Source organism: Limnohabitans sp. Rim8 (assembly GCF_945901735.1).
Classification (GTDB): domain Bacteria; phylum Pseudomonadota; class Gammaproteobacteria; order Burkholderiales; family Burkholderiaceae_C; genus Limnohabitans_A.
Genome location: NZ_CAMDLM010000008.1, coordinates 1 through 55,457, shown reverse-complemented (window position 1 = coordinate 55,457; position 55,457 = coordinate 1). Strand labels below are relative to the sequence as shown.

Sequence of the window (55,457 nt, the reverse complement as noted above, 5' to 3'; positions counted from 1 at the left end):
TTAACAATGCGTAATTTAATGCGTGATTCAGCCCTGGTGAACATGGCTTTGAATGACGGAACAAACAGGTAAAAATCATGAAATTGGCGACCTACAAAGACGGCTCACGCGATGGACAACTGGTGGTGGTCTCGCGCGACCTGAGCACCGCTCATTATGCGACCGGCATCGCCAGCAAGTTGCAGCAGGTGCTGGACGACTGGAACTTTTTGGCCCCCCAGCTCGAAGACCTGTACACCACCCTCAACCAGGGCAAAGCCCGCCACGCTTTTCCGTTTGACCCGGCGCAATGCATGGCCCCGCTGCCCCGCGCCTACCAGTGGGCCGATGGCTCCGCCTACATCAACCATGTGGAGCTGGTACGTGCGGCGCGCAACTCCGAAGTGCCCGCCAGCTTTTACACCGACCCCTTGATGTACCAAGGCGGCAGCGATGATCTTCTGGGCCCTTGCGACCCGGTGGTCTGCGCCAGCGAAGCATTTGGCATCGACTTTGAAGCCGAAATTGCCGTCATCACCGGCGATGTGCCCATGCAAACCAGCGCCGACGATGCGATCGAGAGTGTGCGCCTGCTCATGCTGGCCAACGACGTGAGCCTGCGCAACCTGATCCCGAACGAACTGGGCAAAGGTTTTGGCTTCTTGCAAAGCAAACCTGCCACCGCCTTCAGCCCCGTGGCCGTGACGCCCGACGAGCTGGGCGACGCCTGGCAAGGCGGCCGCGTGCACCTGACGCTGCAGTCCACCTGGAACGGTCGCAAAGTCGGCATGTGCGAAGCCGGCCCCGAGATGACCTTCCACTTTGGACAGCTGATTGCCCACATCTGCAAAACCCGCAACGTGCGCGCAGGCTCCATCGTGGGCAGCGGCACTGTGAGCAACAAGAGCGTGGAAGTGAACGGCAAACCCGAGTGGCCCAAAGGCTACAGCTGCATCGCCGAAAAACGCGCCATCGAAACCATTCTGGACGGCCAGCCCAGCACCGAATTCATGAAGTTCGGCGACACCATCCGCATCGAGATGAAGGGCCCAAACGGCGAGAGCTTGTTTGGCGCGATTGAGCAGGACATCGTGCCGCTGAAACAGGCCTAATTCTTGGTGATTTGTTGGCTTGGCCGATGACCCCAGATGACGGCTTGTCACCCCGGACTTGATCCGGGGTCCATGGTCACTGATCGATGAGCGCAGGACAACGCCTTGAAAACCAGCTTCCCAATAGGCTGCTTTCAGTAGCCTTGGAACAAAAAATCCATCGCTGCTGTGATCTGGTCTTGGGCTTGGGCGAGCGAGGTCACGGGCGACTTTAGAACCCGCAGTGGGACCGCGCCCATTTTGGGTGTTTCCAACAGGTACTCTTCACCTTCGATGGTGAAAATGGGTGTCAGTTGAGTCGACAACTTCACCTTGGGGAAGTGCTCGAGGCTGCGCAAGGGAATCACCATCCTGCTGTCCAAGCCATTGAGCAGGTCGCTTTGCACATCCAACAGGTAGGGGGCTGTGCGTGCTTGGCTACCAGGGTTGGCGTAGACGTCAAAGCGTGCCATCAGAAACTTTTCCACTCATCCAGTGGCAGGCCGTCAGCCTCGATGGTGGCGTTGTACGCCGAAATGAAATCGGCATGATCCTCGCGCCATTTGCGCTCCTGTACGCGGCTCACCACTTCACGCAGGTGGCTGTCGCAGACCTGAGAAATGTTGATGGCCAGTTGCTTTGCGGCATCCAGCACATCGCTGCTCAGGGTCAGATTGATCGCTCGCTTACCGGATGCGCTGGTGCGCACGCGAGGAGCGATGGTGGGGCTGGGTTGCATAGCGATCTCCATGCGCATTGAAATGTGCGCATATCTTAACCCGCATGCTTTCCAGCCGCACGGGTGAAGACCTGTGGATAACTGACGTGTGAGAAAAGCCGAGAAGGGCGCGGTGTCTCAGGAAGTGCTGCAGGAAGTTCGCGTCAAGATCAAGGCACTGTTGAAGATTCGGTGATTTGGTGGAAACGGTTTGACTGGCTATACTTGTATAGCAACAGTTAAAAGGGAAAAACCATGCTAGCCATCCGCTTGCCCGAAAACATCGAAGTACGCTTGGCCCAATTGGCTCAAGAGACCGGGCTGACCAAGACCGCGCTGGTGCGCGAAGCGATCCTTGAACACATCGACGACCTGGAAGACTTCTTCCTGGCCGAGGCTCGCGCCCGCAAGAACCGCAAAACCATTTCGCTGGAAGATGTGGAGCGCGAGCTTGGCCTGGCAAATTGAATTCGATCCGGACGCTCTCAAGGACCTGCGCAAGCTCGACAAACCCATCCAAATCCGGTTAGTGGGTTTTCTGCGCACACGCGTTAGCTGCTTGTCCAACCCACGCGACATCGGCGAGGCCCTATCGGGTCAGCGCTTGGGCAGTTACTGGAAATACCGCGTGGGCGACTGGCGCATCATCTGTGACATCCAGGACCAGAAGATTCTGGTGCGTGTGCTGCGCATCGGTAACCGGCGTGAGGTCTACCGATAGGGTTTGATGGCGTAAAAAAGCATTTTACGCTTCACAAGTGAAGCGTAAATCCATAAAATACGCTTCATGTTGCTCTGGCAATCCCCGCAATGGCCTGAATTTCAGGTCGATCTGGCCGCGCTGCAACCAGCGCTGACGGCTGCGCGCTACGCGCAAGGGCGGGCCATGGGCTTGGCCAGCCATCTGCAATTGATGGAATTGGGCGACTTGCAACTGCAAGGCTGGGCCGATGAGGCCATCGCCACCGCGCAGATCGAGGGCGAAATTCTGCAAATCAACTCGGTGCGGGCCTCAGCCGCTCGGCGCTTGGGCCTGCAGGACGCCAAGTTGATGGAGCGCGATGCGCGCACTGAAGCCACGCTGGATCTGCTGCAAGCGGCCATTGAACAAAGCCATCAGCCTTTGACGCACGACATCCTGCATGGCTGGCAAGCCGCCTTGTTTCCCAATGGGCGCAGCAGTATTCAAAAAATCCGCACGGGAGCCTACCGCGACCATGCCGAACCCATGCAGATCGTCACGCCCCGTTTGGGCAAGTCCGACATCGTGCATTACCAAGCACCCGACTCGGCGGATATGCAGGCGCAGATGTCACGGCTCATTGACTGGTTCAACAGCAGCCATAACCAGACCGACGGCTTGGTGCGTGCGGCTTTGGCGCATGTGTGGCTGGAGGCCATTCACCCGTTTGAAGACGGCAATGGCCGAGTGGGACGGGCTCTGGTCGAGATGGCGCTGGCGCAAGACCTCAAAACCGACAAACGCCTGTGGAGCTTGTCGCAACAAATGTGGCTCGACAGGGCTGGCTATTACGCGCAACTGCAAGCGGCCACTGGGCAAGCCAATATGGACGTGACGCCTTGGGTGCAATGGTTTGTGGGCTGCGTGCACAAAGCCTTTGACGCGACCTGGGAACACATGCAAACGGCCCTGCGCAAAACGCGCCTCTGTAACGAGCTGCGCGAGCAACACCCACAACTCACGCCCACACAAACCAAGGCGATCAACAAGTTGTATGACTCAGGGCCTGATGGTTTTGTCAACGGCATCAGCACCGAGAAATACGTCAACCTGTGCCGCGTGTCACGCGCCACGGCCTACCGCGAACTCACCGTACTGTGTGAGATGGGGTTGTTGGTACAGACTGGGGCGGGGCGAGGGACGCGGTACAAGCTTGAGGATTTGTTGGCTGGCATCACCCGTGAGAATGCACATGGTGTGGTGGACTTTGGATGTCCCGTGGGGCGTGAAGAACTTTGATCTTTTCCATTTGCGGACGAAGATTTCTTCAAAGATTCATGGTTGCGAGTGCATTCGTGAGCAGACTCCCTCAATCACCCCAACTTCTTCATCAACAAAGCATTCACCTGCCCAGGATTGGCCTTGCCCTTGCTAGCCTTCATGATCGGGCCGACCAAGCCGTTCAGAGCTTTGGTGTTGCCTGCCTTGAACTCTTCGACGTTCTTGGGGTTGGCGGCCAAGACGTCGTCGATGATCTTTTCCAGCTCGCCGGTGTCGTTCATCTGCTTGAGGCCTTTGGCTTCGATGATGGCATCGATTTGTTTTAACGCGTTGAGCGCAAGAACACCTGCTGTCACCTCTTCCAACGTGTCGCCAATTACAAGTTCTGCGAGCTTGGGTTGCCATAAGTGGTCAAACACCTGGCGCGCCGCGTTGTTGCTGATGGTGTTGTCGCTGATGCGGCCGATCAGGGCGGCCAGTTGGGCCGGGCTCACGGGCGCTTGCTCGATGGCCATTTCGCTGGCGTTCAGGCGGCGTGAGACTTCGCCCATGATCCAGTTGCTGGCCAGTTTGGGCTGGCCGCAGGCTTTGGCTGCAGCTTCAAAGTAGGCGGCGACCGCTTTGCTTTGCGTCAGTTGGGTGGCGTCGTATTCGGGCAGCGCGTAGTCTTTGACGAAGCGCTCGGCCATCACGCGGGGCAGCTCGGCCATTTCGCTGCGAACGCGCTCGACCCAGTCGCGGCCAATCACCAGCGGGGGCAGGTCCGGGTCAGGAAAGTAGCGGTAGTCGGCGGCGTCTTCTTTGGTGCGCATGGCGCGGGTCTCGCCCGTGTCGGGGTCGAACAGCACGGTGGCTTGTTGGATCGCGTGGCCGTCTTCGATCTGGTCAATCTGCCAGCGCACTTCGTAGTCAATCGCCTGCTGCATGAACTTGAAGCTGTTCAGGTTCTTGATTTCGCGGCGGGTGCCCAGCTCGCCACCGGGTTTGCGCACCGACACGTTGGCGTCGCACCGGAAGCTGCCTTCTTGCATGTTGCCGTCACAAATGCCGATCCAGGTCACGATCTTGTGCAGCTCTTTGGCATAAGCCACGGCTTCGTCGCTGCTGCGCATGTCGGGTTGGGTCACGATTTCCAAGAGCGGTGTGCCAGCTCTGTTGAGGTCGATGCCGCTTTGACCAATGAAGTCTTCATGCAGCGATTTGCCCGCATCTTCTTCCAGGTGGGCGCGTTCCAGGCGCACGGTTTTGCGCACGGTCTCTTGGCCTTCTTCCAAAAAGAACGACACCTCACCGCCTTGCACCACCGGGATCTCGAACTGGCTGATTTGGTAGCCCTTGGGCAGGTCGGGGTAGAAGTAGTTTTTGCGCGCAAAAATGCTGCGCTCGGCGATGTGTGCGTTGATGGCCAGGCCGAACTCAATGGCGCGTTCGACAGCGCCGATGTTCATCACCGGCAGCGTGCCGGGCAGGGCCATGTCCACCGCGCAGGCTTGTGTGTTGGGCTCGGCACCAAAAGCCACCGAGGCGCGACTGAAAATCTTGCTCTTCGTAGAGAGTTGGGCGTGTGTCTCGAAGCCGATGACGACTTCGTAGCCTTGGACTAATTTGCTCATGTCAGATGCCCTCCGGCTTGCGCAGGTGCCAATCGGTCGCTTGTTGTAAGCGGTGTGCAGCGTTCAGCAACTGGGCTTCTTGAAAGTAGTTGCCGATCAACTGCATGCCCACGGGCATGCCATGGGCGCCAAAGCCTGCGGGCAGGCTCATGCCGGGCAAACCGGCCAGCGAGGCGGGCAGCGTGAAGATGTCGGCCAGATAGTCGGCCACCGGGTCGCCCGCGTTCTCGCCCAACTTCCAGGCCACCGATGGGGCCACCGGGCCAGCGATCACGTCGCATGATTTGAATGCGTTCTGGAAGTCGTCGGCGATCATGCGGCGGATTTTTTGCGCTTGCAGGTAGTAGGCGTCGTAATACCCATGCGAGAGCACATAGGCGCCGGTCATGATGCGGCGCTTGACCTCGTTGCCAAAGCCTTCGGCGCGGGTCTTTTTGTACATGTCCACCAGGTCGGTGTAGTCCTTGGCGCGGTGGCCGAACTTCACGCCGTCAAAGCGGCTCAGGTTGGAGCTGGCCTCGGCCGGGGCAATGATGTAGTACACCGGAATCGACAACTCGGTGCGCGGCAAGCTGATGGGCACCAGCTTGGCGCCGAGCTTTTCGTATTCGCTAAGGGCAGCGTCCAGCGCGGCGCGCACATCGGCGTGCAGGCCTTCGCCAAAAAACTCTTTCGGCACGCCAATGCGCAAGCCTTCGATTGAACCGTTCAGCGATGCGGTGAAGTCTTCGGCGGGCACGTCCAACGAGGTGGAGTCGCGGTCCAGATCTGGGCCGCACATGGCGCTGAGCAACAGCGCGCAGTCTTTGGCCGTGCGCGCCATGGGGCCGCCTTGGTCGAGGCTGGAGGCGTAGGCGATCATGCCGTAGCGGCTGGCGCGGCCATAGGTGGGCTTGATGCCGGTGATACCGCAAAAGCTGGCAGGCTGGCGGATCGAGCCGCCTGTGTCGGTGCCAGTTGCTGCGGGTGTCAGACGTGCCGCCACAGCGGCGGCGCTGCCGCCCGACGAGCCGCCGGGCACGCGGGCCGTGTCCCAGGGGTTGGTCACTTTGCCAAAAGCCGAGTTTTCGTTGGCCGAGCCCATGGCGAATTCGTCGCAGTTGAGCTTGCCCAGTGTGACCATGCCCGCGCCGCCCAGTGCGGATGCACCCAGCTTTTGCACCAATGTGGCGTCAAACGGCGAGCGGTAGCCGGTCAGGATTTTGGAGCCCGCGGTGGTGGCGAAGTCGCGGGTTACAAACACGTCTTTGTGGCCTACAGGCACGCCTTCGAGTGGGCCTGCGGTGCCAGCGGCCAGGCGAGCGTCGCTGGCTTGCGCTTGGGCCAGCGTCACTTCGCTGTCGATGTCCAGAAACGCGTTGTGCGGGTTGCCACCCAGTCGGGCCAAAAAGCCGGTGGCCACTTCCACGGCGCTCACCTGTTTGGTTTTGAGGGCCTGGGCCAGTTCGGCCACGGTCATGTCATGCAGAGAATTCATCGCGCGGCTCACTCGATCACCTTGGGCACCAAAAACAGCCCGCGCTCGACGGCGGGGGCGCTCTTCTGGTTCAGGTCGCGTTGGTTGGGTTCGCTGGCCACGTCAGGGCGCAGGCGCAGCGTGATGTCCTGGATGGCGGCTACGGGGTGGGCCATCGGCTCGATGCCGGTGGTGTCCACGGCCTGCATGGCCTGGACGATGCCGAAAAAGCCGTTGATTTGAGTGAGCATGCGATCACTTTCTTCGGGCTGAAGTTCCAGCCGAGCCAAGTTGGCGATGCGGGCGATATCCTGTGGGGTCAGCGACATGGTTTGAAAAGGGGATGTAAAGGTCGATTTTTCCAGACCTGACTGCGCTCGCGCACGCGCGATGCGGCAGGGGATCGGGTATTATCCCGTGTTTGCTGAAGGGCTAGGAACGCCCTGAAAACCAGCCCTTTTTGACCCACACGATTTGACCGTTGTGCTGTTCGCCACTGGTTTTTCCGGTGTTTGCGGGCTCATGAGCACCCAAGGATTTCCGATGTTTTCTTCTTTTCGCCGTTATTTTTCCAGTGACCTGGCCATTGACTTGGGCACTGCCAACACCCTGATTTTTGTGCGCGACAAAGGCATCGTGCTGGACGAACCCTCGGTGGTGGCCATTCGTCACGAAGGTGGCCCCCAAGGTAAAAAAACATTGCAAGCTGTTGGCCACGAAGCCAAGGCCATGCTGGGCAAGGTGCCCGGCAACATCGAAGCCATCCGCCCCATGAAGGACGGCGTGATCGCTGACTTCACGGTGACCGAGCAGATGCTCAAGCAGTTCATCCGCATGGTGCACCCCCGCAGCACTTTCCGCCCCAGCCCCCGCATCATCATTTGCGTTCCTTGCGGCTCGACCCAGGTCGAGCGCCGGGCGATTCGTGAATCGGCTTTGGGCGCAGGCGCCTCCGAGGTGTATTTGATCGAAGAACCCATGGCCGCGGCCATCGGCGCGGGCCTGCCCGTGTCCGAAGCTTCGGGCTCCATGGTGGTGGACATCGGCGGCGGCACGACCGAAGTCGGTGTGATCTCGCTGGGCGGCATGGTCTACAAAGGCAGCGTGCGTGTGGGCGGCGACAAGTTCGACGAGGCCATCATCAGCTACATCCGCCGCAACTACGGCATGCTGATTGGCGAGCCCACAGCCGAATCCATCAAGAAAAAAATTGGTTCAGCCTTCCCCGGCAGTGAAGTCAAGGAGATGGAAGTCAAGGGCCGCAACCTGTCCGAAGGCGTGCCACGCAGCTTCACCATCAGCTCCAACGAAATCCTAGAAGCGCTGACCGACCCGCTCAACCAGATCGTCTCCGCTGTCAAAACCGCGCTTGAGCACACGCCGCCCGAGTTGGGTGCCGACATCGCCGAGCGCGGCATGATGCTCACGGGCGGTGGCGCTTTGCTGCGTGACCTGGACCGTTTGCTGGCCGAAGAAACCGGTTTGCCGGTGCTGGTGGCCGAAGACCCGCTGACCTGTGTAGCCCGTGGCTGCGGCATGGCGCTGGAACGCATGGACCAGCTGGGCAGCATTTTCACCAGCGAATAAGAACAGGACGGTTGCAGTCTGGCTGCAACCCAACTTTTCCAACCCACCACCATCCGGTGCAATTGAACCATGGCCCTGGATACGCTAGAACGCAGTGCCCCCCCGATCTTCCGGCAGGGCTTGTCCACCACGTCCAAGACCTTGCTGTTGGGGTTGCTGGCGGTGTTGTTGATGGCGGCCGACCATCGTTTGCAAATTTCCCTACCTATCCGTTCGGCTGTGGCCTTGGTGCTGTCCCCTTTGCAGTGGGTGTCATTGCAGCCAGTGCATGCGGTCAACGCCCTGACGCTTTACTTTGGCAATCTGGAAGAGGCGCAAGATGCGGCCTTGAGCTTTCAGACCCGTACCATCGCACAGGCCCAACGTCTGCAGCAAGTGGAGCAACTCAGTCAGGAAAATGCCCATTTGCGGCAATTGCTCGATTTGCGTTTGCAAGTGGCAGGCCCGGCCAAGGCGGTGCAGGTGCTCTACGACATCTCTGACCCCTACACACAACGTATGGTGGTGGACCGTGGCCTGATGGCGGGCATTGTCCCAGGCTCGGCGGTCATCGATACGGCCGGGGTGGTGGGTCAGGTCACCCGCGTTTACCCCTTGGTCAGCGAAGTCACGCTGCTGACCGATCGGGCTCAGAGCATCCCGGTCATGAACGCCCGAACGGGCAGTCGCCATGTGGCCAATGGCGATCCTCAAGCCCTGGGGGGCTCGCTTGACTTGAAGTTTGTGCCAGCAGGTGCAGACATGCAAAAAGGCGATCTGCTGACCACCAGTGGCATCGATGGTGTGTACCCTGCAGGCTTGCATGTCGGGCGCATTGCCCGGATTGATCGCCGAGTGGACTCGTCGTTTGCCCGTGTCCACGCCGAACCGATGGCCACTGAGCGTGGTCGTCATTTGCTGGTTTTGCAGCCGGTCAAGGACTGGCCAGAAGCGCCAAAGCCAGAGTCAACCAAAGCACCCAAGGCCAAGGCCGCAGCCCCCGCCCCCGTCATGCCCGCCGTCGGAGCCAAGCCATGATCATGCCCGCAGGGCGTCCCCTGCTGTTGCCCGCCAACCCCAGGTTCATTGTCATGAGCTTTGTCCTGGCCTTGTTGTTGCACATGTGGTTGGGCCTTTTGGGCTGGTACTGGCTGCCCGATGTGCTGGCCATTGTGTTGGTCTTCTGGACCGTGCACCAACCGCGCCGAGTGGGTTTGGTGCTGGCCTTTTTGCTGGGCTTGGCGCTGGATGTTCACGAGTCCGCCTTGTTGGGCCAAAACGCGCTGTCTTATGTGGTGCTTTGTGGAATGGCCACAGTGGCGCAGCGGCGGATGCACTGGTTTCCTTTGCGCGAGCAGGCGTTACAAATTTTGCCGCTCTTTGTGGTGGCTGCCCTTGTGGAGTGGCTCACGCGGCTGATCGTGCAGGACGCTTGGCCCAGCTGGAGTCAGTTGCCGGGACCGTTGCTTCAAGCGGCCTTGTGGCCCTTGGTGGGCGCCTTGTTGCTGGCACCCCAACGTCGCGCTTTTGAGCGCGACGACATCCGTCCGCTGTGAGCATGTCCCTGAACCTGCCCTCATTGGCTGAGCTGCGCGACACACGCGCCGAAATTCACCGCTTTCAAGACCGTGTGCTTGTCGTGCAGTGGGTGGTGTTGTGCTGCTTTTTGCTGCTGGCCAGCCGGTTGGCCTATTTGCAAGTGGTTCGCCACGAGGATCTGTTGGCGCAAGCCGAGAACAACCGCACAGCGATCTTGCCGACGGTGCCGCCGCGCGGAACGATTTTGGACCGCAACGGCGTGGTGCTGGCGAGCAATTATTCAGCGTACACACTGGAGATCACACCTTCGAAGGTTAAGGACCTGGAGGCCACGATCAACGAATTGGCCGAGTTGGTGGACATCCAGAGCAAGGACCGTCGCCGTTTCAAGCGCCTGAGGGAGGAATCCAAGAGCTTTGACTCGCTGCCCATTCGCAATCGTTTGACCGATGAAGAGGTGGCCCGCTTCAGTGCGCAAAGTTACCGATTCCCCGGTGTGGAGATCAAGGCCCGATTGTTCCGTCAGTACCCCTATGGCGAGTTGGCCAGTCACGTGATTGGTTACATCGGGCGCATCAACCAGCGTGACAAGGAACGGCTGGAAGAGGATGAGGATTTGGCGGCCAATTACCGGGGCACCGAATACATTGGCAAGCTGGGTGTGGAGCAGCGCTACGAGCGTGAGCTCCATGGCATCACGGGCGTCAACCAAGTGGAAACCTCCGCCGGGGGGCGAGCCACGCGCAGCCTCTCCAGTCGCCCAGCCATACCGGGCCAAAACGTGGTCTTGTCCATCGACATTCAACTGCAAAAAATGGTGGAAGATTTGTTCGGCAATCGGCGCGGCGCCCTGGTCGCGTTGGACCCCAACAACGGCGAGGTGCTCGCTTTTGTGAGCAAGCCCACCTTTGACCCCAACTTGTTTGTGGACGGCATCGATGTCGAAAATTGGCAAATGCTCAACGAGTCGATCGACAAGCCACTGCTCAACCGGGCACTGCGCGGCACCTACCCGCCAGGCTCGACCTACAAGCCTTTCATGGCCATAGCCGCTTTGTCCACGGGTAGGCGCAGTGCCAGCACCGTCATCAACGACGCAGGCTCTTGGACGTATGGCGGCCACACTTTCCGCAGCCACGGCGATGCCGGGCTTGGGCCAGTGGACATGGTGCGGTCCATTGTGTTGTCGAGCAACGTGTATTACTACTCGCTGGCCAATGACATGGGGGTGGATTTGATCCACGACTTCATGAAGCCATTGGGTTTTGGCCAGAGCACCGGCATCGACTTGCCTGGCGAAGTGCGCGGCATCTTGCCCAGCACGGAATGGAAGCGCAATTATTACAAGCGGCCCGAGCAAAAAAAGTGGTACGGCGGCGAGACCATCTCGTTGGGCATCGGTCAGGGTTACAACACCTTCACCATGCTGCAACTGGCCTCGGCCACAGCCACGCTGGCCCACGGCGGCCTGCAGTTCAAGCCACGGGTGGTCACGGCCACGCAGGATGCCTTGACCCACGCACAGGTGGAGGTGACTGCGCAGCAAGCCCTGAGTTTGGGCTACAAGCCCGAGCATGTGGATGTGGTGCACAAAGGCTTGGTGGGGGTGGTCACCTCGGGCACCTCGGCGCGGGTGTTTGCCGGGGCGGCTTACACCAGCGCCGGAAAAACCGGCACAGCGCAGGCGGTGACCATCGGCCAAAAGGAAAAGTACAACGCCGCCAATTTGTCCGAATACCAGCGTGACCATGCTTTGTACATGGCCTATGCCCCGGCCGACAAGCCGCAAATTGCGTTGGCGGTGGTGGTGGAGAACGCGGGTTTTGGCGCGGCTTCGGCGGCCCCTATCGCCAGGCGTGTGTTTGACTATTGGCTGCTCGGCCAATACCCCAGCGAAGAAGACATGGCGGCCACCCAAAAAGGCCAGTCTGCCAGCCCGATAGGCAAGCCTCGGGCCAAATCCCAAGTGCCTTTGATGGCCCCCAAAACCTTGTCTGCTGGCAAGGCCGAAAAACCCTGATGCGGGGTGATCAGCAGGCGTCAACATTGGCCAGATCGGCCAAGCCTGGTGAAGGCATATCCGTCAGTCAGCCGCTGGGGCAGCGGGAACAACCCGACACCCGCTAATGCATCAGCCTGAATACCGGTGTTGTTCAGGCCTGTGTAGGGTCTGTGGCCATCGCGTCAAATTTTTTGAAGTAATGTTTGGCCAGTGCCACCAGCTGGCCGTCTGAAGGGTGGTCACTGGCGATGCTGTCGACGATGGCTGCGGCAGTGCTTTTTTGGTGGGCTGCGCACCAGTCACGGAATTCGTTGCGCGCCAGGCCGGGTCCTGTCACCAGCACTTCGTGGGTGCCTGTGAGGGCTTTGGCCACATCGGCATAAAAGGCCGCCGTGTCACCGGCCTTGCCTTGGTGTTTGTGGTGGCTGCGCGAATGGATGCGCTTGGCTTCAATGTGCTCACGGTCAAACATGACCACATGGGCTTCTTGGTGGTCCATCCAGACCACGGCGTGAAAAGTAAGCATCAAAATCCTTGGTTAAAAAATCAACGGCGCTGCTCGGCCACAGTTTGGCAATCGATGCAGCGTTTGGCGGTCGGGTAAGCGTTCAGGCGTGCAGGTGGAATGGTCACGCCGCAGTCGGTGCACTGGCCATAGGTGCCCGCATCCATGCGTTCCAATGCGGCTTCGATGTCGCCCAGTTCAGCGGTTTCGTGTTCGTTCATGGCGAACTCGTCATTGCGTTCGGAAATGGCCTGCGCCCGGTCATCCAAACTGCGGACATCGTGTTCTGCGGCCATGTCAGCGCGCGAGACCAAGCCGCCGCGCTGCTCGGCGATGCGCTGCAACAGTTGCGCGCGCTCTTGCAAAAGGCGCTCGCGGTAGAGGGAGGGGGTGTGGGATGAAGTCATGGCTTCATCCTAGGCGCCTGTGGCGACGCGGTATTGATGTGGGTCAACCCCTGTTGCCGCAGGGCAGCAGCCATGGGCAGGGGTTGATGCGCCTCAAGCGCACAGACTCAGCTTTTGGCTTTCATGCGTGACATCATCAATTCCATGTTGGCTTTGCGGTCAGCATTGACTTTTTGCATGTGGGGACGCTCGCCCATCATCTTGAGGTACTCACGCGCTGGCAATTCGGCCAAAAAGTCTTTGCCGTAAACCAGCTTGGTGGCACCCGAAATCAGGGGCAGGTGCGTGACGGCTGCGCAGTCGGCCAGCGTCAGGCTGTCGCCTGCGATGAAGGGCGAGAACTTGGTCAGTTGGGCAAACGCGGCGACGTTCTTTTCCAGTTGCGCGGCGGTTTTTTCTTTCACCGAGTCGCTCACCTTGCCGCCGAAAAACGCTTCGGGATACAGGTTGCGCGCGACCAGCTCCAGATGCAGGTCTAAAAACAGCGCCAATTCGCGCACCTTGGCGGCGGCAAACGGGTCGGCTGGGATCAAGGGGTTTTGCGGGTACTTTTGCTCGATGTATTCCAGCATCACGGCCGACTCGCACATCGCGCCATCGGGTGTCTTGAGGTATGGCACTTTGCCCAAAGGGCTGGCGGCAGCGTCGGTGGCACCCACCCACGCCAGCTCTTCTTCAAAAGGCACGCCTTTTTCGAGCAAGGCCAATTTGACTTTGTTGTGGTAATTGCTGGCCGCAAAGCCGCAGAGTGTGAGCATGGATAACTCCGGTTGGGTTTGAAAAACCACAGATTAGCCGAAGCTGCAGCACCTGTGCGTCACCAAGATGCCTGTGAGCCGGGGTTCAAGACCTTGCCCCAAAAACATCACCTCAGTCGGAGCCCTTGTGTGGGGGTGCCCGAGCCTTCGGTGCCATAATTCCCTTCATGTTCAGCCTGCAATCCCTGCGCAATGCCCACCGCCTCACCCGCTTCGTGCTGGTGTGGTTTGCATTGTTTGTGGGGGCGGCGGTGGCTTCGCCGCTGGTCAAGCCGCAAGCCGTGCACCTGGTTTGCAGCGCCATTGGCGGCGTGAAACTGGTGCAATTGGACGCTGCAGGTGCCAATCTGGATGCGGCGGTGGCACACACCGCGCTGGACTGCCCCGCCTGCCTGCCCCTGATCGCGCACCCTGCGGCCGACGTGTTGGCGCCCTTGCCAACAGGCAACTTGTTCCACGTCTTGCAGCCCCTGCCCGCGGCGCGGCTGGCCAGTTTGCTGGGCCAACCCTGGCAAGCGCGCGCACCCCCCTTCTTTTTCGCCTGAAACACCGCCCCCTGAAACGTTGGGGGCTGGGTCGGTTTCGGCGTCTCCTGTGCCTTTGCACCCCACCCTATGGGGTTTGCTGCGAGCACTGTCTGTGCCTCTCCATCTGTTCGATAACCACCAGGAGTGATCCATGTCCCGTTCCGCTTTGTCTGTGTCTGCCCTTTTTCTGGCCATGACCGTGTCTTTGGCTGCCCACGCCCAGGTCACTGTGAAAGACGCCTGGGTGCGCGCCACCGTGCCCCAGCAAAAGGCCACCGGTGCCTTCATGCAGTTGCAATCGGCGCAAGACGCGAAATTGGTCTCGGCCCAGTCGCCTGTGGCGGGTGTGGTCGAGGTGCATGAGATGAGCATGGACGGCGGCGTCATGAAAATGCGCGCCGTGCCCAGCCTGGACTTGCCTGCAGGCAAAGCGGTGGACCTCAAGCCCGGTGGTTACCACGTCATGCTGATGGACCTGAAAGCCCCAGTCAAAGACGGTGACACCGTGCCCGTGACGCTGGTGGTGGAAGGCAAAGACGGCAAGCGTCAGTCGGTGGAACTGAAAGTGCCCGCCCGCACGGCTGCTGCACCGGCCATGAAGCATGGCGAAGGCCACAAGCACAAACACTGATCGCCCTTTCACGGCTTGATGACCGACTGATCAGCCCATGACCTGGACTTCTGCACACCTGCATCGTCTGGCCCGCCTTGTGCTGGTCTGGTATGTGCTGTTTGTGGGTGTGTCGGTTTTGGCTTCAACGCTGCAGCCCAAAACCATGGACGTGGTGTGCTCCAGCATGGGCCTCATGAAGGTGCTGGTGCACGGCGAGGGCGGTGACGCCCAGGTGCGCGCCAGCATGGACTGCCCGCTGTGCGCCCACGCCATGCCCGCTTTGCCGCCGCCCACGGTGGCCGATCTGGCCCATGTGCCCGATGCCCGCTCGCACACCGTGCAGCGTCTGCCCGAGGCCGTACTGACCGCACGCACGGCCCCGCCTTTGCCCTCTCGCGGGCCGCCTGTTTCGAATTGATCTTGGTTGAACCGGACTGAACACCGCCAGGTGTTCAGCGCTTGTTGTCACTGCGGCCCTGTGTGCTGGTCGTGACCGATCCATTTGAAACTTGCCATGAAAAATACCCTCTCTCTTTCGCCTTTGTCTTTGGCCGTGTACGGCCTGTTCTGCAGCCTGAGTGGCCACGCTGTGGCCCAAACTGCACCCGTGCTGGACACCATCGTGGTTTCGGGCTCGCGCTCCGAAACCAAACTGTCTGAAACCCCTGTGTCGATTGGCGCGGTCAGCCGCGCCCAGTGGGACGCCGACAAGCCCAAGTCGGTGGGCGAGATCATCAACCGCATTCCCGGTGTGCACTGGAACGATCTGGGCAACGAGCAGCACAGCATGGCGATTCGCCAGCCCATCAGCACCAATGCGGTGTACCAGTACCTGGAAGACGGCATCCCGATTCGTCCCCTTGGTGTGTTCAACCACAACGCGCTCAATGAGACCAACATGAATGGCTCAAGTGGCGTGGAAGTGGTCAAGGGCGCTGCATCGTCCCTGTACGGCAGCAACGCTGTGGGTGGCGCGGTCAACTTCCTGACGCAACGACCTTCACGCACGCCCACAGGCTATGTGGGCATCCGGCACGACAACCCCGATGAGTTCACCCGAATCGATTCGGGAGCCAGCAACACCTGGGGTGATCTGGGCTTGCGTTTCTCACACTACAGCTCGAAACGCGACACCCACAACTGGCAGCAGTACAGCGGTGGCAAAAAGGACTCGTTCACCCTGCGTGGCGACTACAACCTGAGCGACAAATCTTGGCTGCGCGCTTCGCTGGTGCACACCAACTTGGACTCGGACACGCCCGGCAGTTTGTTTGAAAACGACTTCCGAACCAACCCCGGCAAAAGCATCAACACCTTCACTTGGCGCAAAGACAAAACGACCCGCGCCAACCTGGCGTGGGAGGGTGAGACCACCCAAGGCGGCTTGACCTCGGTGACGCTGTTCGCGCGGAACAACGACCATGGCCAGTTGCCCAACTACACCATCTCGGGTTGCGTGGGCGCCACCTGCAAAGGGACCTTGAACAACAACCACGTTGAATCGCTGGGTGTGGACGTGAAGCACGAGCAAAAATTGGACTGGCTGCGTGCCCGCCTGGTCACGGGTGTTTACATTGACCGCAGCCAAAACGACTATGTGTCGGACAACCTGGCCATCGTGCGCGATGTGCCCACCGGCCGTTACATGAGCTACACCTTGAACAGCGTGGCCAACCCCAGTGGTGTGCGCAACTACGGCGCGGGTATTGCCAACGATGCCGCGTTTGCGCAATTGGAATTCAGCCCCACCGAGCAAATTCGTGTCGTGGCCGGTGGACGCTATGACAGCATCCGCTACGACTTCAAAAACAACCTGACCCCGGGTGCCAACTTCGGCGCTGCCAACGAAGTGCGCAGTTTTGCCAAATTCAGCCCCAAGCTGGGCGCTACCTACGCGATCAGCCCCAGCAGCAGCCTGTACAGCAACCTGAGCATGGGCTTCACACCGCCCGAAGTCAGCCAGCTGTACGGTAAGACCGCCATTCCCGAATTGAATTCGGCCACTTACGACAACGTGGAAGTGGGCTGGCGCGCTTTGCTCGCCTCGGGCATCCGTTTGGATTCGGCGCTGTACCAACTCAGTGGCAAGGACACCATCGTGTCTTACACCTCGGACATTGGCAACAGCTTCAACAAGAACGCAGGCAACACGCGCAGCCGGGGCTTGGAGTTGAGCCTGAACCAGGATCTGCGTGGATGGGGCGGGGAGTGGGACTGGCGCGTCGGTGCGACCTGGGCTGAGCATACTTTTGTGTCTTACCGTGTGAGCGACAAAGCGGGTGCCATCGAAGACTATTCGGACAAAGACATGCCGCAGGCCCCCAACCACACCATCACGGCCCAAGTCGGCTGGAAATTCACACCAACTTCGCGCGTGGCTTTGGGGCTGGTCAAGCAAGGCAGCTACTGGATGAACAACGCCAACACGGTGCGTTACGCGGGTCACACGCTGCTCAACCTGACGGCCAGCCACCAGTTGGGCGATGGCTGGGAGGTCTGGGGTCAAGTGCGCAACCTAACCGACAAGCTGTATTCGGACAACGCGTCCAGCAACTACAAAAGCGGCGCTTACACACCCAACACGCAAAACACCTATGCCGCAGGTGCGCCGCGCAGCGTGATGGTGGGCTTGAACAAGTCCTTTGGCCAACGCTGACAGGTGCCCAGGCTTGCGGTGCAGCGTTGAACGTGACCAAGTCGTCGCAAGCCTTTTTTGCAAACTGCCCTCTTTTGTGAGAACCCCATGAACATCTTGAACCGTTGGTGCGCCTTGTCGATTTTGGCCGTGGCCAGCTTGTGCGCCTTGCCACCCGCCGGGGCACAAGACCCGGTCAAAGACACCGCCAAGCCCATCAAGCCTGCAGCGTCTGCGCCACACGCCCGCCATCAGCGACCCCAACTGGCCACGGGCGCAGCCATTGCCCCCGATGGCCGCTTGTGGGCGGTGGGCCTGAATGCACAATCGCAACTTTTTGTGCAAAGCACACCCTTGGACGGGGCTTTGCAGTGGAGTGAAGCGCGCATTTTGAGCACTGGCGCTGACCCGATTGCGGCCGATGGCGAGAGTCGCCCAAAAATAGTGTTTGGCCCCCAGGGCTGGGCGGTCATCAGCTACACCATGCCGCTGGCCAAACCCTACACGGGCTTCATTCGCATGCTGCGCAGCAGCGATGGCGGGCAAACTTTCAGTGCCCCTTTCACCGTGCACCAGGACCGGCAGGAAATCACCCACCGTTTTGAATCGGTGGCCTTTGATGCGCAAGGGGTGTTGCACACGCTGTGGGTGGACAAGCGCGACCAGCCGCCGAAAGGCTCGGCGCAAAAGTACGCCGGTGCCGCCATTTACCGCAACGAGTCCAAGGACGGTGGTCAGACTTTTGGCCCCGACACCAAAGTGGCCGACCACTCGTGTGAGTGCTGCCGCATCGGGCTGGCTCGCAACCCGCAGGGCCAACTGCAAGCGACCTGGCGGCATGTGTTCGACAGCAGCACGCGAGACCATGCTTTTGCCAGCGTAGGTGCCCCGGCAAATCGCATCACGCGCAGCACACATGACGACTGGCAGATCAACGCCTGTCCGCACCACGGTCCCGGTTTGGCACTCAACGCAGCCACTTCGGGTTACCACACCGTCTGGTTTGGCATCCGCAAAGTGAATGGGCAAGACCAGGCCGCCGTGCGTTATGCCCGGCTGAATGCGCAAGGCGAGCCCTTGCCCGAGACCCTGCGCGTGTTGCCCGATGCGCGGGCCGAGCACGCCGATGTGATGGCCGATGGCCAAAACGTGGCCGTGGTCTGGCGCAGCAGCGAAGGGGCGCAGACCACACTCAAAGCCTGGCTGTCGACCGATGGCGGTCAGAACTTCACCCTCAAAACCTTGGGCCAAGCCACGGGTTACAACGACCACCCGCGCCTGGCCCAAAGTGGCGCGCGCATGGTGGTGGTCTGGCGCAACACACAGGAGACACAAGTTCATGACATCCGTTTTTAAAACCACTGCGCTGGCCATCTGCACTGCCGCGCTCGGCCTGAGTGCCTTGGCGGCTTGGGCGCAAGCACCGCATCACGCACACCACCACGCACACCCCCAGGGGCAAGCCAAGGCTGCTGCCCCTGCCCAGCGCACGGTGCTGCCTTTCGATGAAACCAGCTGGGCGCATGCCTTGCAACACGGTCCGCGCCCTGCGGCCTATTTGTTCACCACCTCGTATTGCAGCACCTGCCCTGCCGCATTTGAGGTGCTGCACAAGGCGGTGCAACAGCGCAAAGACAAGCCTGAGCTGAATGCCGTCATGATGGATGTCACGGGTCCGCCGGCCTTGCGCCATGCAGCGCATTTCAAGGGCATGACCCGGATGTATGCCTTTGACGGGTTTGAGCCTGCCATCCGCCAAGCGGTCGATCCGGCTTGGCCCAACGTCACCCCCTATGTGGTGTTGGTGGATGCCAAAGGTCAGACCCAACGGGTGATCGGCCCGCCGACGCCAGTGATGCTCAAGCGCTGGTTGTCACCGGCTTGAAGTCCTCTGGCATGATCGAAGGATGACCTTCTCGAGCCATTCCTCTGCGGCCTACCAAAGTTTTGTAGCCGAACCCTACACCCCCAATATCGGGGCCACGCTCCATGGTTTGGACTTGTCGAAGCCTTTGAGCGAGTTGGCTCAAACTGAGCTGAGAGCGGCCTTGGCCCAGTACGAGGTGATCTTTTTTCGGGACCAAACACTCAGCCCTGAACAGCAGGTGGTGTTCACTCGCACCTTTGGCCAGGTCAATGAGGTCAAGGCCTTTTTCCCCCGCGTGGAAAGCCAACCCGAGATAGAGGTTGTGGAAAGCACCAGCGACCGTCCCGGTGCCTCCAACAACTGGCACGCCGACATCACTTGGCAGGCCAATCCACCCACGGGCACCAGCTTGTATGCGCAGGTCATTCCGGCCAGCGGTGGCGACACCGTCTGGGCGAGCATGACCACCGCCTACGAAGGCTTGCCCAAAGACTTCCAAGCCTATCTGGAAACGCTCAGCGCCATGCACACCTGGGAGGTCACCGGCTGGACCGAGTACCTGCTGCGCCAAGACGCCAGCGGCGAACAACTGCAAGCCGCTCGCGCCAAATACCCGCCCGTCACGCACCCCGTGGTGCGCGTGCACCCCGTCACTGGCAAAAAGATTTTGTACGTCAACCCCACCTTCACCACCCACATCCATGGTTTGCCGCGCGCGCAAAGTGATGCACTTTTGGCCCAGCTGTTTGCGTTGATCACCGCGCCCGAAGTGCAGGCGCGGTGGCGCTGGCAGCCTGATACGCTGGCCGTGTGGGACAACCGTTCAACCCAGCACTACGCTGTGGCCGATTTTTATCCGCAGCATCGAAAACTGCACCGGGTCACGTTCACGGTCGATCAGGCGTTTTGAATCTGAAGACCTCATGGGCTAGATCGGCTCGCTCAAGCAGTGGGCCAATCTCAACCTGTTCACCATCGAGCAAGCATTCGGTGGCCGGGAAAAAGCCGACAAAGCCCACTTTGCTGATAGCGGCAGCTTTGACCAGATTGACACCAAGAAGTGATGTGCGTTAAGGCTTGCGCAGGGCGTCTGTTGTTGACGCAATCTCGCCATATTTTTGTCACTGCACAGACTTGTCCATGTTGGAAGCTTGATCTCGGCATTTGCCGATCAACTCTCAAGCAAGGGGTACCGCATGACGAACGACATTCAAAACGAAGCCGAACACGAACACGACGAACTCTTGGACGATGAATTTGTCAGTGTTTCTCAGTGCCACGCTTTGGCGGCGCAGCATTTTCTGGAAGCGGCCAAGCAGCACGGTTTGGCAGCCGAAGCCTACGACGCTGGCAACTTGTACGAAACCCATCGCCGTGGTTACTTGGCTTACCGCAACCAATTGTTGGCCACCCAGTACGCTGAAATGGCGGCGATCGACGAGGACGATGAAGAGTTTGAAGACGAGAGCTCAGAAGCCGACGGTCAGTGATGGCCCCTGAGCCGAGGGCCGATGCGTCGGCCTTTCGGCTCAATAACTCAGCCAGAGCCAGTGTGTGTCCCCGCACCAGCTGGCTTTTTTCTTGGCTTTCGTGCAAAGGAAGATCGACTAAAACCCGTGATTCACTTTGTCCGGGACTTGTGTGAAGGCGGGTGGCATCCCCACCCATGGGGCATAAAAACCGTCATGGTCTATTGGCGCTGGCGGGGCCAGTTGCCCAAGTAAAACTTCCCATCCCGCTTGCGCGCTGTCGATCAGGGGCAGGGTGCAGTGGGCTTGCAGCAATCGGGCATAACCGGCCAAGCCTGCGCCGCCCAAAATGCTGCTGGCCATCCCTTGAGAGACTGGTCTTGTCATGCATGCTGGATTGTCGGGCCGCTCTTGGCAAGCGTTGCAGATCTGCGCATTGAAGATCGATGCATGGGGCGCGCCGAAAAATCGGAAGAACAACATCACAGCGATGGCCCCGTGTCGCCGCATCAAGTGTTTGATGGAGGGTGCCATACGCAACATCAACGACACCCTGAGCCACCACTTTGCTGCCCACGCCGCAGCCGTGGCGGACAAGCAAGGAGAGCCAACAAGAACGAGCAGCCAGCAGGCGAAATCATCCTGTACCGGCGTGGCAACGCGCTCGCCATGGAGGTGATCGCCCAACTCACTGACGGTGGCAAACACTTCATGGGCTTGCTCTATTTTGCGGGCAGCCAAACCACCAAGACCAAAATGGGCCATGCCAAGAATGACCCCGATGCGAAAGAACTCAAGCGGCTGAACACGCGGGTATTGGCCTCGTTGGATGCGGCGAAATTACGAGCCCAGAAGCATGAGCCGACGTACATGAAGGATTGGCTGGCACACCTGGAGCACAGGACCGCAGCCATGGGCGACAAAACCTTGCAAGGCGCAAGCAAAGTCAGTCACCAATAAGCACTGGACCACGCCGAAGCGGCGTATGCGAAATTCCTGGTCCAACTGGCCGTGCGGCACAAATGGCTGCCTTGGCTGTTGGCGTCGGCCATAGAGTTGCGCGCGCTGTTATCGCTGTGCCAACAATGCGGCGGCCCTGGCATGAGACGACTCGGTCAGGTACTTCAAAGCACCACCAATTGGCCTTCCAAACGCAGGTGCTCGACAAAGTTGGCCAACGTCAAGTTGTTGGTGACGGCGTTGACGGTGTGGGGGATGAATTGACCATTGACCTGTAACTGGTCATTGGTCGTGAACGTGATGTTGTCAAATAACAAATTGGCGGTGGGCGTGAAAGCAGTGCCACCGTCGTGGTCGATCTGCAGCACCAGTTTGTTGTCGGCATTTTTGATGGCCCTGAAAAACTTGGCCTCGTCGACTTGGGCATACCCATTGAGTAACTGGCTCAGGTTCAGCAGGTCGGCTTCGGCACTGCCTTGTAAAGTGCCACTGCCTTTTTTGAATCCGAAGTCTCTCAAAGTTTGGGTAGACCCACCCGGCCCTGTGTCGCCAAAATCAGGCCACACAAACTGGTCTGCACCCCCCAGACCCGACAGGGTGTCATTGCCCTTGCTGCCCAAAAAGTAGTCCACTCGACCGGCACCGCCGGACAAGGTTTCTACAGCATCGGTCGAAGTGATCAATTGCCCGAAGGGCTGATCGGTGAAAGTGGGCAAGGCCTTGCCACTGGCCCCTGTGAAGGGGTTGCTGCTGGGTGCGGTGTAACTGACCAGCAAGGCGCCGGGGTCATCGATGGTGCCGCTCAAAGTCAAGATCAGCTTGGTGCTGTCGGTGCTGTCGCGGCTGATGCCGGTGATGGTTTGCGTGACCGTGCCGGCCTTGACGGTGAAAGCGCTGACGGCAGGCAAGGTGCCCGTGCCCGTGGGATCGTTGAATTGCACCACCACCGTGTCCAGGAGATTGGTTTTTGAGCCTAATTGAATCTGCGAAACCGCCATGACCGCGTTGTTGTTGACCGCCTGACCCGTCACGCCACTGCCCAAAGCGGCAGCATCGTTGCCACTGCTGTCTTGCACTGCGGCATTGTTGACGCCGATGTTGGCGGTGGGGGGGGTGTAAAAGACGCTGACGGTGTCGGCCGGTTGGATGACACTGGCCAAATTCAATTGCACCTGCTGACCTGAAATGGTCACGTTGTTGACGGTGATGGGGCTGCCATTGCGCTGAACCACAAAAGCGCTGGCAGCCACGGGTGTACCGCCGCTGCCGGGGACCAACAAGGCCTCGTTGTAATTGAGCAAAACTTGCAAGCCATTGGCACTGGTCGTGGCGGTGCCCAAGATCGGGCTTGTCGAGTCCAAGCTGCGTGTGAAGCTGGCGCTGTCGTTGCCCAAGGTGTCTTGCAGCGCGCGGTTCAAGGGCGTGTCATCCGAGGTGGGGGCGGCATAGGCCAGGCTGATGGCTTGGCCGCTTTGCACGGCGGTGGCAAAACTCAAGCTCAGTGTTCTGCCCGACACGGTGAAACTGGTGGGTTTCAGCACCGCGCCGCCATTGGCCGTCAGGCTCCAGTTGTCGACGATGGCTCCCAGGGGCGCCAAATCTTCGTTGAAAGTCAATTCCAGAGTGCGGTCGCTGGTGAAGCGGCTGGACACAAACGTCGGGGCCACCGCGTCGACGGTGGTGACGTTGCTGTTCAAGCTGGCCACAGCATTGCCCGCCCAGTCTTTGAGCACATTGCCAGTGCTGGGTGGGGTGTAAATGACCTGCAAGCTGGCCGAGCTGTCGGTCACCGTGCTGGCCAAACTCAGCTCCAAAACGGTGCCCACCAGTTTGAGGCCATTCACTGCCACCGAGCGGGTGGTGCCCCCACTGGTCACGTTGATCAGAAAAGCCGTGGCCACGGGTAACTGGCTGGGATCGAGCTCTTCGCTGAAGGTGAGTCGGATCACGCTGACTTGGCGCTCGTTGGCGCTCCCTGAGCTCAGCGTGGGCGCTGTGTTGTCCACCGAGTGGGTGACGGAGATGCCGCCCACCGAGCCAATCGGCGCGGCGAGGTTGCCGGCCGTGTCTTGCACCGCTTTGCTGGTATCGCTGGGTCGTGTGTAGCTCAGGTTGATGGCCGGGCTGGCCGTGGTGATTTTGCTGCCCAGGGTCAAACGCACCGAGTCGCCCAGCACCTCTTGGGCCGTGATGGACTGCACGACACCGGCCACACTGACTTGGAAGTTGGCCGCATCGAGCACGGTGCTGCTTTTGAGGGCCTCAGAAAAGCGCAAGACAATGATCGAGGTGTTCGCATTGCTGATGGCCTTGCTGCTGAGCAATGAGGGGGCCACAAGATCGGTCACGCTGACCGCCTGACCCGTCACGCCACTGCCCAAAGCGGCAGCATCGTTGCCACTGCTGTCTTGCACCGCCGCATTGCCCACACCCACGTTGGCGGTGGGGGGGGTGTAGAAGACGCTGACGGTGTCTGTCGGCTGGATGGCGCTGGCCAAATTCAATTGCACTTGCTGACCTGAAATGGTGACGCTGTTGACGGTGATGCTGCTGCCATTGCCGCGCTTGACCACAAATGCGCTGGCAGCCACGGCTGGCACCACCGGTGTGCCGCTGCTGTTGGGGACCAGCAAGGCCTCGTTGTAATTGAGCAAGACTTGCAAGCCATTGGCACTGGCCGTGGCCGAGGTCAGACTCGGGCCTGTCGAGTCCAAATCGCGCGTGAAACTGGCGCTGTCGTTGCCCGAGGTGTCTTGCAGCGCGCGGTTCAAGGGCGTGTCATCCGAGGTGGGGGCGGCATAGGCCAGGCTGATGGCTTGTCCGCTTTGCACAGCGGTGGCAAAACCCAAGCTCAGTGTTCTGCCCGACACGGTGAAACTGGTGGGTTTCAGCACCGCGCCGCCATTGGCCGTCAGGCTCCAGTTGTCGACGATGGCCCCCACGAGCTGCGGCGCCAAATCTTCGTTGAAGGTCAACTCCAGAGCGCGGTCGCTGGTGAAGCGGCTGGACACAAGCACCGGGGCCACCGCGTCGACGGTGGTGATGTTGCTGGTCAAGCTGGCCACAGGATTGCCCGCCCAGTCTTTGAGCACATTGCCAGTGCTGGGTGGGGTGTAAATGACCTGCAAGCCGGCCGAGCTGTCGGTCACCGTGCTGGCCAAACTCAGCTCCAAAACGGTGCCCACCAGTTTGAGGCCATTGACTGACACCGAGCGGGTGGTGCCCCCACTGGCCACGTTGATCAGAAAAGCCGTGGCCACGGGCAAATGGCTGGGATCGAGCTCTTCGCTGAAGGTGAGTCGGATCACGCTGACTTGGCGGGTGATGGCGCTCCCTGAGCTCAGCGTGGGCGCTGTAGTGTCCACCGCGTGGCTGACCGTGATGCCGCCCCCCGGTCCAATGAGCGCGGCGAGGTTGCCGGCCGTGTCTTGCACCGCTTGGCTGGCATTGCCGGGCGGTGTGTAACTCAGGTTGATGGCCGGGCTGGCCGTGGTGATTTTGCTGCCCAGGGTCAAACGCACCGAGTCGCCCAGCACCTCTTGGGCCGTGATGGACTGCACGACACCGGCCACACTGACTTTGAAGTTGGCCGCATCGAGCACGGTGCTGCTTTTGAGGGCCTCGGAAAAGCGCAAGACAATGATCGAGGTGTTGGCGTTGGTGATGGCTTGGCTGCTGAGCAAGGTAGGCAGCACCAGGTCGGTCACGCTGACGGCTTGGTCGCGAAAGGTGTTGGCGGTGTTGCCAGCCAAGTCTTTGATTTGGCTTCCATCACTCAGACTGACAGTGACGGAGCCAGCACCGTTGACAGGTGTCCCCAAGGTCAGCAACACCGTGCTTTGGTTGGTGCCACGGGCCACCGTGCTGACGGGTGTGCTTACACCATCGACCAGGACTTGAAATGCGCCGGCGGCTGGCAAAGCGGTGCTCAAGTTTTCGTTGAAGCTCAACAACAGCTGGTTTCCCGCAGCGTTGTTGATCTCGGCGCTTCGCAAAATGGGAACTTGGGTGTCTGCGGGCACGGGCTGAGGTGTGGTTGCGGGCGCAGATTTGGATTGCAAGGCCAACAAAGCCAAGGCTCCGCCGCTCAGGACGGCTCCGGTGGGTGCAATGCCAAACCAAGCGGCGACGGCCGAGCCGCTGTGCTCTGTCATCGGCTTTTGCAGGAAGGATGACCAGCGCTGGCCTGGTTCTCCAGCCGGGGCACTGGTGACCGTGTTGGATGCCGCATCGCTGGCCTTCAAGGCTTCGGCTGGGGGCTCGGCCGAGTCCCCAGGCTGCATGCTGGGGGTGGCTTGCGCCAACTTGTAGTCGGTGCTTAGTTCTGCGCTTGGTTGCGGCAGGGCGGGCTCCTGGGCCAGTTCTGTCGGGTCAGAAAGATCGTCAGGATTGTCCTGGTGGCTGTCTTTTTTGTGAGGGCGGGGCGTTTTGTGCACACTGCCTGGGCTGGTCGCAGCCGCTGCAGGCTCTGGGCGAGCCCAAGACGAACCCAGCGCACTGCTGCGCGGCAACGGCATGGCGTTCTGTTCGAGCGAAGAAGCCAAAGAGGCCGGGGCTTGTGAGGAGGGTGAATGGGGTGCAGTCATGCCATGGGTCTCATTGAATCTGGTATGCCCAGTGCAGGGGAACGAGGGTGCTGGGGTTCACCGCACCACCATCGGCGGCTGTGAATGCGGTGTTGGGAACAGAGGCCAGCAATTCCGCCCAGCTGCCTTCGCCATGGATGAAGCGGCCAAACACCGTGTAACCATCGCGCTCCGTTTTGCTGTTGAAGCCCGGGTTGGCGGTGGTGTTTACAAAAAATCCCGCCGTTGCCGAGTCTGCAAGATCACCTCTGGCCATCGCGAGGGTGTACTGGTCGTTTTTCAGCCCAGTGCGCAGGGTAGATTCCAGAGGGATCCGGGTCAGCGTGGCGGGCTTGTCCACATAGGTGCTGCCGTTGTGGGTAAAACCACCACCCTGGACCACGTTCACGCTGCCCTTGAGGAAGCGGTGAAACACCGTTTGGTCGTAAAAGCCCTGGTTCACATAGCGCAGAAAATTCGCGGTGCTGATGGGGGCTTTGACCGGCTCGAACAAGACCACCGACTCGCGCAAGGCCCCGGTGCCTGTGGCCGTCAACATGCACACGGCAGGCAGTGTGGTTGAAAGTTTGCTCAATGCGGCGTAGGCGTCTGTGCTGCAAGTTCTGCCCGGGACGCTCAGTCTGGCGTGGCGGCGCACCGTGTTGTTCGCCAAAAGCCAAGCGGTGAGCACCACGCGCTGCGTGTTGGATGCGTTGGTGATCACATGGTCTTGCACCAATCCCAAAGCCTTGGGGTCGGTGAAGCAAGGGTCTGTGGCCGCTGGGGTGATGGCGTCTTGGCGTACGCAGATCGGCCCGGTCGAGGTGCCCAGGCCGCTCAAGGTCAAGCGCACATTGTTGGCCGCCAGCAGGCGTGCAGACATGGCTGCCGGGGTCGTATCTGGCGGTGTTGTGTTGTCACCCGAAGCATCGCGCTCAGCACCGCTGTCACCACCGCCGCCACACGCGCTGAGGATGAATAAAATTAAAATGAGTAATTTTGAAAAATGAGTATTCATTATGAGAAGGAATAAAAAGGTGCGGATAGCCTTTATTTGGGGCCTCTGTGTCGGGCCTAGTCGGTGGTGGCTCCATACCGATGGGGCACCAAAAGCCAGCCAGAGGGCGTGTTCTTGGGTGATGGGAGCACTGCTGGGACTTGCAAGGCCTGGCTGACTGGGTTTAGAAAAATTGGTCTAAAGCACTATTTTAAATAAAAAAGACTTTACCTTTGTTTGGGCGGTCATGCCCCAGCGGGGCGTTCAGTTGCAGGCCCTCGGCGATGTCGGTTTTAGCGCTCAATTGCAAGATCGACTGGGCACCAGCTTGAATGAGCGTGTGCATTTGCACGTTTGCGCGGTCGATGGGGTGTTAGAAGCGGTGGCGACTGAAGAGGTCGCCCGCAGCCCAGTGGCTGTTTTCCGTGTCAATTTTCATCCGGCCACCGTTTGCGCTCGTTCGGCTGCGCAAGGCGGGCAGTCGATGGGTGTACCGCTGCGCCAAACAGCGCAGCGAGCCAAAATTGACAGGTCAAGCCCGAATTTTTTTCCGTTGCATGCTTGCGATTTCGATAAACGCGCGAGCGGCAGGTGACAGTCGTTCAAAGTTCAATGCGGCCAGTGCAATCTCGCGTGGCCATCGGGGTTGAAGGCTGCGATAGGCAAGCCCTGCGGGGGCATCTGGCAATGCCAATCTGGCGGCAATGGCAATGGCATCAACCTGTGCCACAAAGCCCATCATGGAAGTCAATTGCTCAAACCGAAACAGCGTTTTGGGGATGACCCCCTGGGCCTCAAGGAATTGATCAATGTGCCGACAGGAGCCCGCCGAAGTGCGGATGAAAGGCTGATTGTGAAAGTCCTTGGCGCTGACTGTTTTCTTGGATGCCAGGGGGTGTTAGACCGGCAGCACGGCCACCAACTCGTCTGTGACCACGGGCAAGGTGTCAAAACGTTCATCGGGCAAGACCACAAAACCCAGTTCCACGCGACGCTGCAACAGCCAGTGCACCGCCACCTCATCCACCACTTCATCGATCTGCACTTCCACCAGAGGGTGGGCGCGCTGGAATTGCGCCATCAACGCTGGCAGGATGCGCAGGGATGAGCTTGCGCCAAACGACGCGATGCGCAGAGTTCCCCGCGCAATACCCTGCTCAAGACTGGCTTCCTGCTGTAGCGCTTCCTTTTGCTGCAGGATCGTGCTGATCCCGCTGTCGGCCCTAGTCTTCAAAACCTTCACCCTGAGCTGGGAGCAGTTCTGGGTCGCCGTGACCAGTCCGCGCGTGATGGCGTCTTACCGGCTGACCTTTGGCGCGTCGCTGATCGCCGCGTTGGTCAATGTGTTTTTTGGTTTGCTGGTGGCTTGGGTGTTGGTGCGTTATGACTTCTTTGGCAAAAAGTTTGTCGATGCCTTGGTCGATTTGCCTTTTGCTTTGCCCACAGCGGTGGCGGGTATTTCGCTGACGGCTTTGCTGGCGGGCAATGGCTGGATTGGCCAGTACCTGGAGCCTTGGGGTATTCAGCTGGCCTTCAAACCCAATGGCGTGGTGATTGCGCTGATCTTCATTGGCTTGCCCTTTGTGGTGCGCACCGTGCAGCCGGTGCTGGAAGACACCGAAAAAGAACTCGAAGAAGCGGCCACTTGCTTGGGCGCCACGCGTTGGCAAACCTTCAGCCGAGTGATTTTCCCGAGCATTGCGCCTGCGCTGCTGACCGGATTTGCCATGGCTTTTGCGCGGGCCATTGGTGAGTACGGCTCGGTCATTTTCATCGCCGGCAACATGCCCATGGTGTCCGAGATCACGCCGCTGATCATCATTGGCAAGCTGGAGCAATACGACTACGCGGGCGCTACTGCTGTGGCCTTGGTGATGCTGGTCATCTCGTTCATGTTGCTCTTGGTCATCAACGCTTTGCAAACTTGGCAACGCCGCCGTTCGGGCGCTTCGTCATGAGCCCAACCCTCACCGCCAACAAGGTCCAGGCGGGCACCACCGAAGCCCGCTGGATCCGCCGCAGTCTGATTGGCCTGGCGCTGTTGTTCATGTTTTTGTTTCTGGTCTTGCCCTTGGCGGCGGTGTTCACCGAAGCCTTGCGCAAAGGTCTGGACGCTTATCTGGAGGCGCTCCAGGAGCCCGATGCCTGGTTGGCGATTCGCCTGACGCTGATCGTCGCATCCGTGGCGGTGCCGCTCAATTTGGTGTTTGGTGTGGCGGCCTGGGCCATTGCCAAGTACGAGTTCAAGGGCAAATCGCTTTTGACCACCTTGGTGGACTTGCCGTTTTCCGTGTCACCCGTGGTAGCGGGCCTGGTCTATGTGTTGATGTTTGGGGCCCACGGCTGGTTCGGCCCTTGGCTGCAGGCCAACGACATCAAGATCGTGTTCGCGGTGCCGGGCATCATCCTGGCCACCCTATTTGTCACCTTTCCCTTCATTGCACGCGAGTTGATTCCGCTCATGCAAGCGCAAGGCAGCGAAGAAGAACAAGCGGCCATCGTGTTGGGTGCTACGGGGTGGCAAACCTTTTGGCGCGTGACGCTGCCCAACATCAAATGGGGCCTGTTGTATGGCGTGATTTTGTGCAATGCACGCGCCATGGGCGAGTTCGGCGCGGTGTCGGTGGTGTCGGGCCACATTCGGGGGCAGACCAACACCATGCCTTTGCACGTGGAAATTCTCTACAACGAATACCAGTCGGTGGCCGCTTTTGCCGTGGCCTCGCTGCTGGCTTTGTTGGCCCTGGTCACCCTGGCCATCAAGTCTTTCATTGAATGGCGTCACGCCCAAGAAATGCAAGCGTCGGCCAAAACCCCGCCCGAGCAGCCAGCTCACTGACTTCACCTTTAAATTCTGGTTTGAAACATGGGCATCGAAATCCGCAACGTCCACAAACAGTTTGGTGACTTCACCGCCTAGCACAACGTCAGCCTCGACATCGAGTCGGGCGAACTCGTCGCCTTGCTGGGGCCATCGGGCTGCGGCAAGACTACGCTGCTGCGCATCATCGCGGGGCTGGAGACGGCCGACCAGGGCACCATCGCCTTCAGTGGCGAAGACACCACCCATGTCCATGTGCGCGAGCGTCAGGTGGGTTTTGTGTTCCAGCACTACGCCTTGTTTCGCCACATGACGGTGTTTGAGAACGTGGCCTTTGGCCTGCGCGTCAAAATCGCGCAACCAGCGCCCGAGCGAATCCGAAATCAAGCGCAAGGTGCATGAGCTTTTGGGCTTGGTGCAACTCGATTGGCTGGCCGACCGTTACCCCTCGCAGTTGTCGGGCGGGCAGCGCCAGCGCATTGCGCTGGCACGCGCCTTGGCGGTTGAGCCCAAGGTGCTGCTGCTGGACGAACCTTTTGGCGCGCTGGACGCCAAGGTGCGCAAGGAGCTGCGCCGCTGGCTGCGCCGCCTGCACGACGAGTTGCACGTGACCAGCAACTTTGTCACACACGACCAGGAAGAAGCCCTGGAAGTAGCCGACCGTGTGTTGCTGATGAACAAAGGCAATATTGAGAAAATTGGCTCGCCCCAAGATGTGTGGGACCACCCGGCCAGCCCCTTTGTGTATGGTTTTTTGGGCGATGTGAACCTGTTCCATGGCCGCGCCCACGAAGGCGAGATGCTGATTGGTGCCGACCAGCACGCCATCCGCCTCGAAAGCCCTGAACACGGGCAGGTGCAAGACGCCAAAGCCTTTGCCTACGTGCGCCCGCAGGACCTGGATGTGACGCGTTACACATCGGGCACCGCTCACACCGGCATCGTGGCCAAGCTGACCCGTGCCATCGTGGTGGGCCCTGTGGCACGGCTGGAGTTGGAGCCCGTGGAAGCGGGCCTGTTTGGCAAGGACGCGGTCATCGAAGCGCAGTTGTCGGCATCGCAATACCGCCAGCAAGACTTCAAGGAGGGGGAGACTTTGGTGCTGACACCGCGCAAGGCAAGGGTGTTTGTCGAGGGTTGACCAGGCCGTTAAATACCTTGAATCACTTTGTCCGGGACTTGTGTGAAGGCAGGTGGCATCCCCACCCATGGGGCATAAAAACCGTCATGGTCTGTTGGCGCTTTGGGGGCCAGTTGCCCGTGCAGCACCTCCCATCCCGCTTGCGCGCTGTCGATCAGGGGCAGGGTGCAGTGGGCTTGCAGCAATCGGGCATAACCGGCCAAGCCTGCGCCGCCCAAAATGATGCTGGCCGCACCGCTTTGGGCGGCCTTTTGGCAAGCTTGGCTGAGGCAGCGAATGGCCATGTCGGGGTCGGCCTGCAGCGCGGCCCCGGTCGGGGCCACGGTCTCGATGTGGCGCAGCTGCGCGCCGTAACCCAGACTGATGGCCAGGCGCTGCAGCATGGGCTTCCAGCGTTCACCGCCCGTCACAATGGCAAATGGTCCATGGGTACTGGCCTGAATGAACGAGGCTTCGGCCAGTCCAGTGACCGGGCAGCCGCTGACTTCGCGCAGTGCGAACAAACCCGGGTCACCAAAACAGCCGATCAACACGCCGTCCAGCGGTTGCTGTGACGTGCGGTGCGTGGTCCACACATCCAGACAAGCGTGGGCCGCTACCGCATGGCTGGCTTCGCAGGCAATGTAGAGGGCACCAAATCGGGCAGTCTGCACGAGCAACTGCACACCTGGCGGCACTTGAGGCTGCAAGACTTCTTGCAGCCGCTGTGTGGTCAGTGGGTTGGTGTTGGGGTTGATCAGCAAATAACGGCGCAATCCGGTGGTTTCCATGCTGGGTGTTCCTTTTCAGTGTGTGACGTCGACCTCCAACCCGTGCACTGGGGCGAGCCCATACCGGGATGTCTGGCCTTGCTGCGGTGTGCGCTCGGCTGCGGTCAAAACATGGGCCGGGGCTGCAGTCACGGTGCGAGAGGCATTGGTGCCGATGAAGGGTGGTCATGGTGCTGCAATCGGAATTTGGTTAGTAGTTTGATTGCATACAAAGAAAACACCAAATTGGGGTGAGACTCCATAGGTGCAAACCAGAATGGTGCCAGAAAACACCATTTCTGTGCCTAAATGCGGGTGACAAGTGGGTATTTTAAAGTTGACGGGCTTGGCCGGGTGGGTGCAGTGATGTGTCGCATCTGGCACGGCGATTGCATACAAAAACCTTGCCAGACGCTTGCAAGGTATGTTAATTTATTGACCTGATCTGTCAGTACTCAAGGTCTGTTGCTCATTTTTCAATCCACTTTTACTGGAGCTTTGATGAAGCGGTCTATCCTTTCCCCTCGTTTGTTGCCCACATCTTGGGCGTTCACCATGGCTGTCGGGATGGGGCTCAGCGCCATCTCCATGGCGGTTCAGGCGCAAGAAAAAGTCTTGCGCATTGCCATGACGGCGGCCGACATTCCCCGCACCTTGGGGCAGCCTGACCAAGGCTTTGAGGGCAACCGGTTCACCGGCATCCCGATGTACGACGCCTTGACCCATTGGGATTTGTCCAAATCGGATGGCCCCAGTGTGTTGATTCCTGGCTTGGCCACTTCTTGGGCTGTAGGTGCCACCGATAAAACCAAATGGACCTTCAAGCTGCGTCCAGGCGTGAAGTTCCACGATGGCTCGGCCTTGAATGCCGATGCGATCGTCTGGAACGTGCGCAAGGTGTTGGACAAAGACGCGGTTCATTTTGATGCCAGCCAGGTGGGCGTTACGGCATCGCGCATGCCTACCCTGCGCAGTGCCCGAAAAATCGATGACCTGACGGTGGAACTGACCACCAGCGAGCCCGATGCGTTTGTGCCCATCAACTTGACCAATTTGTTCATCGCCTCGCCGGCCCATTGGCAAAAGAAATTTGATGCCGCTGCAGGTGCTACACCGGCAGACAAATCCAAGGCAGCCTGGACCGCATTTGCGGCAGATGCCTCTGGTTCTGGCCCCTTCAAGATGGCCCGGTTCGTGCCACGTGAACGCCTCGAAATGGTGGCGAACAAAACCTATTGGGACGCCAAGCGCCTGCCCAAGGTCGACCGCGTGGTGCTTGTGCCCATGCCCGAGGCCAACGCCCGCACTGCAGCCTTGCTCGGGGGTCAGGTCGACTGGATCGAAGCGCCAGCACCCGACGCCATGCCGCAAATTCGCCAGCGGGGCTTCAAGATTGAAAGCAATGCCCAGCCGCATGTGTGGCCTTGGCAGTTGTCTTTTGCCGAAGGTTCCCCTTGGCTGGACAAGCGGGTGCGTCACGCGGCCAACTTGTGCGTGGACCGTGAAGGCATGAAAACCCTTTTGGGCGGGATGATGGCGGCCCCCAAAGGCACCGTGCCTCCGGGCCACCCCTGGTGGGGCAACCCCAAATTTGACATCAAGTACGACGTGAACGCGGCCAAGACCTTGATGACACAAGCGGGTCACAGCGCGGCTAAACCCCTCAAAGTCAAGGTGCAGATTTCGGCGTCAGGCTCGGGCCAGATGCAGCCCTTGCCCATGAACGAGTTTGTGCAACAGTCGCTCAAGCAGTGCTTCTTTGACGTCCAGTTTGACGTGATCGAGTGGAACACCTTGTTCACCAACTGGCGTAAGGGTGCAAAGGACCCATCGGCCAACGGCGCCAATGCCATCAATGTGAGCTATGCAGCGATGGACCCCTTCTTTGCCATGGTTCGTTTCACCAGCACAGGCGCCTTCCCACCGGTGTCCAACAACTGGGGTTACTTTGGCAATCCGGAATTTGACAAATTGATCACCGATGCCCGTACTCAGTTCGAAGATAAGAGGCGTGATGAGGCGCTGGCTAAGTTGCACGCCCGCATTGTTGAAGAGGCGCCTTTTGTCTGGATTGCCCACGACGTGGGGCCTCGCGCCATGAGCACCAAGGTCAAGGGTTTCGTGCAGCCACGCAGTTGGTTTGTTGATCTGGCGCCAGTGTCGATGGACTGATGGTCACGGCGTGGGCCCACCGGGCCCACGCCGCTGGGTGTGCAGTCAGGTGGTGAGCGGCCTGCCTGCACACTTTTTTAATTGCAGTTTTGGAGTGCTGGCATGCTCGGCTTTTTGTTGCGGCGACTGATTTATTCCCTGCCCATCATGCTGGGGGTGGCGCTGGTTTGTTTTGGCTTGGTGCACCTCGCACCCGGTGATCCTCTGATGTCGATATTGCCGCCAGACGCCTCGGCCGACTTGCAGGCGCAGTTGATCGAGCTGTACGGATTCAACCGCTCTTACCCTGAACAGTTTGTGACCTGGGTCTGGCGCGCTTTGCAGGGCGATCTGGGTACATCCATTGCCAGCAACCGGCCGGTGGCTTCGGAGGTCATGACCGCCGTGGGCAACACTTTGCGCCTCGCCCTGCTGGCCACCCTGATCGGGTTTGTGCTGGGCTGTTTGTTTGGTTTTGTGGCCGGGTATTTCCAGAACTCTTGGCTCGATAAATTTGCCTCTTTGCTGTCTGTACTGGGGGTCAGCGTTCCGCACTATTGGCTGGGCATGGTCCTCGTGATTGTGTTTTCTTCGATCCTGATGTGGCTGCCACCCGGTGGTGCTGGGCCGGGCGGCTCCAGCCAGTGGATTTGGGATTGGGAGCACTTCAAGCACATGCTCTTGCCCGCCATCACCATGAGCGTGATCCCAATGGGCATCATTTCTCGGACGGTGCGGGCCTTGGTGGCCGACATTCTGGCGCAAGAGTTCATCGTGGGTTTGCGCGCCAAGGGCTTGACCAATTTTGGTATTTTTTGGCATGTGGTCAAAAATGCAGCGCCCACGGCGCTGGCGGTGATGGGCTTGCAGTTGGGTTACTTGCTCGGCGGCTCGATCCTGATCGAGACGGTTTTTTCCTGGCCTGGCACGGGCTTCTTGCTCAATTCGGCCATCTTCCAGCGCGACTTGCCTTTGCTGCAAGGCACGATCCTGGTGCTGGCGATGTTTTTTGTCGTGCTCAACCTCATCGTGGATGTGATCCAGACCTTGCTGGACCCTCGCATTGCACGCGCTTGATCCCGACCCCAAGGAATTGACATGACTTCATTGAATGCGGCTGCCAGCCCCGTGCTCCCGCTGGTGTATGAGCGCTCTGCCGGTTATTGGGAAACCGTAGGGCGTCGGTTTTTACGTGACAAAGTGGCTGTGGGTGCCGCCCTGGTGGTGCTGTTGTTGATGGTGCTGGCTGTGTTCGGCCCCTGGCTCGCGCCCATGGACCCTTACCAGTCCGCCATGCTCAAACGCCTCAAGCCCATTGGCTTTGAAGGCCACCCCTTGGGCACCGACGAGTTGGGCCGCGACATGCTCACCCGCTTGATGGTGGGGGCCAAGTTGTCCTTGTTCATGGGCATCACGCCGGTGGTATGTGCCTTTTTCATCGGCTCCTTGATCGGCATCACCGCCGGTTACACCGGGGGCTGGGTCAACAGCGTGATGATGCGCACCATCGACGTTTTTTATGCCTTTCCTTCGGTGTTGTTGGCCATTGCCCTGTCGGGCGCTTTGGGGGCCGGTATCACCAATTCACTCATCTCCTTGACGATCGTATTCATACCGCCGCTGGCCCGTGTGGCCGAGAGCGTGACCACGCAGATTCGGGAGCGTGATTTTGTCGAAGCGGCCAGGGCGTCGGGTGCATCCGCTTTCACCATCGTGCGGGTGCATGTGCTGGGCAATGTGCTAGGGCCGATTTTTGTGTACGCCACGAGTTTGATCGCGGTGTCCATGATCTTGGCCTCGGGTCTGAGCTTTTTGGGGCTGGGGGTCAAACCCCCCGAGCCGGAATGGGGCCTGATGCTCAACACCTTGCGCACCGCCATTTATACGCAACCCTGGATTGCAGCCTTGCCTGGGGCGATGATTTTCATGACATCGATTGCTTTCAACCTTCTGGCCGACGGCTTGCGCTCGGCCATGGAAATCAAACAGTGAGGTCCGCATGACAATGGCCAATGATGAGGTGGGCGGATCAAGTCAGCCGATGCTCTCGGTGCGCGGTTTGGTCAAGCACTTTCCACTCAAGAAAGACTTGTTGGGACGCGGCGCGGGCGTGGTGCGCGCTGTCGACGGGGTGAGCTTTGACGTGTTCAAAGGCGAGACCCTGGGGGTGGTGGGCGAGTCCGGTTGCGGCAAGTCGACCACAGCCCGCTTGCTCATGCAACTGATCAACCACGACCAGGGCGAGTTGGTGTTCGATGGGCAGACGGTGGGCAGCAAGTCGCTGCCCTTGAAGGATTACCGGCGTCAGGCCCAAATGGTGTTTCAAGACAGCTACGCGTCCTTGAATCCGCGCTTGACCATGGAGGATTCGATCGCATTTGCCCCCATGGTGCACGGACTGCCTGAGCGCGAGGCGATCGAGCGTGCGCGTGACTTGCTCGAACGGGTGGGGCTGGCACCACAGCGCTTTGCCGAGCGTTATCCGCACGAGTTGTCAGGCGGGCAAAGGCAGCGCGTCAACATCGCACGGGCCTTGGCCTTGCAGTCGCGTTTGATCATTCTGGACGAGGCGGTTTCTGCCCTGGACAAGTCGGTGGAAGCGCAGGTGCTGAACCTCTTGCTCGACTTGAAAGAGGCGTTTGGCCTGACCTATATTTTCATCAGCCACGACCTGAATGTGGTGCGCTACATGAGCGACAGGGTGATGGTGATGTACCTCGGCCAAGTGGTTGAAGTGGGGGACAGTGAAATCCTGTTCAAGCATGCGGCGCACCCCTACACACAAGCCTTGCTCTCGTCCATCCCAACATTGGACCCGGATCGGCGCACCGAAACCCCGCCTTTGGCCGGTGACCCGCCCAACCCGATCAACCCGCCCAGCGGCTGCCGTTTTCACACCCGTTGTGCGCACGCCCAAGCCATTTGCAGCGAAAAAATGCCGGTGTTGGCCCCAGCCCAACACGGCCAACAGGTGGCCTGCTGGATGCATGTGGCAGGCGCAGCGCACACCGGGGCACCCTCAGGGCAGGGCGCGGTCAAGCCCTTGGAGGTCGCGGCATGAAAACGGAGACATCAACCCCCGCATTTGTGGACATCCGCCAATTGCATGTCACCTTCACCGGTGGCAAAAAACCCGTGCAGGCGGTCTCGGGCGTGGACTTGCGCGTGCAACGCGGTGAAGTGGTCGCCCTGATTGGCGAGTCGGGCTCTGGCAAGAGCGTGACCTTGCGCACTTTGCTGCGTTTGCATGCCGAAAAGAAAACCCAAATCACAGGGCAAATCAGGGTGGGCGATCACGACGTGCTGAAACTGTCGTCGGACCAACTCAACCGATTTCGTGGGCGCGTGGCGTCCATGATTTTTCAAGAGCCTTTGCTGGCGCTCGACCCGGTTTACAGTTTGGGCCAGCAAATCATCGAAACCATTAGCCGTCACGAAAAGGTGAGCGAAGACGAGGCCAAGCAGCGGGCCTTGGCCTTGTTTGAGCGGGTGCGCATTCCCAGCCCAGAGCGCCGTTTGCAAGCCTATCCGCATGAAATGTCGGGCGGCATGCGCCAGCGCGCCATGATCGCCCTGGCCCTGGCCTGTCGGCCCCAGTTGCTGCTGGCCGACGAGCCCACCACCGCGCTGGATGCCACGGTGCAAATCCAGATCCTGCTGCTGCTTCGCGAGTTGCAAAAAGAGATGGGCTTGTCGGTGATTTTTGTCACGCACGACATCGGTGCCGCCGTGGAGGTGGCGGACCGCATTGCCGTGATGTATGCCGGCCGGATTGTGGAGGAGGGGCCCGCCCGAACCCTGATTCGTGAACCCCGTCACCCCTACACCCGTGCTTTGCTGCAAAGCCGCGCCGACGGGGCTTTGGCCAAAGGCCAGCGCCTGGAAACCATTGCCGGCGCACCGCCTGACTTGACGAATTTGCCACAGGGCTGCGCCTTTGCCAGCCGTTGCAAGTTGGCGGTGCCTGAATGCAGTGCCACACGCCCGGAAGTCACTTGGCTGGCCGAAGGCCACAGTGTTCGCTGCCTGCTGGCCCAGCCCCATTCCCAGTCCAATTTTCAGCAAGTGGCCTGATCATTTTTTAACGTGAGGTGAACATGAGTCGACACACCGATGCCCTGTGGGACAACGCCCACGCCTTCATGCCTTACCCATCGAGCCCGGTGGCCCACGTGGCCACGGGCCCTTTGTCGGGCCTGAGCTTCGCGGCCAAAGACATTTACCACGTCAAGGGCTACCCCACCAGTGGCGGTCAACCCATGCTGATGGCCCTGTGGGGTGTTCAGGACCGCACGGCCCCAGTGGTGCAAAGCTTGCTGGACGCCGGTGCGCGTTTTGTCGGCAAAACCGTCACCGACGAATTGGCGTTTTCCATGAATGGTCAAAACGCCCATTACGGCGCGCCCATCAATGGCGCGGTGGCCGAACGCATCAGTGGCGGGTCTTCCTCGGGTTCGGCTTCTGCCGTGTCGAACCGCCTGTGCGATTTTGCTTTGGGTTCAGACACGGGCGGCTCGGTGCGGGCCCCCGCCAACCATTGCGGTTTGGTCGGCATGCGGCCCAGCCAGGGGCGCATCAGTTTGCAAGACACCATGGCCTTGTCGCCCAGCTTGGACACTTGCGGCTGGTTTGCCCGTGATGTGCCCACCTTTGCCCGTGTGGCCGAGGTCTTGTTGGGCAAGGACGCGCAGGCTTTGCCCGATCACATCCGCTTGCTGGCCCCGACCGACATGTGGGCGCTGGCCACGCCGGGCGCCCTCAAAGCCCTCAAGCCTGTACGTCAACAAATAGAGCAATGCTTGGGCAAAGCCAAGTCGGTACGCGTCATGCAGGGTGACATGGACACCATGTATTGGCATTTCCGCGCCATTCAGGGCCGCGAGGCCTGGGATGTGCATGGGGGTTTTCTTCAGCGCTTTCGTCCTGTGCTGGGCGCTGCGGTAGCCCAGCGCTTTGACTGGTCTTCCAAAGTCACCGATGAGCAAGTGGCCAAGGCGCGGGCTTTCCGCGAAGTGTGGCGCCAGCACATGCAGCACATCTTGGGCAACGACGGCGTGCTCTTGATGCCCACCATGCCCGATGTGGCCCCTTTGATCCGTCAGACCGATGCCGAGTTGGAAACCTACCGCAACCGGGCCACAAGTTTGCTGTGTGTGGCGGGCATGGCGGGCTTGCCGCAGGTGAGCTTGCCACTGGCCAGTCACCAGGGCGCACCCTTGGGTATTTCTTTGGTGGGGCCAGAAGGCTCAGACCGCAGTCTGGTCAAACTGGCAGAACACATCCACCGCGCGTGGTCCTGAACGCCGCAGGGACACCCCATGTGCGCGGCGTTAAAGGGGACTCAGGCGCACACTCAAAGGCAGTGAATGAATCTCGCAATCTACGCTCAAGCCCCGGCGCTCGATCACCAAAAAAGCACCGTCGTCCAAGGCCATCAAGGGGTGGTGCCAGGTGCCTTTGTGCAGCGTGAAGCCTTGCTGGCCCGTGACTTCAAAGCACACCAGCGTGCGCAGGTCGGGTGGGTCTTGGCCCAAGGCCACCAGCAAGCGACAGCGCGCCCCGGTCAAGGGCACAAAGGTCTGACTGCCGTGTTGGTGCCGCTCCAGCATGTGGCAAGGACCCTCGGGGTTCTGTGCCAGCGCATGGAACACGGCCAACACCGCCTGGCCTTGGTCGTCCGCCAAGTCCAGGCCCGCTGGCAAATCCAGCCGTCCGCTGGTGCCTTGGTTGATGGTTTGGTGGGCGGGTGCAAACAAATTCAACACCTCGCCATAAGGCGAAAAAGCTTGTGCCGTGAGGGGCTGACAAGCCAGGGTGCCCAATGGGTGTTCAGTGCTCATGGAATGACTCGGGTGAATGGGGTCCATCATGACAGATGAACGCCGACGGGGGGTGTCCCAGTCGCCCAAAGTCGGCCTCGACCTGCCCGTTCAAACACCCGTTTCGGCGCAGGCTGTGGCTGACGCTTCAAACTGGCCGCAGGAGGCGGGTGCAGTGGTGCACGTCACAGGCGCCGATCGGGTGTACGAGGCGATTTACCAGGCAGTTCTGGAGCGACGACTGTCCCCAGGTGAGCGCCTGCGCGAACAAGAGTTGGCCGAGCAGTTCAATGTCTCGCGCACCTTGGTGCGCCAAGCCTTGCAGCGTCTGGCGCAAGAGCAGGTGATCGAATTGCTGCACAACCGAGGGGCTCGTGTGCCCATTCCCAGCCTGGAAGACGCCGGCAGTGTTTTTGATGCCCGCAGGGTGGTCGAGTGCGAAGTGGCCAGACAACTGGCGGGCCGATTGTCTGCCGAGCAATTGCAGACCTTGCAACATTTGGCTGACGGTGAAACCGAGGCCGATCGCATGGGCGAGCATGCCCTGGCGATTCGCCTTTCGGGTGAATTTCACCAAGCCATGGCCGACATGCATGGCAACCCGGTCATGGCCCGCTGGCTCAATGGCTTGCTGCCCACCACGTCCTTGCTCATGTCGCGTTTCAAACGCCAAGGGGGGCAAGTGTGCGTGGCGCACCGGCATGTCGATTTGATCAGCGCCTTGCAAAAAAGTCCTGCAGCGGCAGGCGCAGAAATGCGCAAACACCTCAACGAACTGGAGCAGTCCTTGACGGCGCCTGCAACACCTCGCAGGCAATTGCGTGATGTCTTTCAAGCTTATCGGGACAGCCCCGAATGAACACCTGTGGAGATCGAAGCATGAATGTGAGTCCCGACAATTTGTCCTCTTTGCGCATTGACGCCAATCGTTTGTGGCAATCGCTGATGACCTTGGCCCAAATCGGGGGCACCGACAAAGGGGGCGTGTGCCGCTTGGCCTTGACCGATCTGGACCGCCAAGGCCGGGACCTGGTCACGTCTTGGGCCCGCGAAGCGGGCATGACCGTCACGGTCGATCAAATCGGCAACGTCTTCATGCGCAGAGCCGGGCGGCAGCCCGATTTGCCGCCCATCATGACCGGCAGCCACATCGACACCCAGCCCACCGGTGGCAAGTTCGACGGCAACTACGGCGTGTTGGCCGGGCTGGAGGTGGTGCGCTGCCTGAACGACCACGGCATCGAAACCGAGGCCCCGATTGAGGTGGCCTTTTGGACCAATGAAGAAGGCTCTCGCTTTGTACCGGTGATGATGGGTTCGGGCGTTTTTGCCGGCGCGTTCTCGCTGGAGCACGCCTACAAAGCCCAAGACCAAGAGGGCAAAACCGTGCTGGAAGAACTGCAAAAAATCGGCTATGTCGGCGCTGAAGTACCGGGACAGCACCCCATCGGAGCGTATTTTGAAGCCCATATCGAGCAAGGCCCGGTGCTGGAAGATGCAGGCGTGACCATTGGCGTGGTCAGCGGTTCCTTGGGCATCCGTTGGTTTGACTGCATCGTCACGGGCATGGAAGCCCATGCCGGCCCCACGCCCATGCCCTTGCGCCGAGATGCCATGCAGGTGGCCACGCACTTGATGCAGGCCGTCGTGAAGACGGCCCTCGCACATGCTCCGCACGCCAGGGGCACGGTGGGCATGGTGCATGTGCACCCCAACAGCCGCAATGTGATTCCGGGTCGGGTCAAGTTCAGCATCGACCTGCGCAACAACACCGACGCCAGCGTGGAGGCCATGGCCGATGAGATCAAAGCATTGGCTCAAAGTTTGCAGGGCAGCACCGGCCTGCGCATCGACCTGACCCTGGTGTCGAGTTTCCCGGCGCAACCCTTCCATCAGGAGTGCGTGGAGGCGGTGTCTGCCGCCGCTGCCCACTTGGGCTACAGCCAAATGCCGGTGGTCTCAGGTGCCGGGCACGATGCCATCTACACCGCCCGTCTGGCCCCGAGCGGCATGATTTTCATCCCCTGCAAAGACGGCATCAGCCACAACGAAATTGAAGATGCCCAGCCCGCCGACATCGCTGCGGGGTGCAATGTTTTGTTGCACGCGATGCTCGGCAAAGCAAGAGTGGCGCAGACCCGTTGAAAGGGCGCTGTCGCCGAGCGGGTCTTTAGAAAGGGTTGCGCTACAGCCGCGGCCGCCAAAGCCCAGTGATGCCTGGTGGCGCGGGTGAGAGCCCCGATGGGCGCTGAAAGTTGCATGAGGTAAGCTTGAACACGTCCTTCTTCAGGAGACACCATGAGCGACACATCGGCTTTCGGCTTCGGCCAATTCGTACCCGGTTTTGACTTCTTGCAAAACCTGTCCAAAACCGCGGCGCAAGCCCAGCCCTCTGCTGCTGCAGGCATGCCGGGCATGGCCAGCTGGGTGGCGCCCAAGCTCAGCATCGAAGACATCGACAAGCGCATCCAGGAGCTCAAGTCGGTGCTGTTCTGGCTGGAGCAAAACACCACAGCGCTCAAGGCCACGATTCAGGCGATGGAGGTGCAAAAAATGACCTTGACCACCTTGCAAAGCATGAACGTGAACATGGCCGATCTGGCCAAGGCCTTCACCGCCAAAGCACCCGCAGCCGAGCCGCAGGCAGCTGCGCCATCACCCTTTGCGCCGAAAGCCGCACCCGTGCCAGAACCTGCTCAGCCAGAACCCGTTCAGTCAGAACCCCCATCTTCTGAGGCATCTTCGGCCAAGCCCGCTGTGGACCCCATGCAGTGGTGGGGCGCATTGACCCAACAGTTTCAAAACATTGCCGCCGCCGCTGTCAAAGATGTGGCTGCCGAAGCCATGAAGGCGGGCATGACGGCCAAGGGTGCCCGCACAGCAGCAGGCCGCCCAAAATCCCCCGCCACCCCCAAACCCAGCAGCGTCAAAACCAAACCGGCCGCCAAATCCACCGCCCGCAAGGCGGTCTCTCGGCGTAAAACACCATGAAGCTTTTTCCCTGCGGTCACGCCACCCACCCGCAGTGGCGCATGGCCGCTGGCCTGGTGCTGGCGCAGTTGCGCGCCCAAATGGGCTTGCCCGATTACGCGAGCCAACCCCGTCTGGGCTTGCTTTACATCACCGACCATTACGCGGCCGATGCGCAAGCCTTGCTTGACCACCTGCGTCAGGCTTTGCCCGAAGTGCCCGACTGGGCTGGCACGGTGGGCATTGGCGTGGCGGTGAACAACGCCGAGTATTTTGACGAGCCCGCCATGGCGCTCATGCTGTGCGACCTGACACCCGCGCAGTACCGGGTGTTTTCTGGGGTGTCGCCCTTGCCTGCGGGTTGGGCCGATGCCGCCTTGGTGCATGCCGACCCGCAAACGCCCGACTTGGCCGAGTTGATTGGTGAGGTGGCTGAGCGCACGCAACAAGGCTATTTGTTTGGGGGCCTGAGTGCCAGCCGCACACGCAGCGTGCAGTTTGCCGTGCGGGCCGAAGACGCGGGTGGGCCAGAGGTGCATGGCGGCGTACTGGAAGGCGGCTTGAGCGGTGTGGCGTTCTCGCCTGACGTGGCTTTGTTGTCACGCGTCACGCAAGGCTGCCAGCCTGTGGCGCCCGAGCGAGAGATCACCGAGGCCGAAGGCCATGTGGTGCTGAAGTTGGCGGACGAGCCCGCACTGGAAGTGATGCTGGCCGATCTGGACATCAGCCTGAGCGAACCGCAAAAAGCCATTGCCGTTGTGCGCGCCACCTTGGTCGGTTTGAGTGCACCCGGTCAGTCTGGCGTGGGCCGAGCGGGCAACTTGGGCAGTGATGTGCGGGTGCGCCACATCATTGGCCTGGACCCGTTGCGCCAGGGGGTGGCCATTGCCGAGCACCTGGAGCCCGGCATGATGATGACGTTTTGCCGCCGCGATGTGCAAGCGGCCCGCGCCGATTTGGTCCGGGTGTGCGCCGAAATCCGCGAAGCGCTGGAGCCTGAGATGCTGTCCATCGACGCGATCAACGCCCTGAGTGACAATCCGGTGCCTACGCTGCCCCAAGTTGGGCTGCGCATCGCGGGCGCGGTGTATGTCAGTTGCACCGGACGCGGAGGTCCTCACTTTGGTGGGCCGAGCGCCGAGCTGCAAATCATCCGGCACGCTTTGGGCGATGTGCCGCTGGTGGGTTTCTTTGCGGCAGGCGAGATCGCCCACAACCAGTTGTATGGCTACACCGGGGTGCTCACGGTGTTCACAACCGGTTGAGACCCAAGAGCTTAGAAGCATCCTTGCAAATCTGGCGGTTCATTCCGTGATTCGCAAGGATAAATGCCTCAAACGCCCCTCGCCCGATCCGTCTTGAACTGCGCCCGGAATGCGCTGAACTGGCCTGCGTCCAGCGATTCGCGCACATCGCGCATCAGGTTCAGGTAGTAGTGCAGGTTGTGGATGGTGGTCAGCATCGGGCCGAGCATTTCGCCGCAGCGGTCCAAGTGGTGCAAGTAGGCGCGACTGAAACCGCCACGACCGCCTTGGTCCCAAGACACACCGCCTGCGCCCGGGCCTGCGCCCACAGGATTTCCAGCACAGGCATAGCAAGTGCAGGTCGTGTCCAGCGGCTGCGGGTCGTTTTTGTGGCGCGCATTGCGCAGCTTCAGGTCGCCAAAGCGGGTGAACACCGTGCCGTTGCGGGCGTTGCGGGTGGGCATCACGCAGTCGAACATGTCCACGCCATCGGCCACGCCTTGCACCAAGTCTTCGGGCGTGCCCACGCCCATCAGGTAGCGCGGCTTGTGGGCCGGCAAGCGGTGCGGCGTGTGCGCCATGATTTGCAGCATCAGGTCTTTGGGCTCGCCCACGCTCACGCCGCCCACGGCGTAACCCGGAAAGTCCATCTCCACCAGCGCATCCAGTGACTCCTGGCGCAGGTTTTCAAACATGCCGCCTTGCACGATGCCAAACAGCGCATTGGGGTTTTCCAATCGTGCAAATTCGTCTTTTGAACGAACAGCCCAGCGGCGGCTCATCTCCATCGACTGGCGCGCCTCAAGCTCGGTGGTCAAGTGCCCCTTGGTCTCGTAAGGCGTGCATTCGTCAAGCTGCATCACGATGTCCGAGTTCAAAATCGTTTGGATTTGCATGCTGACCTCGGGCGACATGAACAACTTGTCGCCGTTCACGGGGCTGGCAAAGGTCACGCCTTCTTCGGTGATCTTGCGCATCTGTCCCAGCGACCAGACCTGAAAACCGCCCGAATCGGTCAAGATCGGTTTGTCCCACTTTTCGAACTGGTGCAGGCCGCCAAAGCTTTGCATCACGTCCAACCCCGGGCGCATCCAAAGGTGAAAAGTGTTGCCCAAAATGATCTGCGCGCCCATCTCGTGCAGGCTGCGTGGCATTACGCCTTTGACCGTGCCGTAAGTTCCCACGGGCATGAAAATGGGCGTTTGCACCACACCATGGTTCAGGGTGAGCTGGCCGCGGCGGGCGTGGCTGGAAGGGTCGGTTTTGAGCAGATCGAATTGGAGCATGTAAGGCCTAAAGCTGAGGCTTGGATTGTAGGAGCATGCCAAGTAACGGCTTAAGCGCACTTTCGCCCGCCCGGCAAGCCAAGAAAGATGAGTTGGAAAATATTTTATCCATGTAATTTAAGTGTTTAACTACCTATAATGCATGGATGATTGATCGCTACTTGTTCGCTTCTGTTCTTGATACGCTGGCCGATGCCCCAGCCGTCGTAATGCTTGGACCGCGTCAGGCAGGCAAAACCACTTTGGCGCTTCGCGTGGCCGAGCATGTTGCCAAATTAGGACTGAGTGGTCGCCAGTCAGGCAGCTTGTACTTGGATCTGGAAAGCCCCAGTGACAGGCAAAAGTTGACTGACCCTGAGGCGTACTTGTCACATCACGCCGAAAAATTGGTGATTTTGGATGAAGTGCAGCAAATGCCTGCGCTCTTCCAAGTGCTGCGCGGGTTGATTGACCAGGGGCGAAGGCAGGGGCAGGGCGCAGCGCGATTTCTGTTGCTGGGCTCGGCTACGGGTGAACTGCTGAGGCAGTCGAGTGAAAGTCTGGCCGGACGGGTGGCCTATTTGGAATTGCCTCCCTTGCAGTTATTGGAGGGGGGGCTGGTTCAGCAAGACGCTTTATGGCTGCGCGGTGGATTTCCCAATAGTTTTTTAGCCAAAAGTTTGCCGAAAAGTATGGCGTGGCGGCAGAACTTGATCAAAACCTATCTGGAGCGTGATATTCCCAGTTTTGGCGCACGCATTCCAGCTGAAACCTTGCGCCGCTTGTGGGTCATGTTGGCGCACCAACAAGGCGGTTTGCTGGATGTGTCGCAGTTGGGCAAGAGCCTGATGTTGGACGCCAAGACGGTGCATCGTTACCTGGACATGTTGGTTGATCTGATGTTGGTGCGCCGCGTGCAACCTTGGTACAGCAACGCAGGCAAACGCCTGGTGAAATCGCCTAAGCTGTATGTGCGCGACAGTGGTTTGGTGCATGCTCTTCTGGGTATAGGCACCCACGAAGCGCTGTTGTCTCACCCGGTGGTAGGCAACAGCTGGGAGGGGTTTGCACTGGAGACCTTGCTCAACGCCGCGCCGCTCAATACCAGCAGTGGTTTTTACCGCACGAGCAATGGTGCCGAGGTTGATTTGCTGCTCGACATGCCTGGGCACGGTGTGTGGGCCATTGAAGTCAAACGCGGTGCTGCCAGCAAGCCTCGCAAGGGTTTTTACAGCGCGTGTGAAGACCTGCAGCCTTCCAGGCGCTGGATGGTGTATCCCGGAACAGACGCGTATCCCGTGGGCGACGGGGTTCAGGTGATTGGCCTGCACAATCTTGCCGAAACCATTTGGCAAATCCATCGCGACAGGATGGTCACGCCCACATCACACGCTTGAGGACAACCCCATGACCGAACACCCCATCCACTGGGAAACGGAAGGCACCAGCCGCGTCCCGTTTGCCGTGTATACCGACGAAGACCGGCACAAGAAGGAGCTGGAGCGCTTCTTTTACAAAAGCCACTGGAGCTATGTGGGCCTCGAAGCCGAGATCCCCAACGTGGGCGACTTCAAGCGCACTGTGGTGGGCGAGCGCTCGGTCATCATGACGCGCAGCGAGGGCGGCCAGATCCATGTGGTGGAAAACGTTTGCGCCCACCGAGGCATGCAGTTTTGCCGTGAGCGCCATGGCAACAAGAAAGAGTTTGTCTGCCCTTATCACCAGTGGAGCTACACCCTCCAAGGCGATTTGCAGGGTGTGCCGTTTCGGCGCGGCGTGCGGCAAGACGGCAAGGTCAATGGCGGCATGCCGGCCGACTTTGACCCCAAAGACCACGGCCTCACGCCCCTGAAGGTGGCGACACGTGGCGGGGTGGTGTTTGCGACGTTTGACCACAACGTGGAGTCGCTCGAAGACTTCATGGGCCCGACCATCCTGAAATACTTTGACCGCCTGTTCAACGGCCGCAAGCTGGCGGTGCTGGGCTACAACCGCCAGCGCATTCCGGGCAACTGGAAGCTGATGCAAGAGAACATCAAGGACCCCTACCACCCCGGCCTGCTGCACACCTGGTTTGTGACCTTTGGCCTTTGGCGCGCCGACAACAAGAGCGAACTGCGCATGGACGCGCACCACCGCCACGCCGCCATGATCTCGACCCGTGGCAGCGCGGGCCAGGCCACGGGCGCGGCCTCGCAAGTCACGCAGGTGAGCAGCTTCAAAGACAGCATGCAGCTCAACGACCCGAGTTTTCTGGACATCGTGCCCGAGGGCTGGTGGCAGATGGACGACCAGATGCCCACGGCCGTGATGATGACGCTGTTCCCCAGCGTGATTTTTCAGCAGCAGGTCAACAGCGTGTCCACCCGCCACATCCAGCCCGATGGGCATGGCGCATTTGACTTTGTCTGGACGCACTTTGGATTTGAAGACGACACGCCCGAGATGACCGAGCGCCGCCTGCGCCAGTCCAATCTGTTTGGCCCGGCCGGTTTTGTGAGTGCGGACGATGGCGAGGTGATCGAGTTCTCGCAGCAAGCCTTTGAGACCAAGCCCGAACACCGCATGCTGGTGGAGCTGGGCGGGCGCGATGTGGGCGAGACGGACCACATGGTGACCGAAACCCTGATCCGGGGCATGTACGAATACTGGCGCAAAGTGATGGAGGCCTGAAGATGGTGAACTTTGAAACCCACATGGCCTTGACCCGCCTGTATGCCGATTACGCCTTGGCCGTGGACAGCGGCCATTGGGATTTGTGGCCCGAGTTTTTCACCGAGCAATGCGTTTACAAACTCATCCCGCGAGAGAACCATGAGCGTGGCTTTCCGCTGTGCACCCTGTCGTTCACCAGCAAAGGCATGTTGAAAGACCGTGTGTATGGCATCCAGGAAACGCTTTACCACGACCCGTATTACCAGCGCCATGTGGTGGGCGCGCCAGTGGTGCGCCGCGTCGACGGTGAACGCATCCAAACGGAAGCCAACTATGCGGTGTTCCGCACCAAACTCGACAAGGCCAGCACGGTGTTCAATGTGGGCCGCTACATCGACACCATTGTGCCCACCCCCGAGGGCCCGAAGTTCGCCGAGCGCCTGTGCGTGTACGACAGCGAAATGATCCCCAACGCCATCATTTACCCGATTTGAATATGAGCAATTGGACTGACGTGGCCGCCGAGGCCGATTTGTTTGAAGGCGCAGGCATCGCTGTGGCCCCCGAAGGGCAAGACATTGCCCTGTTCTGCGTGGACGGTGAGGTGTTTGCCATCCACAACCTGTGTACCCATGGCAACGCCAAGCTGTGCGATGGCTTTGTCGAAGGCGACCATGTGGAGTGCCCCTTCCACCAGGCCCAGTTCAGCCTGCGCGATGGCTCGGTGGCCTGCGGCCCGGCGACCGAGCCTGCCAAGACCTGGCCCGTCAAGGTCGAGGGCGGGCGGGTTTTCCTGCAATTGACGGTTTGAGGCTGGCTGGTTGTAATGGTTCTGGCGCCGGGCCCTTGAGGGGAAGAGGCGCCAGAAAATCCACAATATTCAGGAGATATGCATGAGCAACATTTATGTTTTGGTTCACGGCGCATGGCACACAGGCACCCTGCTGGAGCCCACGGCCGAACACATGCGCAAGTTAGGCCACACCGTTCATTGCCCCACCTTGAAGGGCAATCGACCTGGAGATGACCGCAGCCAGATCGGTCTGGAAGATGCAGCCCAATCGGTGTGCGATTATTTGCGTAAACATGATCTGAAAAACGTGCGGCTGGTGGGCCACAGCTATGGCGGCATGATCATCTCGCGCGTGGCCGATGTGATGCCTGAGCGGATTGCACGCTTGGTCTATGTGAACGCCTTTGTGCCCAACCCGGGCGAGTGTCTCAACGACATGGTGCCGCCCCATTACAAAGCGCTGTTTGACACGGTGGCCGCCGCCAGCAACAACGCGGTGATGTTGCCTTTCCCGATCTGGCGCGAAGCCTTCATCAACGATGCCGATTTGGCGCTGGCTCAATCGGCGTTTGATCAACTCAACCTGCAGCCTTACAAGACTTTCACCGATCCGATTTCCCTCAAAGCGCCTTTGGCCGCACTGGAAATCGGCAAGTCCTATGTGAACTGCCAGCAGGACGCGGCCATGCCACACAGCATGCCTTGGCACCCACGCCTGTCAGAGCGTCTGGGCCTCTTCCGTCTGGTCGAGTGTCAGGGCAGCCACGAAATCTGGTTCACCGACCCGGCCACCATCGCCGATGCGGTCATCCGGGCGGGACGCGACTGAGCAGCATCGAATCCCCGTAGCTGAAAAACCGGTACCGCTGCGCGATCGCGTGGCGGTACAGGCCCATGATGTGTTCGTAGCCTGCGAAAGCGCTGACCAGCATCATCAGCGTGCTTTTGGGCAGGTGAAAGTTGGTGATCAGCCGGTCCACCACTTTGAACTCAAACCCCGGCGTGATGAAAATCTGCGTGTCACCGCTGGCCTGATTGAACTTGGCCCACGACTCCAGTGTGCGCACGGTGGTCGTGCCCACCGCCACCACTTTGCCGCCACGTGCTTTGCACTCAGCAATCGCTTGCTGGGTGGCTTCGGGCACTTCGTACCATTCGCTGTGCATGGTGTGGTCTGCGATGTTTTCGGTTTTGACCGGCTGGAAAGTGCCCGCACCGACATGCAGCGTCACACTGGCGGTGTGCACCCCCCGCGCCGCCAAGGCCGCCAACACCCCTTCGTCAAAATGCAGCGCCGCCGTGGGTGCCGCCACCGCACCGGGGGCGCGCGCAAACACGGTTTGGTAGCGTTTGGCGTCTTCTGCGGTGTCTGCGTGATCGGCTGTGCCCGCAGGGCGTTCAATATAGGGGGGGAGTGGCATCACGCCGTGCTTTTCCATCAGTGCATGCGGCTCGTCGCTCAGTTGCAGGTGAAACAACTGGCCGTTTTCATCGGGCCAGCGCCCGAGCAGCACCGCATCAAACCCACCTTGGCGGGCGCCTCCAGCGAGGTACATCGTGCCCCCCAGCAGCGGCTTTTTGCTCACCTTCATGTGCGCCACCACCTGGTGGCCAGGCAGCACGCGCTCGATCAGCAATTCGAGCTTGCCACCCGAGGCCTTCTCGCCAAAGATGCGGGCCTTGACCACCTTGGTGTCGTTGAACACCAGCAGATCGCCTGCGTTGAGCAGGCTGGGCAGTTCGTGAAAGATGCGGTCCACCCCTTGGGGGGCTGAGCCGTCCAACAGACGCGAGCCACTGCGTTGGGCTGCAGGGTGTTGGGCGATCAGTTCGGGGGGCAGCTCAAAGTCGAAATCGCTGAGGGTGAAGGCGCAGCCGAGTGTGTGTGTGTGTGATGAAGAAGTGGACATGCTTCAGGGCCGGACAGGCCCGTACAAAGTTGAAAAAATACGTCACCCTGATTGGTGGGCGCTCAAACGCCCTATCCAATCAGGTGCCCACAAGTGGGCTGCCGGGGCAGCGCAAAGGCAAGAGCCAAGCCCCGGTCAGGGCCCCGGGTTCAAATATCGATGTTCCCCGCCCGCAGAGCGTTGCTCTCAATGAAGTGGCGGCGTGGCTCCACCTCGTCGCCCATGAGCATGGTGAACACGCGGTCGGCTTCGATGGCGTCGTCGATCTGCACGCGCAGCAGGCGGCGCACGGTGGGGTCCATGGTGGTTTCCCACAGTTGGGCGGGGTTCATCTCGCCCAGACCCTTGTAACGCTGGCGGCTGGTGGTGCGTTCGGCCTCGCTGATGAGCCAATGCATGGCCTGGCGGAAGTCACCTACTTTTTCTTCTTTCTGGCGCTCACCTTCACCGCGCAGGGCTTTGGCGCCTTCGGAGAGGAGGCCTCGGAAAGTTTCGGCTGCTTCGGCCAGGGCGCCGTAGTCGGCACCGTGCACAAAGTCTTGCGTGATGATGCTGCTCTTGATGTTGCCGTGGTGTCGGCGGCTGATTCGCAGAATCGGTTTGTCGGTGCGAACGTCAAACTCGGCGCTCACTTCAGCGGGGATGCCGGTGGTGTTGAGTTCGCGCAGCTTGGCTTGCAGCGCGGGGGCGCAGGCGGCGGCCAGCTCCATGTTGTCCAGGTTCAGCGACACACCGTCGGCCATGGCGCGCAATGCCTCAGCGTCCATGAAGTTGGACAAGCGGGCAATGACGTTTTCGGCCACTTGGTGCTTGCGCGCCAAGGCTTCGAGTGTTTCACCCGTGAGCACTTGGGGCGCAGCGCCGCCGGTGCTGATGCTGGCGTCTTTGAGCGCGATGCGCAGCAAAAAACCGTCGAGCGCCGGACCGTCTTTGAGGTACAGCTCTTCTTTGCCGGCTTTGACTTTGTAGAGCGGTGGCTGGGCAATGTAAATGTGGCCACGCTCGACCAGATCGGGCATCTGGCGGTAGAAGAAGGTGAGCAGCAGAGTGCGGATGTGCGCGCCGTCCACGTCGGCGTCGGTCATGATGATGATGCGGTGGTAGCGCAGTTTGTCGACGTTGAAGTCGTCGGTGCCACTCTTGCCAGACTCGGCGCTGGCTTTGCCAATGCCGGTGCCAAGCGCAGTGATCAGCGTGACGATTTCGTTGCTGGTCAGCAGTTTTTCGTAGCGTGCTTTTTCCACGTTCAGGATCTTGCCGCGCAGAGGCAAGATGGCCTGGAATTTACGGTCGCGGCCTTGTTTGGCCGAGCCACCAGCGGAGTCGCCCTCGACGATGTAGATTTCGCACAGGGCCGGGTCTTTTTCTTGGCAGTCAGCCAGTTTGCCGGGCAGGCCCATGCCGTCGAGCACGCCTTTGCGGCGCGTCATTTCGCGGGCTTTGCGGGCGGCTTCGCGGGCGCGGGCGGCTTCCACGATCTTGCCGCAGATGATCTTGGCGTCGTTCGGGCGCTCTTCCAAAAAGTCGGTCAGCGCTTTGGCCACGATGTCTTCCACCGGGGCGCGCACTTCGCTCGAGACCAGTTTGTCTTTGGTCTGGCTGCTGAACTTGGGCTCGGGCACTTTAACGCTCAGCACGCAGCACAGGCCTTCGCGCATGTCGTCGCCGCTGACTTCAACTTTTTGTTTTTTGGCGATCTCGTTTTTCTCAATGTACTTGCCAATCACGCGGGTCATGGCCGCACGCAAGCCCGTGAGGTGGGTGCCGCCGTCACGTTGGGGAATGTTGTTGGTGAAGCACAGCACGGACTCGTTGTAGCCGTCGTTCCATTGCATGGCCACTTCCACACCGATGCTGGTGCCGGGGATGCCGCCGTAGCTGTCGGCTGGGCGCTCGCCGTTGGCGTGAAAGGCGTTGGGGTGCAATACTTTTTTATTGGCGTTGATGAAGTCGACAAAGCCCTTGACGCCACCGGCGCCCGAGAAGTCGTCTTCCTTGCCTGTGCGCTCGTCCTTCAGGCGAATGCGCACGCCGTTGTTCAGGAACGAGAGTTCGCGTAGGCGCTTGGCCAAAATTTCGTAATGGAAATCGGTGTTTTGCGTGAAGATTTCCACGTCGGGCAAAAAGTGCACTTCGGTGCCGCGCTTGTCGGTGGCACCCGTGACGCGCATGGGCGAAATTTCGATGCCATCCACAGTTTCGAGCAAACGGTTTTGCACAAAGCCTTTGGCAAAGTCGATCTGGTGCACTTTGCCTTCGCGGCGCACCGTCAGGCGCAGCCATTTGCTCAGCGCGTTCACGCACGACACGCCCACGCCGTGCAAACCACCCGAGACCTTGTAGCTGTTCTGGTTGAACTTGCCGCCCGCGTGCAATTCGGTCAGCGCGATTTCGGAGGCACTGCGCTTGGGCTCGTGCTTGTCGTCCATCTTGACGCCGGTGGGGATGCCGCGGCCGTTGTCGGTCACGGAAATCGAATTGTCCGAGTGGATGGTGACCACGATGTCGTCGCAGTGGCCGGCCAGCGCTTCGTCGATCGAGTTGTCGACCACCTCGAACACCAAGTGGTGCAAGCCGGTGCCGTCCGAGGTGTCGCCGATGTACATGCCGGGGCGTTTGCGCACCGCCTCCAAGCCTTCCAGGATCTGGATGGAGCCTTCGCCGTAACCTTCGGATGCGCCCGCTTGGTGCGCGTCGATCTTGGGTTGCGCGGTGGTGAACGCGTCTTCGCTGGGGGTGATGTCGTCGGTCATGTGAGTTTTTCTTTGTCGCTTGAATGGCCGAAACCCGCGAGGGGTCGCGGGTTTCGATAAGGTCTATTGCCGCATGGCACGGGCCTCAAATGCGCATGGGCATCACCACATATTTGAAGTTGTTGTTGTCGGGGATCGTGATCAGTGCCGAGCTGTTGCCATCGGCCAAATCGATGCGGACCATGTCCTGGCCCATGTTGGACAAGACGTCGATGATGTACGTCACGTTGAAACCGATTTCGATGGCGTCGCCGCCGTAATCGATGTCGAGTTCGTCGACGGCTTCTTCTTGTTCGGCGTTGGTAGAGGCCACGCGCAGGCTGCCGGGGTCGAGGTTCAGGCGCACGCCTTTGAACTTGTCGCTGGTCAAGATGGCGGTGCGTTGCAAGCATGACAGCAGCGCCTGGCGGCCCAAGGTCAGGTTGTTGCGGTGGCCTTTAGGAATGACGCGGTTGTAGTCGGGGAACTTGCCCTCGACCAGCTTGGTCACGAATTCCATGCCGTCAAAACTGAACTTGGCCTGGTTGTTGGCGAACTGCATCTCGATCGCGCCTTCGGCGTCCGACAGCAAACGCTGCAACTCGAGCACGGTCTTGCGCGGCAAAATAACTTCTTGTTTGGTGGGCACTTCTACGTCGAGCGTGGCGGCAGTGAAAGCCAGGCGGTGGCCATCGGTGGCCACCAAGCTCAGGCGGTTGCCTTCGGCCACAAACAAGATGCCGTTCAAGTAGTAGCGGATGTCGTGCACGGCCATAGCAAACGAGACCTGCCCCAGCAGTTGCTTGAGGGTTTTTTGCGGCACGCTGAAAACGGGGCCGAAGCTGGCGGCTTCTTGCACCAATGGAAAGTCTTCTGCGGGCAAGGTCTGCAAGGTGAACTTGGACTTGCCGCCTTTTAAAATCAGTTTGGCTTGCGAAGACTCGAGGCTCACCGTTTGGTCGGCGGGCATGGTGCGCAAGATGTCGATGAGTTTGCGCGCGCCCACCGTGGTCGTGAAGTCGCCCGGGTCGCCTTCCATTTCGGCCGTGGTGCGAATCTGGATCTCCAGATCGCTGGTGGTCAGTTGCAGGGCGTGACCGGTTTTGCGGATCAACACGTTGGCCAGCACGGGCAGGGTGTGGCGGCGTTCGACAATCCCGGACACGGATTGCAGGACCGACAGCAATTTGTCTTGGGTGGCCTTCAGGACGATCATGGGTCTACCTTTGGTGGTTTTGTCGCCGCAGCTCAAAGCTAAGCGAATTTTTCATAACAGCATGCATTTTCGCTGTTTTTTGGACTCAAAACGGGCGGCATGGGGCTCAAATCAGCTAAAAGCGGAGGCAGCTGTTCGGGGTGCAAGTGTTCTCAGCCCTTGAGAGACTGTTCGAGCACGTGCAGTTGTTGGTTCAGCTCTGTCAGCTGCTGGCGTTCGGCGTTGATCTTGCGCACGGCGTGCAGCACGGTGGTGTGGTCACGACCGCCAAACAGCTCGCCGATCTCGGGCAGGCTTTTTTGGGTCATTTCCTTGGCCAGGTACATGGCAATCTGGCGCGGACGGGCAATGCTGGCCGGGCGCTTTTTGCTGTACATGTCCGCCACTTTGATCTTGTAGTAATCGGCAACGGTTTTTTGGATGTTCTCGACACTGATCTGGCGGTTCTGGATGGACAGCAAATCGCGCAGGGCATCGCGGGCCAGCTGGATGGAGATGTCTTTTTGGTTGAAACGGGAGTAGGCCAAAATTTTGCGCAAGGCGCCTTCAAGCTCGCGCACGTTGGAACGCACATTTTTGGCCACAAAAAACGCCACGTCTTCGGGCATTTCGCTGCCTTCGCTGATGGCCTTGTTGATCAAAATGGCCACCCGCATCTCGAGTTCGGGCGGCTCCATGGCCACCGTCAGGCCCGAGTCAAAGCGCGAGACCAGGCGCTCGTGGATGTCGGCCAGGCCCTTGGGGTAGGTGTCGCTGGTCAT

General features: G+C 60.0%; 52 protein-coding genes and 3 pseudogenes. 36 read left to right on the top strand and 19 right to left on the bottom strand.

Translation table 11 applies throughout. The features are described from left to right. Positions 1–77 precede the first annotated feature (77 nt). Positions 78–1,091 (top strand): fumarylacetoacetate hydrolase family protein, encoded by a 1,014-nt coding sequence (locus Q0O99_RS05755; RefSeq protein ID WP_293749470.1) that lies wholly within the window; start codon positions 78–80, stop codon positions 1,089–1,091. Positions 1,092–1,225: 134 nt separating this feature from the next. Here the strand turns inward: Q0O99_RS05755 and Q0O99_RS05750 are convergent, their stop codons facing one another. Together Q0O99_RS05750 and Q0O99_RS05745 are read right to left on the bottom strand one after the other, a co-directional pair. After that, the gene (locus Q0O99_RS05750) at positions 1,226–1,543 is read right to left on the bottom strand and encodes a CcdB family protein (protein WP_293749468.1); all 318 of its coding nucleotides are present in this window, start codon (positions 1,541–1,543) and stop codon (positions 1,226–1,228) included. Then, positions 1,543–1,809: a type II toxin-antitoxin system CcdA family antitoxin gene (locus Q0O99_RS05745; RefSeq protein ID WP_293749466.1), complete on the bottom strand. Its 267-nt coding sequence runs from the start codon at positions 1,807–1,809 to the stop codon at positions 1,543–1,545. Before Q0O99_RS05745 ends, Q0O99_RS05750 begins: the two co-directional genes overlap by 1 nt. 234 nt (positions 1,810–2,043) lie before the next feature. On the opposite strand from Q0O99_RS05745, the gene Q0O99_RS05740 reads away from it, so the two are divergent. The 3 genes from Q0O99_RS05740 (at position 2,044) to Q0O99_RS05730 (ending at position 3,769) form a co-directional block, all read left to right on the top strand. After that, positions 2,044–2,256, top strand: coding sequence for a DUF6290 family protein (locus Q0O99_RS05740; protein WP_293749465.1), 213 nt, complete (start codon positions 2,044–2,046; stop codon positions 2,254–2,256). Further along, a complete protein-coding gene (locus Q0O99_RS05735) occupies positions 2,240–2,509 on the top strand; it encodes a type II toxin-antitoxin system RelE/ParE family toxin (protein WP_293749463.1) in 270 nt (89 codons plus the stop codon). The genes Q0O99_RS05740 and Q0O99_RS05735 overlap by 17 nt, the downstream gene beginning before the upstream one ends. A gap of 66 nt (positions 2,510–2,575) precedes the next feature. Continuing rightward, on the top strand, positions 2,576–3,769 hold the full coding sequence (locus Q0O99_RS05730; RefSeq protein WP_293749461.1) for a DUF4172 domain-containing protein: 1,194 nt from the start codon (positions 2,576–2,578) through the stop codon (positions 3,767–3,769). 74 nt (positions 3,770–3,843) lie between these two features. On the opposite strand, the gene gatB is transcribed toward Q0O99_RS05730, so the two are convergent. Genes gatB through gatC form a run of 3 tightly spaced genes read right to left on the bottom strand, consistent with a single transcriptional unit; the run spans position 3,844 to position 7,149 of the window. After that, positions 3,844–5,364 carry an Asp-tRNA(Asn)/Glu-tRNA(Gln) amidotransferase subunit GatB gene (gatB, locus tag Q0O99_RS05725; RefSeq protein WP_293749459.1) on the bottom strand — a complete coding sequence of 507 codons (1,521 nt, stop codon included), beginning with the start codon at positions 5,362–5,364 and terminating at the stop codon, positions 3,844–3,846. Position 5,365: 1 nt separating this feature from the next. Then, complete coding sequence (gene gatA, locus Q0O99_RS05720; protein WP_293749457.1) at positions 5,366–6,841, bottom strand: Asp-tRNA(Asn)/Glu-tRNA(Gln) amidotransferase subunit GatA; 1,476 nt, start codon at positions 6,839–6,841, stop codon at positions 5,366–5,368. An 8-nt stretch (positions 6,842–6,849) separates the two neighbouring features. Continuing rightward, positions 6,850–7,149, bottom strand: a complete 300-nt coding sequence (gatC, locus tag Q0O99_RS05715; protein ID WP_293749455.1) for an Asp-tRNA(Asn)/Glu-tRNA(Gln) amidotransferase subunit GatC — start codon at positions 7,147–7,149, stop codon at positions 6,850–6,852. 214 nt (positions 7,150–7,363) lie between these two features. Between gatC and Q0O99_RS05710 the strand changes: the two genes are divergently transcribed. The 4 genes from Q0O99_RS05710 to mrdA all read left to right on the top strand — a co-directional run bounded on the left by Q0O99_RS05710 (position 7,364) and on the right by mrdA (position 11,945). Further along, positions 7,364–8,407, top strand: coding sequence for a rod shape-determining protein (locus Q0O99_RS05710; protein WP_293749453.1), 1,044 nt, complete (start codon positions 7,364–7,366; stop codon positions 8,405–8,407). A gap of 69 nt (positions 8,408–8,476) precedes the next feature. Beyond that, on the top strand, positions 8,477–9,424 hold the full coding sequence (gene mreC, locus Q0O99_RS05705; RefSeq protein WP_293749451.1) for a rod shape-determining protein MreC: 948 nt from the start codon (positions 8,477–8,479) through the stop codon (positions 9,422–9,424). After that, complete coding sequence (gene mreD, locus Q0O99_RS05700) at positions 9,421–9,942, top strand: rod shape-determining protein MreD (protein ID WP_293749449.1); 522 nt, start codon at positions 9,421–9,423, stop codon at positions 9,940–9,942. The genes mreC and mreD overlap by 4 nt, the downstream gene beginning before the upstream one ends. Before the next feature lie 2 nt (positions 9,943–9,944). Next, entirely contained in the window at positions 9,945–11,945 is a 2,001-nt protein-coding gene (gene mrdA / locus Q0O99_RS05695; protein ID WP_293749447.1) for a penicillin-binding protein 2, read from the top strand. A 133-nt stretch (positions 11,946–12,078) separates the two neighbouring features. On the opposite strand, the gene Q0O99_RS05690 is transcribed toward mrdA, so the two are convergent. The 3 genes from Q0O99_RS05690 to Q0O99_RS05680 all read right to left on the bottom strand — a co-directional run bounded on the left by Q0O99_RS05690 (position 12,079) and on the right by Q0O99_RS05680 (position 13,597). Next, positions 12,079–12,453 (bottom strand): hypothetical protein, encoded by a 375-nt coding sequence (locus tag Q0O99_RS05690; protein WP_293749445.1) that lies wholly within the window; start codon positions 12,451–12,453, stop codon positions 12,079–12,081. Between the two features lie 20 nt (positions 12,454–12,473). Then, on the bottom strand, positions 12,474–12,839 hold the full coding sequence (locus Q0O99_RS05685) for a TraR/DksA C4-type zinc finger protein (RefSeq protein ID WP_293749443.1): 366 nt from the start codon (positions 12,837–12,839) through the stop codon (positions 12,474–12,476). A 107-nt stretch (positions 12,840–12,946) separates the two neighbouring features. Continuing rightward, positions 12,947–13,597: a glutathione S-transferase gene (locus Q0O99_RS05680; protein WP_293749442.1), complete on the bottom strand. Its 651-nt coding sequence runs from the start codon at positions 13,595–13,597 to the stop codon at positions 12,947–12,949. 167 nt (positions 13,598–13,764) lie between these two features. Here Q0O99_RS05680 and Q0O99_RS05675 point away from each other — a divergent pair, with 167 nt between their 5' ends. The 9 genes and pseudogenes from Q0O99_RS05675 (at position 13,765) to Q0O99_RS05635 (ending at position 20,729) form a co-directional block, all read left to right on the top strand. Further along, positions 13,765–14,142 carry a DUF2946 domain-containing protein gene (locus Q0O99_RS05675; protein ID WP_367185210.1) on the top strand — a complete coding sequence of 126 codons (378 nt, stop codon included), beginning with the start codon at positions 13,765–13,767 and terminating at the stop codon, positions 14,140–14,142. A gap of 133 nt (positions 14,143–14,275) precedes the next feature. Then, positions 14,276–14,755: a copper chaperone PCu(A)C gene (locus tag Q0O99_RS05670; protein WP_293749440.1), complete on the top strand. Its 480-nt coding sequence runs from the start codon at positions 14,276–14,278 to the stop codon at positions 14,753–14,755. A 37-nt stretch (positions 14,756–14,792) separates the two neighbouring features. Next, positions 14,793–15,155, top strand: coding sequence for a DUF2946 family protein (locus Q0O99_RS05665; RefSeq protein WP_293749438.1), 363 nt, complete (start codon positions 14,793–14,795; stop codon positions 15,153–15,155). 96 nt (positions 15,156–15,251) lie between these two features. Beyond that, a complete protein-coding gene (locus Q0O99_RS05660) occupies positions 15,252–17,393 on the top strand; it encodes a TonB-dependent receptor (protein ID WP_293749437.1) in 2,142 nt (713 codons plus the stop codon). 87 nt (positions 17,394–17,480) lie between these two features. Then, complete coding sequence (locus Q0O99_RS05655) at positions 17,481–18,728, top strand: hypothetical protein (RefSeq protein WP_293749435.1); 1,248 nt, start codon at positions 17,481–17,483, stop codon at positions 18,726–18,728. Beyond that, positions 18,712–19,257 (top strand): hypothetical protein, encoded by a 546-nt coding sequence (locus tag Q0O99_RS05650; RefSeq protein WP_293749433.1) that lies wholly within the window; start codon positions 18,712–18,714, stop codon positions 19,255–19,257. The genes Q0O99_RS05655 and Q0O99_RS05650 overlap by 17 nt, the downstream gene beginning before the upstream one ends. A 22-nt stretch (positions 19,258–19,279) precedes the next feature. After that, complete coding sequence (locus Q0O99_RS05645; RefSeq protein ID WP_293749432.1) at positions 19,280–20,149, top strand: TauD/TfdA family dioxygenase; 870 nt, start codon at positions 19,280–19,282, stop codon at positions 20,147–20,149. A 34-nt stretch (positions 20,150–20,183) separates the two neighbouring features. Beyond that, positions 20,184–20,303: pseudogene (locus tag Q0O99_RS05640) on the top strand (sulfate transporter subunit); the annotation flags it as partial. 132 nt (positions 20,304–20,435) lie between these two features. Continuing rightward, the gene (locus Q0O99_RS05635; RefSeq protein ID WP_293749430.1) at positions 20,436–20,729 is read left to right on the top strand and encodes a hypothetical protein; all 294 of its coding nucleotides are present in this window, start codon (positions 20,436–20,438) and stop codon (positions 20,727–20,729) included. Positions 20,730–20,846: 117 nt separating this feature from the next. On the opposite strand, the gene Q0O99_RS05630 is transcribed toward Q0O99_RS05635, so the two are convergent. Beyond that, positions 20,847–21,095 (bottom strand): hypothetical protein, encoded by a 249-nt coding sequence (locus Q0O99_RS05630; RefSeq protein WP_293749428.1) that lies wholly within the window; start codon positions 21,093–21,095, stop codon positions 20,847–20,849. Positions 21,096–21,158: 63 nt separating this feature from the next. On the opposite strand from Q0O99_RS05630, the gene rhuM reads away from it, so the two are divergent. After that, positions 21,159–21,668, top strand: a complete 510-nt coding sequence (gene rhuM, locus Q0O99_RS05625; protein WP_293749427.1) for a RhuM family protein — start codon at positions 21,159–21,161, stop codon at positions 21,666–21,668. 164 nt (positions 21,669–21,832) lie between these two features. Here rhuM and Q0O99_RS05620 read toward each other — a convergent pair whose 3' ends face one another. From Q0O99_RS05620 to Q0O99_RS05610, 3 genes and pseudogenes are all read right to left on the bottom strand, one after another. Next, complete coding sequence (locus Q0O99_RS05620; RefSeq protein ID WP_293749425.1) at positions 21,833–26,254, bottom strand: SwmB domain-containing protein; 4,422 nt, start codon at positions 26,252–26,254, stop codon at positions 21,833–21,835. Positions 26,255–26,264: 10 nt separating this feature from the next. Further along, the gene (locus Q0O99_RS05615) at positions 26,265–27,116 is read right to left on the bottom strand and encodes a peptidylprolyl isomerase (RefSeq protein WP_293749423.1); all 852 of its coding nucleotides are present in this window, start codon (positions 27,114–27,116) and stop codon (positions 26,265–26,267) included. Positions 27,117–27,762: 646 nt separating this feature from the next. Beyond that, positions 27,763–28,473: pseudogene (locus Q0O99_RS05610) on the bottom strand (LysR family transcriptional regulator substrate-binding protein). Here Q0O99_RS05610 and cysT point away from each other — a divergent pair. The 3 genes and pseudogenes from cysT to Q0O99_RS05595 all read left to right on the top strand — a co-directional run bounded on the left by cysT (position 28,358) and on the right by Q0O99_RS05595 (position 31,192). Beyond that, positions 28,358–29,188, top strand: coding sequence for a sulfate ABC transporter permease subunit CysT (gene cysT, locus Q0O99_RS05605; protein ID WP_367185209.1), 831 nt, complete (start codon positions 28,358–28,360; stop codon positions 29,186–29,188). The pseudogene Q0O99_RS05610 and the gene cysT overlap by 116 nt on opposite strands. Continuing rightward, positions 29,185–30,069, top strand: a complete 885-nt coding sequence (gene cysW, locus Q0O99_RS05600) for a sulfate ABC transporter permease subunit CysW (protein ID WP_293749419.1) — start codon at positions 29,185–29,187, stop codon at positions 30,067–30,069. Before cysT ends, cysW begins: the two co-directional genes overlap by 4 nt. A 27-nt stretch (positions 30,070–30,096) precedes the next feature. Continuing rightward, a pseudogene (locus Q0O99_RS05595) lies at positions 30,097–31,192 on the top strand (sulfate/molybdate ABC transporter ATP-binding protein). Positions 31,193–31,200: 8 nt separating this feature from the next. Here the strand turns inward: Q0O99_RS05595 and Q0O99_RS05590 are convergent. Continuing rightward, positions 31,201–31,962, bottom strand: a complete 762-nt coding sequence (locus Q0O99_RS05590; RefSeq protein WP_293749417.1) for an aspartate/glutamate racemase family protein — start codon at positions 31,960–31,962, stop codon at positions 31,201–31,203. 534 nt (positions 31,963–32,496) lie between these two features. On the opposite strand from Q0O99_RS05590, the gene Q0O99_RS05585 reads away from it, so the two are divergent. The 6 genes from Q0O99_RS05585 to Q0O99_RS05560 all read left to right on the top strand — a co-directional run bounded on the left by Q0O99_RS05585 (position 32,497) and on the right by Q0O99_RS05560 (position 39,392). After that, on the top strand, positions 32,497–34,113 hold the full coding sequence (locus Q0O99_RS05585) for an ABC transporter substrate-binding protein (protein WP_293749415.1): 1,617 nt from the start codon (positions 32,497–32,499) through the stop codon (positions 34,111–34,113). Between the two features lie 102 nt (positions 34,114–34,215). Further along, positions 34,216–35,169, top strand: coding sequence for an ABC transporter permease (locus tag Q0O99_RS05580; protein WP_293749414.1), 954 nt, complete (start codon positions 34,216–34,218; stop codon positions 35,167–35,169). Positions 35,170–35,190: 21 nt separating this feature from the next. Beyond that, positions 35,191–36,084: an ABC transporter permease gene (locus Q0O99_RS05575; RefSeq protein ID WP_293749413.1), complete on the top strand. Its 894-nt coding sequence runs from the start codon at positions 35,191–35,193 to the stop codon at positions 36,082–36,084. A 7-nt stretch (positions 36,085–36,091) separates the two neighbouring features. Then, a complete protein-coding gene (locus Q0O99_RS05570) occupies positions 36,092–37,153 on the top strand; it encodes an ABC transporter ATP-binding protein (RefSeq protein ID WP_293749411.1) in 1,062 nt (353 codons plus the stop codon). Next, complete coding sequence (locus tag Q0O99_RS05565) at positions 37,150–38,166, top strand: ABC transporter ATP-binding protein (RefSeq protein WP_293749410.1); 1,017 nt, start codon at positions 37,150–37,152, stop codon at positions 38,164–38,166. The genes Q0O99_RS05570 and Q0O99_RS05565 overlap by 4 nt, the downstream gene beginning before the upstream one ends. Before the next feature lie 23 nt (positions 38,167–38,189). After that, positions 38,190–39,392, top strand: a complete 1,203-nt coding sequence (locus Q0O99_RS05560) for an amidase (protein WP_293749408.1) — start codon at positions 38,190–38,192, stop codon at positions 39,390–39,392. A 30-nt stretch (positions 39,393–39,422) separates the two neighbouring features. Here Q0O99_RS05560 and Q0O99_RS05555 read toward each other — a convergent pair whose 3' ends face one another. Next, a complete protein-coding gene (locus Q0O99_RS05555; protein WP_293749406.1) occupies positions 39,423–39,932 on the bottom strand; it encodes an ureidoglycolate lyase in 510 nt (169 codons plus the stop codon). Positions 39,933–39,960: 28 nt separating this feature from the next. Here Q0O99_RS05555 and Q0O99_RS05550 point away from each other — a divergent pair, with 28 nt between their 5' ends. The 4 genes from Q0O99_RS05550 to Q0O99_RS05535 all read left to right on the top strand — a co-directional run bounded on the left by Q0O99_RS05550 (position 39,961) and on the right by Q0O99_RS05535 (position 44,146). Beyond that, complete coding sequence (locus Q0O99_RS05550; protein ID WP_293749404.1) at positions 39,961–40,770, top strand: GntR family transcriptional regulator; 810 nt, start codon at positions 39,961–39,963, stop codon at positions 40,768–40,770. Positions 40,771–40,790: 20 nt separating this feature from the next. Further along, positions 40,791–42,056, top strand: coding sequence for a Zn-dependent hydrolase (locus tag Q0O99_RS05545; RefSeq protein ID WP_293749402.1), 1,266 nt, complete (start codon positions 40,791–40,793; stop codon positions 42,054–42,056). Positions 42,057–42,209: 153 nt separating this feature from the next. Beyond that, positions 42,210–42,902, top strand: a complete 693-nt coding sequence (locus Q0O99_RS05540) for a PhaM family polyhydroxyalkanoate granule multifunctional regulatory protein (RefSeq protein WP_293749400.1) — start codon at positions 42,210–42,212, stop codon at positions 42,900–42,902. After that, on the top strand, positions 42,899–44,146 hold the full coding sequence (locus Q0O99_RS05535; RefSeq protein WP_293749398.1) for an FIST N-terminal domain-containing protein: 1,248 nt from the start codon (positions 42,899–42,901) through the stop codon (positions 44,144–44,146). The genes Q0O99_RS05540 and Q0O99_RS05535 overlap by 4 nt, the downstream gene beginning before the upstream one ends. Before the next feature lie 68 nt (positions 44,147–44,214). Here the strand turns inward: Q0O99_RS05535 and tgt are convergent, their stop codons facing one another. Next, positions 44,215–45,411 (bottom strand): tRNA guanosine(34) transglycosylase Tgt, encoded by a 1,197-nt coding sequence (gene tgt, locus Q0O99_RS05530; protein WP_293749396.1) that lies wholly within the window; start codon positions 45,409–45,411, stop codon positions 44,215–44,217. Positions 45,412–45,557: 146 nt separating this feature from the next. On the opposite strand from tgt, the gene Q0O99_RS05525 reads away from it, so the two are divergent. The 5 genes from Q0O99_RS05525 to Q0O99_RS05505 all read left to right on the top strand — a co-directional run bounded on the left by Q0O99_RS05525 (position 45,558) and on the right by Q0O99_RS05505 (position 49,667). Beyond that, positions 45,558–46,787 (top strand): ATP-binding protein, encoded by a 1,230-nt coding sequence (locus Q0O99_RS05525; protein ID WP_293749395.1) that lies wholly within the window; start codon positions 45,558–45,560, stop codon positions 46,785–46,787. Between the two features lie 10 nt (positions 46,788–46,797). Beyond that, positions 46,798–48,063 carry an aromatic ring-hydroxylating dioxygenase subunit alpha gene (locus Q0O99_RS05520; RefSeq protein ID WP_293749393.1) on the top strand — a complete coding sequence of 422 codons (1,266 nt, stop codon included), beginning with the start codon at positions 46,798–46,800 and terminating at the stop codon, positions 48,061–48,063. A gap of 2 nt (positions 48,064–48,065) precedes the next feature. After that, a complete protein-coding gene (locus Q0O99_RS05515; RefSeq protein ID WP_293749391.1) occupies positions 48,066–48,539 on the top strand; it encodes a nuclear transport factor 2 family protein in 474 nt (157 codons plus the stop codon). 2 nt (positions 48,540–48,541) lie between these two features. Beyond that, a complete protein-coding gene (locus Q0O99_RS05510) occupies positions 48,542–48,856 on the top strand; it encodes a non-heme iron oxygenase ferredoxin subunit (RefSeq protein WP_293749389.1) in 315 nt (104 codons plus the stop codon). An 82-nt stretch (positions 48,857–48,938) separates the two neighbouring features. Then, positions 48,939–49,667, top strand: coding sequence for an alpha/beta hydrolase (locus Q0O99_RS05505; protein ID WP_293749387.1), 729 nt, complete (start codon positions 48,939–48,941; stop codon positions 49,665–49,667). Here the strand turns inward: Q0O99_RS05505 and queA are convergent. The 4 genes from queA to Q0O99_RS05485 form a co-directional block, all read right to left on the bottom strand. Continuing rightward, positions 49,645–50,748 carry a tRNA preQ1(34) S-adenosylmethionine ribosyltransferase-isomerase QueA gene (gene queA / locus Q0O99_RS05500; protein ID WP_293749385.1) on the bottom strand — a complete coding sequence of 368 codons (1,104 nt, stop codon included), beginning with the start codon at positions 50,746–50,748 and terminating at the stop codon, positions 49,645–49,647. The genes Q0O99_RS05505 and queA overlap by 23 nt on opposite strands. Before the next feature lie 149 nt (positions 50,749–50,897). Beyond that, entirely contained in the window at positions 50,898–53,501 is a 2,604-nt protein-coding gene (gene gyrB, locus Q0O99_RS05495) for a DNA topoisomerase (ATP-hydrolyzing) subunit B (RefSeq protein WP_293749384.1), read from the bottom strand. Positions 53,502–53,586: 85 nt separating this feature from the next. After that, on the bottom strand, positions 53,587–54,696 hold the full coding sequence (gene dnaN / locus Q0O99_RS05490; RefSeq protein WP_293749382.1) for a DNA polymerase III subunit beta: 1,110 nt from the start codon (positions 54,694–54,696) through the stop codon (positions 53,587–53,589). A 152-nt stretch (positions 54,697–54,848) separates the two neighbouring features. Then, positions 54,849–55,457 (bottom strand): chromosomal replication initiator protein DnaA (locus Q0O99_RS05485; RefSeq protein ID WP_293749380.1); only part of this gene is annotated, 609 nt, incomplete at its 5' end.

What these genes read in the sequence shown, in the direction of transcription:
- Q0O99_RS05745 (WP_293749466.1), bottom strand. Translation starts at nt 1,809, where the DNA reads ATGCAACCCAGCCCCACCATCGCTCCTCGCGTGCGCACCAGCGCATCC.
- Q0O99_RS05540 (WP_293749400.1), top strand. Translation starts at nt 42,210, where the DNA reads ATGAGCGACACATCGGCTTTCGGCTTCGGCCAATTCGTACCCGGTTTT.
- mreC (WP_293749451.1), top strand. Translation starts at nt 8,477, where the DNA reads ATGGCCCTGGATACGCTAGAACGCAGTGCCCCCCCGATCTTCCGGCAG.
- rhuM (WP_293749427.1), top strand. Translation starts at nt 21,159, where the DNA reads ATGGGGCGCGCCGAAAAATCGGAAGAACAACATCACAGCGATGGCCCC.
- mrdA (WP_293749447.1), top strand. Translation starts at nt 9,945, where the DNA reads ATGTCCCTGAACCTGCCCTCATTGGCTGAGCTGCGCGACACACGCGCC.
- Q0O99_RS05710 (WP_293749453.1), top strand. Translation starts at nt 7,364, where the DNA reads ATGTTTTCTTCTTTTCGCCGTTATTTTTCCAGTGACCTGGCCATTGAC.
- Q0O99_RS05655 (WP_293749435.1), top strand. Translation starts at nt 17,481, where the DNA reads ATGAACATCTTGAACCGTTGGTGCGCCTTGTCGATTTTGGCCGTGGCC.
- gyrB (WP_293749384.1), bottom strand. Translation starts at nt 53,501, where the DNA reads ATGACCGACGACATCACCCCCAGCGAAGACGCGTTCACCACCGCGCAA.
- cysW (WP_293749419.1), top strand. Translation starts at nt 29,185, where the DNA reads ATGAGCCCAACCCTCACCGCCAACAAGGTCCAGGCGGGCACCACCGAA.
- Q0O99_RS05560 (WP_293749408.1), top strand. Translation starts at nt 38,190, where the DNA reads ATGAGTCGACACACCGATGCCCTGTGGGACAACGCCCACGCCTTCATG.
- Q0O99_RS05585 (WP_293749415.1), top strand. Translation starts at nt 32,497, where the DNA reads ATGGCTGTCGGGATGGGGCTCAGCGCCATCTCCATGGCGGTTCAGGCG.
- mreD (WP_293749449.1), top strand. Translation starts at nt 9,421, where the DNA reads ATGATCATGCCCGCAGGGCGTCCCCTGCTGTTGCCCGCCAACCCCAGG.
- Q0O99_RS05520 (WP_293749393.1), top strand. Translation starts at nt 46,798, where the DNA reads ATGACCGAACACCCCATCCACTGGGAAACGGAAGGCACCAGCCGCGTC.
- Q0O99_RS05750 (WP_293749468.1), bottom strand. Translation starts at nt 1,543, where the DNA reads ATGGCACGCTTTGACGTCTACGCCAACCCTGGTAGCCAAGCACGCACA.
- Q0O99_RS05510 (WP_293749389.1), top strand. Translation starts at nt 48,542, where the DNA reads ATGAGCAATTGGACTGACGTGGCCGCCGAGGCCGATTTGTTTGAAGGC.
- Q0O99_RS05670 (WP_293749440.1), top strand. Translation starts at nt 14,276, where the DNA reads ATGTCCCGTTCCGCTTTGTCTGTGTCTGCCCTTTTTCTGGCCATGACC.
- Q0O99_RS05555 (WP_293749406.1), bottom strand. Translation starts at nt 39,932, where the DNA reads ATGAGCACTGAACACCCATTGGGCACCCTGGCTTGTCAGCCCCTCACG.
- dnaN (WP_293749382.1), bottom strand. Translation starts at nt 54,696, where the DNA reads ATGATCGTCCTGAAGGCCACCCAAGACAAATTGCTGTCGGTCCTGCAA.
- Q0O99_RS05675 (WP_367185210.1), top strand. Translation starts at nt 13,765, where the DNA reads ATGTTCAGCCTGCAATCCCTGCGCAATGCCCACCGCCTCACCCGCTTC.
- Q0O99_RS05740 (WP_293749465.1), top strand. Translation starts at nt 2,044, where the DNA reads ATGCTAGCCATCCGCTTGCCCGAAAACATCGAAGTACGCTTGGCCCAA.
- Q0O99_RS05575 (WP_293749413.1), top strand. Translation starts at nt 35,191, where the DNA reads ATGACTTCATTGAATGCGGCTGCCAGCCCCGTGCTCCCGCTGGTGTAT.
- Q0O99_RS05650 (WP_293749433.1), top strand. Translation starts at nt 18,712, where the DNA reads ATGACATCCGTTTTTAAAACCACTGCGCTGGCCATCTGCACTGCCGCG.
- Q0O99_RS05565 (WP_293749410.1), top strand. Translation starts at nt 37,150, where the DNA reads ATGAAAACGGAGACATCAACCCCCGCATTTGTGGACATCCGCCAATTG.
- Q0O99_RS05525 (WP_293749395.1), top strand. Translation starts at nt 45,558, where the DNA reads ATGATTGATCGCTACTTGTTCGCTTCTGTTCTTGATACGCTGGCCGAT.
- Q0O99_RS05635 (WP_293749430.1), top strand. Translation starts at nt 20,436, where the DNA reads ATGACGAACGACATTCAAAACGAAGCCGAACACGAACACGACGAACTC.
- Q0O99_RS05505 (WP_293749387.1), top strand. Translation starts at nt 48,939, where the DNA reads ATGAGCAACATTTATGTTTTGGTTCACGGCGCATGGCACACAGGCACC.
- Q0O99_RS05645 (WP_293749432.1), top strand. Translation starts at nt 19,280, where the DNA reads ATGACCTTCTCGAGCCATTCCTCTGCGGCCTACCAAAGTTTTGTAGCC.
- Q0O99_RS05620 (WP_293749425.1), bottom strand. Translation starts at nt 26,254, where the DNA reads ATGACTGCACCCCATTCACCCTCCTCACAAGCCCCGGCCTCTTTGGCT.
- Q0O99_RS05515 (WP_293749391.1), top strand. Translation starts at nt 48,066, where the DNA reads ATGGTGAACTTTGAAACCCACATGGCCTTGACCCGCCTGTATGCCGAT.
- Q0O99_RS05590 (WP_293749417.1), bottom strand. Translation starts at nt 31,962, where the DNA reads ATGGAAACCACCGGATTGCGCCGTTATTTGCTGATCAACCCCAACACC.
- tgt (WP_293749396.1), bottom strand. Translation starts at nt 45,411, where the DNA reads ATGCTCCAATTCGATCTGCTCAAAACCGACCCTTCCAGCCACGCCCGC.
- Q0O99_RS05690 (WP_293749445.1), bottom strand. Translation starts at nt 12,453, where the DNA reads ATGCTTACTTTTCACGCCGTGGTCTGGATGGACCACCAAGAAGCCCAT.
- Q0O99_RS05570 (WP_293749411.1), top strand. Translation starts at nt 36,092, where the DNA reads ATGACAATGGCCAATGATGAGGTGGGCGGATCAAGTCAGCCGATGCTC.
- gatA (WP_293749457.1), bottom strand. Translation starts at nt 6,841, where the DNA reads ATGAATTCTCTGCATGACATGACCGTGGCCGAACTGGCCCAGGCCCTC.
- gatC (WP_293749455.1), bottom strand. Translation starts at nt 7,149, where the DNA reads ATGTCGCTGACCCCACAGGATATCGCCCGCATCGCCAACTTGGCTCGG.
- Q0O99_RS05615 (WP_293749423.1), bottom strand. Translation starts at nt 27,116, where the DNA reads ATGTCTGCACGCCTGCTGGCGGCCAACAATGTGCGCTTGACCTTGAGC.
- cysT (WP_367185209.1), top strand. Translation starts at nt 28,358, where the DNA reads ATGCGCAGAGTTCCCCGCGCAATACCCTGCTCAAGACTGGCTTCCTGC.
- Q0O99_RS05680 (WP_293749442.1), bottom strand. Translation starts at nt 13,597, where the DNA reads ATGCTCACACTCTGCGGCTTTGCGGCCAGCAATTACCACAACAAAGTC.
- Q0O99_RS05665 (WP_293749438.1), top strand. Translation starts at nt 14,793, where the DNA reads ATGACCTGGACTTCTGCACACCTGCATCGTCTGGCCCGCCTTGTGCTG.
- Q0O99_RS05630 (WP_293749428.1), bottom strand. Translation starts at nt 21,095, where the DNA reads ATGACAAGACCAGTCTCTCAAGGGATGGCCAGCAGCATTTTGGGCGGC.
- Q0O99_RS05580 (WP_293749414.1), top strand. Translation starts at nt 34,216, where the DNA reads ATGCTCGGCTTTTTGTTGCGGCGACTGATTTATTCCCTGCCCATCATG.
- Q0O99_RS05550 (WP_293749404.1), top strand. Translation starts at nt 39,961, where the DNA reads ATGACAGATGAACGCCGACGGGGGGTGTCCCAGTCGCCCAAAGTCGGC.
- Q0O99_RS05545 (WP_293749402.1), top strand. Translation starts at nt 40,791, where the DNA reads ATGAATGTGAGTCCCGACAATTTGTCCTCTTTGCGCATTGACGCCAAT.
- queA (WP_293749385.1), bottom strand. Translation starts at nt 50,748, where the DNA reads ATGTCCACTTCTTCATCACACACACACACACTCGGCTGCGCCTTCACC.
- Q0O99_RS05535 (WP_293749398.1), top strand. Translation starts at nt 42,899, where the DNA reads ATGAAGCTTTTTCCCTGCGGTCACGCCACCCACCCGCAGTGGCGCATG.
- Q0O99_RS05685 (WP_293749443.1), bottom strand. Translation starts at nt 12,839, where the DNA reads ATGACTTCATCCCACACCCCCTCCCTCTACCGCGAGCGCCTTTTGCAA.
- Q0O99_RS05755 (WP_293749470.1), top strand. Translation starts at nt 78, where the DNA reads ATGAAATTGGCGACCTACAAAGACGGCTCACGCGATGGACAACTGGTG.
- Q0O99_RS05730 (WP_293749461.1), top strand. Translation starts at nt 2,576, where the DNA reads ATGTTGCTCTGGCAATCCCCGCAATGGCCTGAATTTCAGGTCGATCTG.
- Q0O99_RS05660 (WP_293749437.1), top strand. Translation starts at nt 15,252, where the DNA reads ATGAAAAATACCCTCTCTCTTTCGCCTTTGTCTTTGGCCGTGTACGGC.
- gatB (WP_293749459.1), bottom strand. Translation starts at nt 5,364, where the DNA reads ATGAGCAAATTAGTCCAAGGCTACGAAGTCGTCATCGGCTTCGAGACA.